Origin of the sequence: Mesorhizobium sp. M0029, assembly GCF_040323735.1 — a bacterium.
Lineage (GTDB): Bacteria > Pseudomonadota > Alphaproteobacteria > Rhizobiales > Rhizobiaceae > Mesorhizobium.
In genome coordinates this window covers 1-54,516 of the sequence record NZ_JAMYVF010000003.1, presented here as the reverse complement: position 1 = coordinate 54,516, position 54,516 = coordinate 1, and the positions used below count along the sequence as shown (strand labels likewise).

55 protein-coding genes, 1 tRNA gene, 2 pseudogenes and 1 riboswitch (1 of these 59 only partly in view) are annotated in these 54,516 nt (G+C 63.1%); of the genes and pseudogenes, 29 read left to right on the top strand and 29 right to left on the bottom strand.

Translation table 11 applies throughout. The features are described from left to right. A protein-coding gene (locus tag NKJ76_RS06300; protein ID WP_352537026.1) for a TIGR02302 family protein crosses the window boundary here: on the top strand, positions 1–2,106 show its 3' portion. Its footprint begins 483 nt before the window's first position; only the last 2,106 of its 2,589 coding nucleotides appear in the window; its start codon lies beyond the left edge, outside the window; it ends in the stop codon at positions 2,104–2,106. A gap of 41 nt (positions 2,107–2,147) precedes the next feature. After that, positions 2,148–2,519: a glyoxalase superfamily protein gene (locus NKJ76_RS06295; protein ID WP_023685340.1), complete on the top strand. Its 372-nt coding sequence runs from the start codon at positions 2,148–2,150 to the stop codon at positions 2,517–2,519. Here the strand turns inward: NKJ76_RS06295 and NKJ76_RS06290 are convergent. Then, positions 2,516–3,379, bottom strand: a complete 864-nt coding sequence (locus tag NKJ76_RS06290; protein ID WP_352537025.1) for a LysR family transcriptional regulator — start codon at positions 3,377–3,379, stop codon at positions 2,516–2,518. The two genes, NKJ76_RS06295 and NKJ76_RS06290, sit on opposite strands and share 4 nt — an antisense overlap. Before the next feature lie 226 nt (positions 3,380–3,605). Between NKJ76_RS06290 and NKJ76_RS06285 the strand changes: the two genes are divergently transcribed. Beyond that, positions 3,606–4,556 carry a DMT family transporter gene (locus NKJ76_RS06285; protein WP_352537024.1) on the top strand — a complete coding sequence of 317 codons (951 nt, stop codon included), beginning with the start codon at positions 3,606–3,608 and terminating at the stop codon, positions 4,554–4,556. A 6-nt stretch (positions 4,557–4,562) separates the two neighbouring features. Here NKJ76_RS06285 and NKJ76_RS06280 read toward each other — a convergent pair whose 3' ends face one another. From NKJ76_RS06280 to NKJ76_RS06270, 3 genes are all read right to left on the bottom strand, one after another. Beyond that, positions 4,563–4,934, bottom strand: a complete 372-nt coding sequence (locus NKJ76_RS06280; RefSeq protein ID WP_023673316.1) for a response regulator — start codon at positions 4,932–4,934, stop codon at positions 4,563–4,565. A 64-nt stretch (positions 4,935–4,998) separates the two neighbouring features. Continuing rightward, the gene (hpt, locus tag NKJ76_RS06275; protein WP_352537023.1) at positions 4,999–5,541 is read right to left on the bottom strand and encodes a hypoxanthine phosphoribosyltransferase; all 543 of its coding nucleotides are present in this window, start codon (positions 5,539–5,541) and stop codon (positions 4,999–5,001) included. Positions 5,542–5,565: 24 nt separating this feature from the next. After that, on the bottom strand, positions 5,566–6,201 hold the full coding sequence (locus tag NKJ76_RS06270) for a hypothetical protein (RefSeq protein WP_352537022.1): 636 nt from the start codon (positions 6,199–6,201) through the stop codon (positions 5,566–5,568). Between the two features lie 180 nt (positions 6,202–6,381). Between NKJ76_RS06270 and ftsE the strand changes: the two genes are divergently transcribed. The 3 genes from ftsE (at position 6,382) to NKJ76_RS06255 (ending at position 8,876) form a co-directional block, all read left to right on the top strand. Then, positions 6,382–7,041: a cell division ATP-binding protein FtsE gene (gene ftsE / locus NKJ76_RS06265; protein ID WP_023685344.1), complete on the top strand. Its 660-nt coding sequence runs from the start codon at positions 6,382–6,384 to the stop codon at positions 7,039–7,041. After that, positions 7,034–8,023, top strand: a complete 990-nt coding sequence (locus NKJ76_RS06260) for a cell division protein FtsX (protein WP_352537021.1) — start codon at positions 7,034–7,036, stop codon at positions 8,021–8,023. The genes ftsE and NKJ76_RS06260 overlap by 8 nt, the downstream gene beginning before the upstream one ends. A gap of 133 nt (positions 8,024–8,156) precedes the next feature. Further along, positions 8,157–8,876, top strand: a complete 720-nt coding sequence (locus NKJ76_RS06255) for a YdcF family protein (protein ID WP_023673311.1) — start codon at positions 8,157–8,159, stop codon at positions 8,874–8,876. Between the two features lie 98 nt (positions 8,877–8,974). Here the strand turns inward: NKJ76_RS06255 and NKJ76_RS06250 are convergent, their stop codons facing one another. Beyond that, a complete protein-coding gene (locus NKJ76_RS06250; protein WP_352537020.1) occupies positions 8,975–9,607 on the bottom strand; it encodes a pyridoxamine 5'-phosphate oxidase family protein in 633 nt (210 codons plus the stop codon). Positions 9,608–9,721: 114 nt separating this feature from the next. On the opposite strand from NKJ76_RS06250, the gene NKJ76_RS06245 reads away from it, so the two are divergent. Both NKJ76_RS06245 and NKJ76_RS06240 read left to right on the top strand, forming a co-directional pair. Then, positions 9,722–10,627 (top strand): LysR family transcriptional regulator, encoded by a 906-nt coding sequence (locus NKJ76_RS06245; RefSeq protein WP_023742890.1) that lies wholly within the window; start codon positions 9,722–9,724, stop codon positions 10,625–10,627. Positions 10,628–10,741: 114 nt separating this feature from the next. Continuing rightward, positions 10,742–11,551, top strand: a complete 810-nt coding sequence (locus NKJ76_RS06240) for a lysophospholipid acyltransferase family protein (RefSeq protein WP_352537019.1) — start codon at positions 10,742–10,744, stop codon at positions 11,549–11,551. Positions 11,552–11,619: 68 nt separating this feature from the next. Here NKJ76_RS06240 and NKJ76_RS06235 read toward each other — a convergent pair whose 3' ends face one another. From NKJ76_RS06235 to NKJ76_RS06225, 3 genes are all read right to left on the bottom strand, one after another. Next, positions 11,620–12,246, bottom strand: a complete 627-nt coding sequence (locus tag NKJ76_RS06235) for a LysE family translocator (protein WP_352537018.1) — start codon at positions 12,244–12,246, stop codon at positions 11,620–11,622. A gap of 83 nt (positions 12,247–12,329) precedes the next feature. Beyond that, positions 12,330–13,277, bottom strand: a complete 948-nt coding sequence (locus tag NKJ76_RS06230) for an aldo/keto reductase (RefSeq protein WP_352537017.1) — start codon at positions 13,275–13,277, stop codon at positions 12,330–12,332. 164 nt (positions 13,278–13,441) lie between these two features. After that, positions 13,442–13,975, bottom strand: a complete 534-nt coding sequence (locus NKJ76_RS06225) for a gamma-glutamylcyclotransferase (protein WP_023754180.1) — start codon at positions 13,973–13,975, stop codon at positions 13,442–13,444. Between the two features lie 124 nt (positions 13,976–14,099). Here NKJ76_RS06225 and NKJ76_RS06220 point away from each other — a divergent pair, with 124 nt between their 5' ends. Beyond that, positions 14,100–15,098, top strand: coding sequence for a DUF2125 domain-containing protein (locus tag NKJ76_RS06220; protein WP_352537016.1), 999 nt, complete (start codon positions 14,100–14,102; stop codon positions 15,096–15,098). Between the two features lie 124 nt (positions 15,099–15,222). Beyond that, a complete protein-coding gene (locus NKJ76_RS06215) occupies positions 15,223–16,146 on the top strand; it encodes a sugar kinase (RefSeq protein ID WP_352537015.1) in 924 nt (307 codons plus the stop codon). Positions 16,147–16,152: 6 nt separating this feature from the next. Here the strand turns inward: NKJ76_RS06215 and NKJ76_RS06210 are convergent, their stop codons facing one another. Then, the gene (locus tag NKJ76_RS06210; protein WP_352537014.1) at positions 16,153–17,088 is read right to left on the bottom strand and encodes a prephenate/arogenate dehydrogenase family protein; all 936 of its coding nucleotides are present in this window, start codon (positions 17,086–17,088) and stop codon (positions 16,153–16,155) included. A 4-nt stretch (positions 17,089–17,092) separates the two neighbouring features. Further along, positions 17,093–18,202, bottom strand: a complete 1,110-nt coding sequence (gene hisC, locus NKJ76_RS06205) for a histidinol-phosphate transaminase (RefSeq protein WP_352537013.1) — start codon at positions 18,200–18,202, stop codon at positions 17,093–17,095. A gap of 126 nt (positions 18,203–18,328) precedes the next feature. Next, a riboswitch (SAM riboswitch) is annotated at positions 18,329–18,406 on the top strand. 60 nt (positions 18,407–18,466) lie between these two features. On the opposite strand from hisC, the gene metX reads away from it, so the two are divergent. Next, positions 18,467–19,636 (top strand): homoserine O-acetyltransferase MetX, encoded by a 1,170-nt coding sequence (gene metX / locus NKJ76_RS06200; protein WP_023685352.1) that lies wholly within the window; start codon positions 18,467–18,469, stop codon positions 19,634–19,636. Then, complete coding sequence (gene metW / locus NKJ76_RS06195; RefSeq protein ID WP_023673299.1) at positions 19,633–20,247, top strand: methionine biosynthesis protein MetW; 615 nt, start codon at positions 19,633–19,635, stop codon at positions 20,245–20,247. Before metX ends, metW begins: the two co-directional genes overlap by 4 nt. Before the next feature lie 7 nt (positions 20,248–20,254). Here the strand turns inward: metW and NKJ76_RS06190 are convergent, their stop codons facing one another. After that, entirely contained in the window at positions 20,255–20,575 is a 321-nt protein-coding gene (locus tag NKJ76_RS06190) for a DUF1330 domain-containing protein (RefSeq protein WP_023699381.1), read from the bottom strand. Between the two features lie 248 nt (positions 20,576–20,823). Here NKJ76_RS06190 and NKJ76_RS06185 point away from each other — a divergent pair, with 248 nt between their 5' ends. Next, complete coding sequence (locus NKJ76_RS06185) at positions 20,824–21,759, top strand: glycosyltransferase family 2 protein (protein WP_023673297.1); 936 nt, start codon at positions 20,824–20,826, stop codon at positions 21,757–21,759. Between the two features lie 51 nt (positions 21,760–21,810). Here NKJ76_RS06185 and NKJ76_RS06180 read toward each other — a convergent pair whose 3' ends face one another. The 3 genes from NKJ76_RS06180 to NKJ76_RS06170 all read right to left on the bottom strand — a co-directional run bounded on the left by NKJ76_RS06180 (position 21,811) and on the right by NKJ76_RS06170 (position 25,403). Next, positions 21,811–22,599, bottom strand: a complete 789-nt coding sequence (locus NKJ76_RS06180; RefSeq protein WP_352537012.1) for a DUF1194 domain-containing protein — start codon at positions 22,597–22,599, stop codon at positions 21,811–21,813. A 63-nt stretch (positions 22,600–22,662) separates the two neighbouring features. After that, on the bottom strand, positions 22,663–24,483 hold the full coding sequence (locus tag NKJ76_RS06175; RefSeq protein ID WP_023832499.1) for an ABC transporter ATP-binding protein/permease: 1,821 nt from the start codon (positions 24,481–24,483) through the stop codon (positions 22,663–22,665). A gap of 137 nt (positions 24,484–24,620) precedes the next feature. Continuing rightward, complete coding sequence (locus NKJ76_RS06170) at positions 24,621–25,403, bottom strand: class I SAM-dependent methyltransferase (RefSeq protein ID WP_023670688.1); 783 nt, start codon at positions 25,401–25,403, stop codon at positions 24,621–24,623. A gap of 117 nt (positions 25,404–25,520) precedes the next feature. Here NKJ76_RS06170 and gloB point away from each other — a divergent pair, with 117 nt between their 5' ends. Both gloB and NKJ76_RS06160 read left to right on the top strand, forming a co-directional pair. Further along, positions 25,521–26,288 carry a hydroxyacylglutathione hydrolase gene (gloB, locus tag NKJ76_RS06165; RefSeq protein ID WP_023734615.1) on the top strand — a complete coding sequence of 256 codons (768 nt, stop codon included), beginning with the start codon at positions 25,521–25,523 and terminating at the stop codon, positions 26,286–26,288. Between the two features lie 20 nt (positions 26,289–26,308). Further along, positions 26,309–26,734, top strand: a complete 426-nt coding sequence (locus NKJ76_RS06160) for a cupin domain-containing protein (RefSeq protein ID WP_023706325.1) — start codon at positions 26,309–26,311, stop codon at positions 26,732–26,734. On the opposite strand, the gene NKJ76_RS06155 is transcribed toward NKJ76_RS06160, so the two are convergent. From NKJ76_RS06155 to NKJ76_RS06145, 3 genes are read right to left on the bottom strand one after another with little or no spacing between them, the layout of a single operon-like run. Next, complete coding sequence (locus NKJ76_RS06155) at positions 26,731–27,405, bottom strand: lysoplasmalogenase family protein (protein ID WP_023742898.1); 675 nt, start codon at positions 27,403–27,405, stop codon at positions 26,731–26,733. The genes NKJ76_RS06160 and NKJ76_RS06155 overlap by 4 nt on opposite strands. Beyond that, the gene (gene yddG, locus NKJ76_RS06150) at positions 27,402–28,289 is read right to left on the bottom strand and encodes an aromatic amino acid exporter YddG (protein WP_352537011.1); all 888 of its coding nucleotides are present in this window, start codon (positions 28,287–28,289) and stop codon (positions 27,402–27,404) included. Before yddG ends, NKJ76_RS06155 begins: the two co-directional genes overlap by 4 nt. Positions 28,290–28,333: 44 nt before the next feature. Further along, entirely contained in the window at positions 28,334–29,134 is an 801-nt protein-coding gene (locus NKJ76_RS06145) for a DUF3108 domain-containing protein (protein ID WP_023686727.1), read from the bottom strand. Positions 29,135–29,392: 258 nt separating this feature from the next. Here NKJ76_RS06145 and rpmB point away from each other — a divergent pair, with 258 nt between their 5' ends. The 3 genes from rpmB (at position 29,393) to NKJ76_RS06130 (ending at position 31,207) form a co-directional block, all read left to right on the top strand. Next, positions 29,393–29,689: a 50S ribosomal protein L28 gene (rpmB, locus tag NKJ76_RS06140; RefSeq protein ID WP_023670682.1), complete on the top strand. Its 297-nt coding sequence runs from the start codon at positions 29,393–29,395 to the stop codon at positions 29,687–29,689. A gap of 162 nt (positions 29,690–29,851) precedes the next feature. After that, the gene (locus NKJ76_RS06135) at positions 29,852–30,532 is read left to right on the top strand and encodes a queuosine precursor transporter (protein WP_023711707.1); all 681 of its coding nucleotides are present in this window, start codon (positions 29,852–29,854) and stop codon (positions 30,530–30,532) included. A 3-nt stretch (positions 30,533–30,535) separates the two neighbouring features. Continuing rightward, positions 30,536–31,207, top strand: coding sequence for a polyamine aminopropyltransferase (locus tag NKJ76_RS06130; protein WP_352537010.1), 672 nt, complete (start codon positions 30,536–30,538; stop codon positions 31,205–31,207). Positions 31,208–31,212: 5 nt separating this feature from the next. Here the strand turns inward: NKJ76_RS06130 and NKJ76_RS06125 are convergent, their stop codons facing one another. The 4 genes from NKJ76_RS06125 to NKJ76_RS06110 all read right to left on the bottom strand — a co-directional run bounded on the left by NKJ76_RS06125 (position 31,213) and on the right by NKJ76_RS06110 (position 35,884). Next, positions 31,213–32,238: an esterase-like activity of phytase family protein gene (locus NKJ76_RS06125; RefSeq protein ID WP_352537009.1), complete on the bottom strand. Its 1,026-nt coding sequence runs from the start codon at positions 32,236–32,238 to the stop codon at positions 31,213–31,215. Then, on the bottom strand, positions 32,235–34,133 hold the full coding sequence (gene cobT, locus NKJ76_RS06120) for a cobaltochelatase subunit CobT (RefSeq protein WP_352537008.1): 1,899 nt from the start codon (positions 34,131–34,133) through the stop codon (positions 32,235–32,237). The genes NKJ76_RS06125 and cobT overlap by 4 nt, the downstream gene beginning before the upstream one ends. A gap of 11 nt (positions 34,134–34,144) precedes the next feature. Next, entirely contained in the window at positions 34,145–35,131 is a 987-nt protein-coding gene (gene cobS / locus NKJ76_RS06115; RefSeq protein ID WP_023670677.1) for a cobaltochelatase subunit CobS, read from the bottom strand. 123 nt (positions 35,132–35,254) lie between these two features. After that, positions 35,255–35,884, bottom strand: a complete 630-nt coding sequence (locus tag NKJ76_RS06110) for a J domain-containing protein (RefSeq protein WP_032887126.1) — start codon at positions 35,882–35,884, stop codon at positions 35,255–35,257. Positions 35,885–36,052: 168 nt separating this feature from the next. Between NKJ76_RS06110 and NKJ76_RS06105 the strand changes: the two genes are divergently transcribed. Further along, positions 36,053–36,355: a BolA family protein gene (locus NKJ76_RS06105; protein ID WP_352537007.1), complete on the top strand. Its 303-nt coding sequence runs from the start codon at positions 36,053–36,055 to the stop codon at positions 36,353–36,355. Between the two features lie 11 nt (positions 36,356–36,366). Here the strand turns inward: NKJ76_RS06105 and NKJ76_RS06100 are convergent. Further along, positions 36,367–37,919: pseudogene (locus NKJ76_RS06100) on the bottom strand (acetolactate synthase large subunit). A 111-nt stretch (positions 37,920–38,030) separates the two neighbouring features. Continuing rightward, positions 38,031–38,363: a hypothetical protein gene (locus NKJ76_RS06095; RefSeq protein ID WP_245260187.1), complete on the bottom strand. Its 333-nt coding sequence runs from the start codon at positions 38,361–38,363 to the stop codon at positions 38,031–38,033. Positions 38,364–38,455: 92 nt separating this feature from the next. On the opposite strand from NKJ76_RS06095, the gene NKJ76_RS06090 reads away from it, so the two are divergent. Genes NKJ76_RS06090 through NKJ76_RS06080 form a run of 3 tightly spaced genes read left to right on the top strand, consistent with a single transcriptional unit; the run spans position 38,456 to position 43,288 of the window. Then, positions 38,456–40,405, top strand: a complete 1,950-nt coding sequence (locus NKJ76_RS06090; protein WP_023686732.1) for a PrkA family serine protein kinase — start codon at positions 38,456–38,458, stop codon at positions 40,403–40,405. Positions 40,406–40,422: 17 nt separating this feature from the next. Further along, positions 40,423–41,730: a YeaH/YhbH family protein gene (locus tag NKJ76_RS06085; protein ID WP_023686733.1), complete on the top strand. Its 1,308-nt coding sequence runs from the start codon at positions 40,423–40,425 to the stop codon at positions 41,728–41,730. A 7-nt stretch (positions 41,731–41,737) separates the two neighbouring features. After that, positions 41,738–43,288, top strand: coding sequence for a SpoVR family protein (locus NKJ76_RS06080; RefSeq protein WP_352537006.1), 1,551 nt, complete (start codon positions 41,738–41,740; stop codon positions 43,286–43,288). Between the two features lie 41 nt (positions 43,289–43,329). Here NKJ76_RS06080 and NKJ76_RS06075 read toward each other — a convergent pair whose 3' ends face one another. From NKJ76_RS06075 to NKJ76_RS06065, 3 genes are read right to left on the bottom strand one after another with little or no spacing between them, the layout of a single operon-like run. After that, positions 43,330–44,226, bottom strand: coding sequence for an HlyC/CorC family transporter (locus tag NKJ76_RS06075; RefSeq protein WP_352537005.1), 897 nt, complete (start codon positions 44,224–44,226; stop codon positions 43,330–43,332). Beyond that, entirely contained in the window at positions 44,223–45,356 is a 1,134-nt protein-coding gene (gene aroB, locus NKJ76_RS06070) for a 3-dehydroquinate synthase (RefSeq protein ID WP_352537004.1), read from the bottom strand. The genes NKJ76_RS06075 and aroB overlap by 4 nt, the downstream gene beginning before the upstream one ends. Beyond that, positions 45,353–45,964 (bottom strand): shikimate kinase, encoded by a 612-nt coding sequence (locus NKJ76_RS06065; protein WP_023670667.1) that lies wholly within the window; start codon positions 45,962–45,964, stop codon positions 45,353–45,355. The genes aroB and NKJ76_RS06065 overlap by 4 nt, the downstream gene beginning before the upstream one ends. A 172-nt stretch (positions 45,965–46,136) precedes the next feature. On the opposite strand from NKJ76_RS06065, the gene NKJ76_RS06060 reads away from it, so the two are divergent. From NKJ76_RS06060 to NKJ76_RS06040, 5 genes are all read left to right on the top strand, one after another. Then, on the top strand, positions 46,137–46,289 hold the full coding sequence (locus NKJ76_RS06060) for a histidine kinase (RefSeq protein ID WP_352537003.1): 153 nt from the start codon (positions 46,137–46,139) through the stop codon (positions 46,287–46,289). 21 nt (positions 46,290–46,310) lie between these two features. Then, a complete protein-coding gene (locus tag NKJ76_RS06055; protein WP_352537002.1) occupies positions 46,311–47,222 on the top strand; it encodes a site-specific tyrosine recombinase XerD in 912 nt (303 codons plus the stop codon). A gap of 88 nt (positions 47,223–47,310) precedes the next feature. After that, positions 47,311–48,261, top strand: a complete 951-nt coding sequence (locus NKJ76_RS06050; protein ID WP_023685389.1) for an acetyl-CoA carboxylase carboxyltransferase subunit alpha — start codon at positions 47,311–47,313, stop codon at positions 48,259–48,261. Between the two features lie 234 nt (positions 48,262–48,495). Then, entirely contained in the window at positions 48,496–49,791 is a 1,296-nt protein-coding gene (locus NKJ76_RS06045; protein ID WP_352537001.1) for a L,D-transpeptidase family protein, read from the top strand. Between the two features lie 58 nt (positions 49,792–49,849). Then, a complete protein-coding gene (locus tag NKJ76_RS06040; protein WP_352537000.1) occupies positions 49,850–50,107 on the top strand; it encodes a sulfurtransferase TusA family protein in 258 nt (85 codons plus the stop codon). A 3-nt stretch (positions 50,108–50,110) separates the two neighbouring features. Here NKJ76_RS06040 and NKJ76_RS06035 read toward each other — a convergent pair whose 3' ends face one another. Continuing rightward, positions 50,111–51,214, bottom strand: coding sequence for a CobW family GTP-binding protein (locus tag NKJ76_RS06035; RefSeq protein WP_023670662.1), 1,104 nt, complete (start codon positions 51,212–51,214; stop codon positions 50,111–50,113). A gap of 3 nt (positions 51,215–51,217) precedes the next feature. Next, positions 51,218–52,396: a D-alanyl-D-alanine carboxypeptidase family protein gene (locus NKJ76_RS06030; RefSeq protein WP_023694057.1), complete on the bottom strand. Its 1,179-nt coding sequence runs from the start codon at positions 52,394–52,396 to the stop codon at positions 51,218–51,220. A 233-nt stretch (positions 52,397–52,629) separates the two neighbouring features. Between NKJ76_RS06030 and NKJ76_RS06025 the strand changes: the two genes are divergently transcribed. Both NKJ76_RS06025 and NKJ76_RS06020 read left to right on the top strand, forming a co-directional pair. Beyond that, entirely contained in the window at positions 52,630–53,793 is a 1,164-nt protein-coding gene (locus tag NKJ76_RS06025; protein WP_023685374.1) for a M20 aminoacylase family protein, read from the top strand. 106 nt (positions 53,794–53,899) lie between these two features. Then, positions 53,900–53,976: transfer RNA gene (locus NKJ76_RS06020), tRNA-Arg, on the top strand. Positions 53,977–54,254: 278 nt separating this feature from the next. Here the strand turns inward: NKJ76_RS06020 and NKJ76_RS06015 are convergent. After that, positions 54,255–54,516 (bottom strand): annotated as a pseudogene (locus tag NKJ76_RS06015) (TadE/TadG family type IV pilus assembly protein); the annotation flags it as partial.

Sequence of the window (54,516 nt, the reverse complement as noted above, 5' to 3'; positions counted from 1 at the left end):
GCGGCGCTGCTGTTGGTCACCGCTTTTGCCTTCTCCTTCGGACCGTCCGGCGGCAGGATGTCCGATGGTTTCAGTGCCCATGCGGCGCGCGACATCGTACCGCCGCGCATCGATGCCTGGGTGACCCCGCCGGCCTATACCGGCAAGCCGCCCATCTTCTTGACCGCGCCAGTCATCGATGGCAACGCCCTGCAGGCGGTTGCCACCTTCACCGTGCCGCAAGGCAGCGACGTCTCGCTGCGCGTGACCGGCGGCTCCGGCGAGGAAACGCTAAGCTTTGCCGACAAGGGCGGCAATGCTCGCGCCATCGACCCGTCGGGACCACAGGTGGCGGCCGTCAAGGCAGCGGCGGTCAACCCGGCGACCCCCCAGCTGCGCCAGTTCACCGGCAAGCTGACCGCCGACGGCACGCTGACGCTGAAGTCGGGCGAAGCCGATCTCGGTCGCTGGGCCTTCGCGGTGATCCCCGACAAGCCGCCGACGATCCGCTTCGTCGGCGAGCCCAAGCGCGCCGTCAACGGCGCCTTCGAGCTCAACTACCAGATCGACGACGACTATGGCGCGGCCACCGCAAAGGCGGTTTTCGCGCTGGCCGATCCGGCGGCGCCCGATGCGCATCCGCTCTACGGTCCGCCTGACCTGCCGCTGGCGCTGCCGCGCCGCGGCGGCAAGGCGAACGCCGCCAAGACCACCAAGGACCTCACCGAGCACGTCTGGGCCGGCGCCAGCATCAAGCTGTCGCTTGTCGCCACCGACGATGCCGGACACACCGCGACCAGCGAGACCAAGACTATTGTGATGCCGGAGCGGCCCTTCGCCAACCCGCTGGCGCGGGCGGTGGTCGAGCAGCGCCGCCTGCTGGCGCTCGACGCCAATGCCAAGCCGCGCGTGCTCGACCTGATGGACGCCATCACGCTGCGGCCCGAGGACACGTTCGACAACATGTCGCATTACCTCGCCATCATGAGCGCCCGCAGCCGGCTGAAGATGTCGGACAGCGACGATCAGTTGCGCAACGAGGTTGCCTATCTCTGGGAAATCGCGCTCGGCATCGAGGAAGGCAATCTCTCGTCCGCCGAAAAGCGGCTCCGCCAGGCCCAGCAGGCGCTGCAGGACGCCATCAAGCGCGGCGCCAGCGACGAAGAGATCGAAAAGGCGATGAAGGAACTGCGCGAGGCGATGAACGAATTCCTGCAGGAATTCGCCGAGCGCGCCAAGCAGAACCCGAACGCGCCGCAGATGCAACAGAATGGTCGCGAGCTGCGTCAGAGTGATATCGACCGCATGATGGACCAGATCGAGAACCTGGCGAAATCAGGCGACCGCGACAAGGCGCAGGAGCTGCTGTCGCAGCTGGAAAACATGATGAACAACCTGCAGGCCGGCCGTCAGCAGCAAGGCGGCGAGCAGGACAGCGAGATGCGCCAGCAGATGGACAAGCTGGGCGAGATCATGCGCCGCCAGCAGGAGATGATGAACGACACCTACCGCATGGACCAGATGCAGCGCGGAGATAATCAGCAGCCCGGCGAAGGCAATGGCGACGACCCGGACCAGCCGGGCGTCGGCAAGGATCGCGATCCTCTCGCCCGGCCGAAGTCGATGACACCGCAGGAATTCGCCGATGCGATGAAGCAGCTGCAGGAAGGCCAGGGCCAGTTGCAGAGCGAACTCGACAAGCTGAAGAAGGGCCTGGAAGGCATGGGCATGCAGCCCAATGAGGGGTTTGGCGACGCTGGCAAATCCATGGGCAATGCCGAAAAGTCGCTTGGCGAAGGCGAAGGCGACCAGGCAGTCGGCCACCAGGGTCGCGCGCTGGAAGCGCTGCGCAAGGGCGCCAAGGAGATGATGAAGCAGCTGCAGGCGATGCAGGGGGACCAGGGCGGCAGCCAGGAAGGCGGCAGCCAACAGGACGCCGGCCGCGATCCGCTGGGCCGGCCACGCGCCAGCCGCGGACCCGATTTCGGCGATTCGGTGAAGGTGCCCGACGAGATCGACGTGCAGCGCGCCCGCCAGATTCTCGAGGCGATTCGCAAGCGGCTCGGCAACGCGCTCAGCCCCGACATCGAGCGCAGCTACCTCGAGCGGCTGCTGGAGCTGAAGTAGCCTCCAAGGCAACATCCGTCGAACTGAATGGTATCAGCGCCATGCCGAAACTCGGTGCCGTCACGCCCATCCTGCGCATCTTCGACATCGCCAAGGCACGCGAATTCTATGTCGACTTTCTCGGCTTCAAGGTCGAGTTCGAGCACCGCTTCGACGACAATGCGCCGCTCTACATGGGTGTAATCCGCGACGGCTGTGTCCTGCATCTGAGCGAACATCATGGCGACGGCGCGCCGGGTATAGCCATGCGCATCAAGGTCGAGGACATCGCGGCATTGCACCGCGAACTGATCGGCAAGAGATATCGCTACGCCCGGCCGGGCCTCGAAACCACGTCGTGGCAGACCCGTGAAGTGTCGGTCGGCGACCCCTTCGGCAATCGGCTGCATTTCTACGAGGATGCAACAGACTAAGCCGGCCGGTTGACGAACGCCTCGCGTATTGCTTCCTGCATGCCGTCGATCGCCCCGCCTGAGGCATTGGGGTTGCGATGCATCACCACATTCGAGGAATCGATGTGGCCGAACCCGTCCGCGGCGGTGAGTTCACGACAGCCATCCGGAATATTGCTGTGCGAGATCGGCGCGATCGCCAGGCCAGAGGTGACGGCGAGCTTCAGGCCGCCGGTGGTGTCGCTGGTATAGGCGACACGGTAGGCCAGCCCACGCTGCTCAAGCGATTTGATGGCAAAGTCCTTGCACCAGCCGGCCCGGTTGTAGAGCGCGATCGGCACCGGCCGCTCCTCATGCATGTGATGCAGGCTCGATGTCACCCACACGGTCGGATCGTGCATCAGCACCTCGCCGCCGGAAGGATCCTGCCATTCGAACACCACGGCGAGGTCGAGTTCACCGGCCGCCAACGCTGCCAGCTGGGCGCCCGAATGTGCATAGCGCACGGTGACCTCGACCTTGGTGTGACGCTTCGAGAAGGCGCCGAGCGCGCGCGACAGGATGGCGTGACCATATTCCTCGGGAATGCCGATGCGCACAGGCCCGCCAAGCGGTGCCGCCGCCATCGATGCCGCCGTCTCGTCGAGCAGAGAGACGATGCGGCGGGCATTGACGATCAGCTCGCCGCCACGGCGCGTCAGCGCCACGCCGCGCGAGCCGCGTTCGAACAGGCTGTCGCCGACCAGCTCCTCGAGCTTCTTCATCTGCATCGACACCGCCGACTGGGTGCGCCCGGCCTGCTCCGCCGCCCGGGTGAAATTGCCCGCTTCGGCAATGGCGACGAAGGTGCGCAGGAGATCGCTGTCGAGGGCTGGCCGCATCGAATCCGTCATAAGCAAATTTGATCGCTGGTATCATTCCAATTCGTTTGCAACATGTCAAACGCCGCAGCATAGTCCGCTCACCCATTGGATATGCCGCCGCGAAATCGGCTGCGGACCAATCAAAGAGTCCTCACTCATACCCGCTGCCAGAAACGGTGGCGGGTTCTTTTTACCCCATGGCCGGGCGGCTGCGGGCAGTTAAGGCAAGGGCCGGCAGAACAACATGCGCAACCGGATCGTTCTCGGCATCATCAGCCTGTGCCTTGGCGTGCTGGTGTTCTCGCTCCAGGACCCGCTGGTCAAGGCGGTGTCGGCCGGCTATCCCGTGACCGAGGTGATGTGGATCCGCTCGATCGTCGCTTTGCCGATCCTGGTCGTTCTCGTTCGCGCCGATGTCGGCCTGCGGGCCATTGTCTCGAAGCGGTTCGGCCTGCTGACGATACGCGCCTTCATCCAGTTCTCCTCCTATACGGTCTACTATCTGGCGATCGCTGCCTTGCCGCTCGCCGACGCGGTGGCGCTCTATTTCATGGCGCCCCTGTTCATCATGGCAATGGCCGGGCCCTATCTCGGCGAGCGGGTATCCTGGCAGGCTCTCGCCACCGTGCTGATCGGCATGCTGGGCGTGGTCGTGATGCTGCGCCCGGGCGCCGGCCTGTTCGACTGGGCGGCGCTGCTTTCGTTGGGCTCGGCTTTGCTCTACGGCTTTTCACAGCTGATGGCGCGCAAGATTGGCGACACCGAATCCTCCACCGTCATGGCCTTCTACCAGAACGGCGCCTATCTGGTCGGCGCCGCTGCGGTTGCCGGCACATTCTGGCTTGCCGGCATAACCCATGCTGTCCACCCCAGCCTCGAATTCCTGGTGCGGCCGTGGGTCTGGCCGACGACCCCGGATTTCCTCAAGATGGCCGCCTGCGGCTTCGTCGCTTCGGCGGGCATGATCCTGTTGTCGCAGGCCTACAGGCTGGCGCCCGCCAACCGCGTCGCCACATTCGAATACACCGGCATCATCTGGTCACCGCTGTGGGGCTTCCTGTTCTTCGACGAGGTGCCGCGCTCGACCACCGCCATCGGTGCGGCGCTGATCATCGGCGCCGGTCTGCTGGCGCTCAACACCGAACGGCGCCGGAGCGCTGCGCCTGTCCTCGCCGCGTCTCAGGATGCCGCCTGAAGCGTGTCAGGCGAAGCAGGCGAGCGCCTGGTCGACCCGCGAGCGGATTTCGGCCAGCGTGAAAGGCTTTTGCACGACGTCGATAATGATGCCGTTCAATTCCTCGGCGCGCTCGCGCTGGTCGGCATAGCCGGTCATCAGCAGGATCTTCATGTCAGGGAAAAGCCTGGCTGCGGCGATCGCCATCTCGATGCCATCCATTTCCGGCATGCGGATATCGGAGACGACGAGGTCGTAACCGCCGCCTGCAGCACTGACCATCGCCAGCCCCTGCGCGCCGTCGGCGGCGATATCGATCGAGTGCCCGGCGCGTTCGAGCGCGCGGGCGGCGAGGGTGCGGACGGACTCATCGTCCTCGACGATCAGAAGCTTTGCCATGGGCCGGAATTTGGCGGGCAAAAGTTGACTTTTTCTGAAAATTTGAAGCGTCGGGGGCCTTTTCTCAGGCATCGCCTTTGACGACACCGACAAACGGCAGTTCGCGAAAAGCGTGAGCGACGTCCATGCCGTAGCCGACGACGAAGTAATCGGGACAGTCGAAGCCGACATAGTCGGCGTTCAGCTCCGTCTGGCGGCGCATGCGCTTGTCCAGCAGCACCGCGATGGCGCAGCTTTTGGCGCCCCGCGACAGCATCAGGTTGCGGGTGAAGGACAGCGTCTTGCCGGATTCCAGGATATCATCGATCAGCAGCACGTCGCGGCCGGCGACCTCATTGTCGATGTCGCGCAGCACCCTCACCTCGCCGCTGGTGGTGCCGGCGCCATAGCTGGAAATGAAGATGAACTCGACCTCGGGCGACAGCCCGACATCGTGCATGGCGCGGATCAAATCGGCGGCGAAGATGAACGAGCCCTTCAGCACCGAAATCACCAGCAGGTCGTGATAGTCGTGCTCGGCGATCTCCTTGGCGAGTTCGAGATTGCGCCGCGCGATCGCGGACGCCGAAAAGAGGACCTCGATGTCCCTGCCGCGCACAACTGGCATCAACAACCTTTCCAGAGAAACCGACTAGCCGGCGAAGGTGACCGCCACGGCCTTGACGCCGTTTCTAGGCACATCGAGGCGGCTGGAAAAGCCGAATCTTTCGCCGGGCGCCAGAGAACGGTTGGATGTCCCCAGAGTATAGCGGGTGATGCGGCTGTCATTGCCGGTGACACGTATCTCCAGCGGCGGCAATTGTCCCGCCTTCAAACCGTCATTGACGGCCTCGCCATCCACGAACAGCACCGGGGTGGATCCCGAGGCGTCGACACGCGAGGTGACGCCGGCAATGCTGAGTACGGCGCCCGCCGGCTGTTCGACTGTCCAGAACGGCGTCTGGCGCACCAGCGCGTGGCCACCCGAGACCCAGAAGGCGGCAAGGGCCGCACCGATGCCGGCAATCCAGAAGATCGGCCCGCCACGCGATGCCGGCCGCCCGGCTGACGCATCTGATTTGCGCAGCATCTCCATGCCTTCGATCGACGGCGTCGCGATGTCGCGCGCCGGCGTCGGCATGGCTTCTATCAGTGGGATCAGCTGCGGCAGCACCTCATAATCCGCATCGACGATGTCGGTCGCCACAGGACGAGATTCCGGTGCGACACTTGTCCCGGTCATGATTTCGCCGGAAACCGGGCGCGCGGTTCGTTGCTCAGCCATCATGGCCCCGCTGTTGCCTCTTCGTTTCTTTTGCGTAAATGGAAATGGTTAACGCTTCCCCACCGGAACCCTTGTGACGCACTCAAAAACAGCGAAAATTAACCGACGGTTAACCATGGCGGCCGATGGTCGTTGGACAGAAAGGGCTGGCACGCCGCCGCCACACACCTCAGGTCGTCGCACGTGATCCGCTTCGAAAATGTCGGCCTCCGCTATGGCATGGGTCCGGAAATCCTCCGCGACATCTCCCTGCACATTCCGGAGAGCTCCTTCCAGTTCCTGAGCGGGCCTTCCGGCGCCGGCAAGACGACGCTGCTGCGCCTTCTGTTCATGTCGCTGAAGCCGACACGCGGGCTGATCACCATCTTCGGCAAGGACCGCTCGCGCATCTCGCGCGCTGAACTGCCGCATCTCAGGCGCCGCATCGGCGTGGTGTTCCAGGATTTCCGCCTGCTCGACCACATGACCACCTATGAGAATGTCGCTCTGCCGCTGCGCGTGCGCGGCCGCGAGGAAGCGAGCTACCGCACCGACGTCACCGAACTTTTGAAATGGGTTGGCCTGGGCGAGCGCATGCATGTGCTGCCGCCGGTCCTTTCGGGTGGCGAAAAGCAGCGCGCGGCAATCGCCCGGGCCTTGATCGAACAGCCCGAAATCCTGCTTGCAGACGAGCCGACCGGCAATGTCGACCCGCCACTGGCACGCCGGCTGCTCAGGCTGTTCATCGAGCTCAACCGGCTCGGCACCGCGGTGGTGATCGCCACTCACGATCTCGGCCTGATGGAACAGGTCGACGCGCGCCGCATGATCCTGGCCGGCGGAAGGCTGGATATTTATGACTGAAGTATCGGCCGAACAGCTGCATGAAGACGCCGCCGAGCCCGCGACGACGACGCAGCGCGTCCAGCGCCGCATGGCGCCGATCGTGCCGGCGCAGAATATCGCCGGCCGCGCCTTGGTGCTGGTCATCGCCATCATGACCTTCCTGTCTTGCCTGACTTTCGGCGCCGTCACGCTGGTGCGCGACACTGCCTCGGTCTGGGAAAACCAGATCTCGCGCGAGGCGACGATTCAGATCAAGCCGGTCGACGGCCACGACATGGAGGCAGCCCTTGCCCAGGCCTCGCAGATCGTCGGCGAATTCCCCGGCGTGAAGGAAACCCGGATCATCGATCGCGACGCGACCGCGCGCCTTTTGGAGCCATGGCTGGGCTCGGGCCTGAATATCGACGAATTGCCGGTGCCGCGCCTGATCATCGTCACCATCGACGAGACCAGCCCGCCCGACTTTAGCGCCATCCGTGCGGCGCTCACGCCCAAGCTGCCGAGTGCTTCGCTCGACGATCACCGTACATGGGTCGACCGGCTGGTCGCCATGGCCCGCACCACGGTCACCATCGGCATCGCCGTGCTGGTCCTGATGCTGTCGGCGACGGTGCTGACCGTAGTGTTTGCGACGCGCGGCGCTATGGCGGGTAACGGCCATATCATCGAAGTGCTGCATTTCGTCGGCGCCGAGGCGCGCTTCATCGCGCGTGAATTCCGCTGGCATTTCCTGGTCACCGGCATGAAGGGTGCGGCCGCCGGCGGCGCAGCCGCGATCCTGGTTTTCATCGTCTTTTCCTGGTGGTCGTCGCGCAACATGGCAACGCCGCAGGCCGACCAGGCCACCGCTTTGTTCGGCAATTTCGCCATCGGATCGGCAGGCTATCTCGGCGTCGGGCTGATGGTGCTGGTGATCGGCGGACTGACGGCGGCGACCTCGCACGCCACCGTCGTCGCCTATCTCAGCGACATCGATGTCCGCCAGCCGGATGCGGGGTGACCCGTGAGGGCAGAAGCGAAAACAGTTCGGGGGCAAGGACAGGAATGGAAGGGACGATCACGGATCGAAAACCGACGTAACGCAATGTGCGCTTTTTTCCTTACCAAAAAGGCATTTCAGGATTAACCATAGGATGATGAACGCGCGGGAGTCGACCGGAACGGCTGGACAGATGCCAGTGGTGCGTTTGCGTGTGCGTACCGGGCTGGGCCGTTTGCGCACCGCCCTGCGTCTCGCCTCCCTCTGTCTACTGCTGCTGGTGGCCCTGTTTGCCGGTGGCTTCGGCTGGTTCGCCAGCAAGGTCAGCCACATGACGACCCCGACCAACCCGGCCAAGGCCGATGCGATCATCGTCTTGACCGGCGGTCAGGCCCGCCTCGACGCAGCACTCGATCTGCTTGCCTCCGGCAAGGGCGAGCGGCTGCTGATCTCAGGCGTGCATCCCTCTGCCAGCCGCCGCCAATTGCAGGCTGCTACCGGCGGCGACAAGGCGCTGTTTTCCTGCTGTGTCGACATCGACCGCGCCGCGCTCGACACGATCGGCAATGCCGAGGAAAGCGCTAAATGGGTGGAGAGCCACGCCTATGGCAGCGTCATCCTCGTCACCAACAATTACCACATGCCGCGCAGCCTGCTCGAGATGGGCCGCCTGCTGCATGGCGCCAGGCTTGAACCCTATCCGGTGGTCAACACCAATCTGGACAATGGCGACTGGCTGACCAAGCCGGAAGCGCTACGCGTGCTTCTGACCGAATACAGCAAATACCTGCTGGCGCTGGCGCGCGGCGTCGTCCCGGTCCGCCAGACCGCCGACAGCGTCGCTCTGGCCGAGGTTTCGACCGCCAAGGACTAAAGCAATTCCAGGAAAAGTGTGTAGCGGTTTTCCCGGGAAAAGCACGTACCCTTTCCCCTGGGAATTGCGTCCAAACAGACGACTCTGACGGCGCTCGATTACCCCTTGGCCGTGCCGTCTTCCGCGCCACGCAGCCGCGCAATCTCCTGTTCGAGGCTTTCAATCCGCTTGTCGCGTTCGGCGAGTGCGGCCGCGACATCGGCGGCCTCGAATCGCTGCGGAATGTGTTGCGGGCAATTGGCATCCCAGGCCGAGACGGTGAACAAGATGACCTGCTCGGGGCGCGCCTTGTAGTCCTGCGGCATCAGCCTTGCCAGAAGCTCGGCATCGTCCTCGACGACGCGCGCCGTGCCCCAGATCTTGACGCGCTGGCGATGCGCATAGTCGATCAGGAACAGGAATGCCTGGTTGTTGTCGGCGAGATTCCCCTGCGTGATGAACTGCCTGTTCCCGGAGAAATCGGCAAAGCCGATGGTCTTCTCGTCCAGCACCTTGAGGAAGCCGGCTGGCCCGCCGCGATGCTGGATATAGGGCTGACCCTCGCCATTTGCCGTCGAAAGGAAGACGCTGGTCTGCGCCGCGATGAAGTCGGCGAGGTCGGGCGTCATATGGACGCGCCATCCGCTGCGCTCCTCGGCGCTGGCATAGCCCTTGCGCGAACCTTTGCGGGTCTGGATCGCCTTGACCGTCGGCGTGAAGGCGACATCGCTGGTGAAAGTATGAGCATTCATGGAAGCCTCCGCGAGGCCGAAACACGGCCATTGTACGCGAAGAGGTAGGTCCTTCCATGTTTTGGATGTAGATGGCATAGTTGCAAGCTATCCTTCCAATTTCCGGAAGACACTATGGATCGTCTCGAAGCCATGTCGCTGTTCGTCGCCGCGGTGGAAGCGGGCAGCCTTTCCGCTGCCGGCCGCCATTTCGGCATTCCACTGGCAACGGTCAGCCGCAAGGTTTCCGACCTCGAGAAGCACCTTCAGGCGCGCCTGCTGAACCGTTCGACCCGGCAGCTCACGCTGACCGATGCCGGCCAGGCCTATCTCGCCGCCTGCCGCCGCATCCTCGGCGAGGTCGGCGAAGCCGAACGCACCGCTGCCGGCGAATACAGCACGCCGACCGGCGACCTGTTCATCACCGCGCCGGTCGTCTTTGGTCGCCTGCACGTGCTGCCTGTCGTCACCGAATTCCTGGCGGCTTATCCTCAAGTCAACATTCGCCTGACGCTGGCTGACCGGATAACCCAACTGGCGGAGGAACATCTCGACCTTGCCATCCGCATCGGCGAGCTTGCGCCTTCGAGCCTCATTGCCATCCGCGTCGGCGCGATCCGTCGCGTCGTGTGCGCCAGCCCCGCCTATATCGCCGCGCATGGCATGCCGCGGACGCCGGACGATCTGGCCGCGCATGAATGCATCAGTTTCGAAGGGCCTGCAGCGCTCGCCAGTTGGAGCTTTGCCGGCGACAAGGGCGAACTGATCGTGCCGATCCGCTCACGGCTGCGCGTCAACACGGCGGAAGCTGCAATCGATGCCGCGATTGCAGGCGCCGGGATGACGCGGGTGCTCTCCTACCAGATCGCGGACGCAGTACGTTCCGGCGTGCTCGTCCCGGTCTTGCGACCCTTCGAGCCGCAGCCGTGGCCGGTGAGCCTCGTCCATGCCGGCCAAGGCCTGCTGGCGGTGAAACTCAGGGCGTTCCTCGATTTCGCCGCTCCGCGGCTGAAGCAGCGGCTATTGCAGGCGACGTGGTGAGTTGAGACTGGCTTGGGTCAGTGGCGAGCCGGCCTATGTCAGGCATTGCGGCGTTTCCTTTTTGCCCGCGCTTGGTGTAACCAACGCACACCTCCTCAACGGGCCCTTCCCCGCATGCTCTATATCCGCTCGCTGGCGTTCAACTTAGTCTTCTATGTCAATCTGATCGTCCAGATGGTCCTCTGGACCCCTTACTACTTCCTCTCGCCACGCCATCGCGCCTGGTTCGTGCCGAAATTCTGGTCGCGCACCAGCCTGTGGCTCTACGACAAGATCGCCGGCACCAGGAGCGACATCACCGGCGTCCAGAACCTGCCGGAGGGCTCTTTCATCCTGGCGCCGAAACACCAGTCGTTTTGGGACGCGATCGCTTTCTTTCCGTTCCTCCACGACCCGCTTTATATCCTGAAGCGCGAGCTGACCTGGATCCCCTTCTTCGGCTGGTACATCCTGAAGATGCGGATGATCCCGGTTCACCGCGGCAGCCGCTCCAAGGCGTTGAAGCAGGTCGTTGCATCGACAAAGCAGGAGATGGGGCGCAATCCGCGCCAGCTGATTATCTACCCCGAAGGCACGCGCCGAGCGCCAGGCGACGAGCCGGCTTACAAATACGGCATTGTCGAGCTCTATACGCAGCTTGGCGTCCCGGTGGTGCCGGTCGCCCATGTCGCCGGCCTCTACTGGCCGCGCCGCAAATTCCTGCGCTTTCCCGGTACCATCAAGGCCCGCTTCCTGCCGCCGATTCCGCCCGGGCTCGGCAAGGACGAATTCATGGACCGGCTGATCGGCGATACGGAAGCCGCCTGCGACCAGTTGCTGATCGAGGCATCGCAGGCTCCTAACCCGCCGCAAATGCCGCCGACGGCGGTCAAGCGGCTGGCCGAACTCGCCGCGGCCGCCAAAGCAATTCCAGGAAAAGTGTGAGCGGTTTTTCCGTCCTGAATTGCGCCAAAACAAAAAAGACCAAAGCTTGATCTCTTCTGCGGGCCGGCTCAAGGCCACGCCGCCAGCGCCGTGGTCAGCACCAGCGTCGCCGCGAAGGCCAGATTGATGATCCGCGACGCCAGCGGCTGGCGCAGGGTGCGGGCGAAGGCCGCGCCGGCCAGCAGCCACAGCATATGGATGGCTACGATCAGCAGGGTGAGAACCGCCAGCCTGGCCGGGATGCCGAGAGCATCGGCGCCGGCTGCGGTCGCGGAGCCAGCAAGGACCGCAGCAATCGCCACATAGGCTTTCGGGTTGGCAACGGCGAGCAGGAAGCCGCCGAGGAAGGTCGGCAGAACCGCGCTGCTGTCACGCGCGGCCAGCGGCGGCGCTGTCGCTATTCTGTAGGCGAGGTAGAGAATATAGGCGGCGGAAGCGACCGCCAGCACTGGCGCTACGCCCGGCATCGAGGTGAGGATAGCCTTGATGCCGGTGGCCACGACCAGCAGCACCGCGACCGTGCCTAAAATGATCCCCGATGTGTAGTGAAGCGAATTGCGCAGGCCGAAGGCGGCCCCTATCGCCGTGACGCTGATCGTCGCCGGGCCAGGACTGCCCATGACGACGGTTGCCGCCAGCACCAGCGCCAGCAATTGCTGCCAGGGCTGCGCCTGCGAAAGAATGTCTGCGGCCATGCTGCCTCTTCTCCACAATAATGGAGAACAGTGTGGCAAGGCAGACAGCCGTCGTCTTGAACGATCGTGCCGAACCTGCGCGGCTAGGCGCTGGCCTTGTCCAGCGCCACGAGATCCTCCGCGCTGAGCTTCAGCGATGCGGCGCGCACCAGGCTGTCGACCTGGTCCAGCGTCGTGGCGCTGGCGATCGGCGCGGTGATGCCGGGCTGCGCCATCACCCAGGCGAGTGCTACTTCCGCCTGCTTGGCCGAATGGCGCGCCGCCACAGTGTCGAGTGCGGCCAGAATGCGCATGCCGCGCGCATTGAGATAAACCTTCACGCCGCCGCCGCGTTCACTTTTGCCGAGATCGGCCTCGCTACGGTATTTGCCGCTCAAAAACCCCTTGGCGAGGCTGAAATAGGTGATGACGCCGATATCCTCGGCCACGCACAGATCATGCAGCGGCCCGTCGAAGGATGAGCGGTCGTAGACATTGTATTCCGGCTGCAGCACGCTGTAGCGCGGCAGCCCGCGCAGGCTGGCAACATCGAGCGCGGCGCGCAGCAGGCCGGCGTCGAGATTCGAGGCGCCGATATGGCGGACCTTGCCGGCAGCGAGCAGCTTCTGGTAGGCGCCGAGCGTCTCTTCGTAAGGCGTGGTCGGGTCCGGCCAGTGCGACAAATAGAGGTCGATCACATCGGTCTGCAGCCGCTCAAGCGACGCCTCGACCGCCCTTTCGATATGGGCAGCGGACAGATCCTTCTTGCCTTGTCCCATATCCGAGCCGACTTTGGTGATGACGATGATGTTGTCACGGTTGCCGCGGCTTTTCATCCATTTGCCGATGATGGTCTCGGACTCGCCGCCCGCGTGGCCCGGCACCCAGCGCGAATAGGCATCGGCCGTATCGATAGCGTTGAGGCCGGCGTCGCCGAACCGGTCGAGCAGGTCGAAGGAGGTCTTCTCGTCCGCGGTCCAGCCGAAGACATTGCCGCCCAGGACCAGCGGCGCGATGGAAAGGTCGGTTTGACCGAGACGGCGTTTTTGCAAGACGGGGCTCCGTGGGCTGGCGGCGGGCGACCCGAATGCTTCGGGCCGCAGCTAAGCTAGGTCTCGCCGCGCCGAGGTCAAAGGCCTCAGCCAATTTTCCCAGCGGGCCATCGCTTCACAAAGGCGCGAGCGCTTCGCCTGCAGGCTCGCCGTGGTCTACCGGCTCACGAGGCGATCCGCTTCGCCACCTCTTCCAGCCAGTGGTCGCTGATACCCAGCGCCGCGAGATGCTGCAGCGTGTTGAGCACATAGTCCTCGTTGTTTCCGGACTGGCCGACGGCGCCACGGATAACACCTGCCGCATGCGCGGCATCGAGCCCGCCGGCATACTGCTCATGCTGGCGGTCGACGATATAGGCGACCGCTTTCACTCTCTCTCCCGCGGCCGCACCATTCACGTCGAGACTGATATCGAGCACACGCTCGAGATAGACGCTGGTCACCAATTCGCGCTCGCGCAGATAGGTCAGCACCTCATCGCGCAGCTCGCCGGGCACGCGAAACGCCAGCCCGATGCAGGAGCCGCCACGGTCGAGGCCTAGCACCAGGCCCGGCCGCTGGCGCGTGCCGCGATGCACGAAGGAATAGACGCACAGCGACCGGCGGTAGCCGTAAAGCCGCGCGCGCCGTGTCTCGACATGGGCGAATCCCGGTCGCCAGATCAGCGAGCCGTAGCCAAAAACCCAAAAATCGCCCATATCGCCAAGCCTGATTGCACGAGAGTGACGCCGCCGCATCGGAATCGGTGCTCTTCTGTTCTTTTTGCTTGTTGCGTAAGCCACAGTCCACCCGCAACACGCCCGCGTTAATGAAAGCCGCAGCATGACGTCAAGTGACGAGCGTCCGTCGAAGTTTCGCCACCGGCTGATGTGGCTCGCTGCCTTGGTCGTTATGCTGTTCGGCGCCTACAGCGCGGTCTGGTTCTACGTCGCCGGTCGCGTCAGCAGCGAAGCCGACAAGGCGGTGGCCTCGCTCAAGGACAAAGGCATCGAGGCCGGCTGCGCCAACCTCACCGTCAGCGGCTACCCCCTGCGTTTTGCCATCTCCTGTGACAATCTGGCTTACGAGGACGACGCCAGAAACGTTGCCGCCTCGGCAGGCAGCTTCAACTTCGTTGCAGAACTCATCCGGCCTTTGTCGCCTGCCGCCGAGTTGCGTGGGCCACTGCGGACCTCGGTGCCCGGGATGGCGCCGCTATGGATCGATTGGGACAATCTGCAGGCGAATGCCAAGCTCTCCTGGCCCTTGCCACGCAGCATTTCGCTGCAGGCCGAGAGCTTGTCCGGCCAGACCGATCCGGCCGACGACACCGACCCGGTTTCACTGTTCAGCGCCGGAACGGCGGCGGGCGAGTTGCGGCCGGACGGTCAGGACCTTGGCTATACCGGAAGCTTCACCGATCTTGAGATCGACGCCGACGCGATCGGCGGGCGCGTGCTGCCGCCGCTCGACGGCAGCGGCGACGCGACGCTGAAGAACGGCGTCGCGCTGATGAAGACGCAGGCCAGGAGCCTGCGCGGCCAGGCGGTCGGCATCCACAAGCTCGATCTGTCGTCGGGAACCGCGCGCATCACCGTCTCCGGCCCGGTGTCGGTCGACGCCAACGGCCTGGTCAATGCCGACCTGACGATCAAGCTGCAGGATCCCAAAGCCGTGGCGGCAATCCTCGCCACCGCAGTCCCCGAGCAGAAGAGCCAGATCGAGCAAGGCTTTGCCGGTCTGGCGCTGCTCGGCGACGAACCGTCGATGCCGCTCAAGGTGGTGAAGGGCAAGGCCTCGCTCGGCTTCATTCCGCTGGGCAAGATCAAGCCGCTCGATTAGAGCAATTCCAGGAAAAGTGTGAGCGGTTTTCCGTCCGGAATTGCGTTAAAACAAAGAGATAGAGCATGATCGCAAAGAGCGGGAATGGCTTTTGAAGAGAGATCATGCTCGAGCAAGCCGACGCATGAACCGACCGGTGAAACTGCTGAGCGTTGGCGCGCTGACGCTGGATACCATCCTGCGCGTCGAAACCCTGCCCACGCATCAGGGCAAGTTCATCGCCTCGGACGGCATCCAGATCGCCTCGGGCATGGCGACAAGTGCTGCCTGCGCCGCCCGCCGTCTCGGCGCCGAGGTGTTCCTGTGGGCAAGTGCAGGTGACGATGCCGTCGGCGACCAATTGCTGGCCGGCATCGAGGCCGAGGGCGTCGATTGCGGCTTTGTCCGCCGCGTCGAAGGCGCCCGCTCGGCGCTGGCCGCGATCCTGGTCGACGCTCATGGCGAGCGCATCATCGTGCCCTTCTACGACCCAAAGGCGCAGGCCGACCCCGAGGCGGTGCCTGTCGCCGATCTTTCCGGCTTCGATGCCGTGCTGGTCGATGTGCGCTGGCCGGGCGCCGCCGCTCTTGCCTTGACCGCCGCGCGCAGCGCCGGCCGTCCCGCCATCCTCGACGCCGACACGGCCACGCTCGAAGTGCTGGAGCGTCTGCTGCCATTGGCCTCGCACGTCGTCGCTTCGGAGACGGCGGCACGCATTGTCTGCGGCCACGCGCTGGACCCCGAAACCGCCTGTGCCGACCTCGCCAGCCGCACCGATGCCTTCGTGGCGGTGACCGGCGGCGCCGCGGGAAGCTGGTGGCATGACCGGTCCGCCGGATGCGTGCGCCACATCGCGGCGCCGAAGATCAAGGCGGTCGACACGCTTGCCGCCGGCGACGTGTTTCACGGTGCCTTTGCCGTCGGGCTTGCCGAAGCCATGCCTATCGAGCAGGCCTTGCGCTTTGCCAGTGCTGCCGCCGCGCTCAAATGCCAACGCTTCGGCGGCCGGCTGGGAGCGCCAAACAGGGCCGACACAATGGCCATGCTCGAAGCGACGTGGCCCGCTTGAGGGAACTTAGCTCTTCGCCGGATGTTCCACCGCCTGGCGGCCAAAATCCGGCACGTCGATGTCCTGGCCGGCCTCGATGATCGAACGGCGAACGGCCCGGGTGCGGGTGAACAGGTCGAACAGCTTGTCGCCGTCGCCCCAGCGGATCGCCCGCTGCAGCGAGGCGAGGTCCTCCGAAAAGCGCGCCAGCATTTCCAGGATGGCATCCTTGTTGTGCAGGCACACGTCGCGCCACATGGTCGGGTCGGAGGCGGCCAGACGGGTGAAGTCGCGGAAACCGGAAGCCGAATATTTGATCACTTCCGACTTGGTCACCGATTCCAGATCGTCGGCCGTGCCGACGATGTTGTAGGCAATGATGTGCGGAAGATGCGAAACGATGGCCAGCGTCATGTCATGATGCTGCGGGTCCATCGTGTCGATGTTGGAGCCGCAGCGCCGCCAGAATTCCGACAGCTTTTCCAGCGCGGCCGGATCGGTTCCCGGCAGCGGCGTGAAGATGCACCAGCGGTTTTCGAACAGGTCGGCGAAACCCGCATCCGGGCCCGATTTCTCCGTACCTGCCAGCGGGTGCCCCGGAATAAAGTGCACGCCGTCCGGTACATAGGGCTGCATTTGCGCAATGACCGAGGCCTTGGTCGAACCGACATCGGTGAGGATGGCGCCCTTTTTCAGCGCCGGCGCGATCTCTTGCGCCACCTCGCCCGACGATCCCACTGGCACCGAGACGATGATCAGGTCGGCATTGCGGACCGCTTCCCTGGCGTCGGTGGTGTAGCTCTCGCCAAGACCGAGCTCCTTCGCCCGTGCCAGCGTGGTCGGGCTGCGCGTCGCGATGGCGACATGGCGGGCCAGGCCCTCGCGGCGGATGATGCGGGCCAGCGACGAGCCAATCAGGCCGATGCCGACCAGCGCGATCTTTTCAAACATCGGTGAAGTCATTGTTTCAGCTTTTCAGGAATGTCGTGAGGGCATCGATGACGCCGCGATTGGCTTCTTCGGTGCCGACGCTCATGCGCAGCGCATTGGGAAAGCCATAGCCGGTAACGCGCCGCAATATATAGCCGCGCTGGGTGAGGTAGTCGTCCGCCGCCTCAGCCGAATGCCTCTTGTCGTCGGGAAAGTGGATGAGGACGAAATTGCCGACGCTGGGCGTCACGCGCAGCCCAAGCTCCGTCAGCTCTTCATTCAGCCAGGTAAGCCAGGTCTCGTTGTGCAACGAACTGCGCTCGACATGGGCGCGGTCGCGGATGGCGGCAATGCCGGCCTCGATCGCTGTTGCGTTAACGTTGAAAGGGCCGCGGATACGGTTGATGGCATCGACGATGTGCAGTGGGCCATACATCCAGCCGATGCGCGCGCCGCCAAGGCCGAGCTTGGAGAAGGTGCGGGTCATGACCACATTCTGTGCGCTGCCCGCCAGCTCGATGCCGGCCTCGTAGTCATTGCGCCTGACATATTCGGCATAGGCCGCGTCGAGCACCAGAAGCACGTTGCCCGGGAGCGTGGAATGCAGGCGGCGGACCTCCTGGAACGGCAGATAGGTGCCGGTCGGATTGTTGGGATTGGCGAGGAAGATGATTTTGGTCCGCGGCGTCACCGCGGCCAGGATCGCGTCGACGTCGGCGCGCTCCTCGGTTTCCTTCACAGCAACCGGCTTGGCCCCCGCCGACTGAATGTAGATCTTGTAGACCATGAAGGCATGTTCGGTAAAAATCGCCTCATCGCCTGGCGCCAGATAGGTCTGCGCCAGCAGGCCCAAAATCTCGTCGGAACCGTTGGAGCAGATGATGTTTGCCGGGTTGAGGCCATGCACCTCGGCGATCGCCTCGCGCAGCCGGCGGGCGGTGCCGTCGGGATAGACATCGAGCTTGCCAGCCACTTCGCGCGCGGCCTCGATCGCCTTCGGCGACGGGCCGAGCGGGTTCTCGTTCGACGACAATTTATGGACCTTGGCAACGCCGGCCGGTGCCGTGCTCTTGCCCGGCACATAGGCGTCGATGTCCATAATGCCCGCGCGGGGCGTCGGTCGTGCCTTGTCCGCTGTCTTGTCCATGTCGCAAATCCATCGAGAATGCCTCCGTCCGGAGGCCGCAGCGGAAATACAAGCCGTAGCCGCGAATGTCGAGAGGCGGGCAATAGCTGGCCGTTGACGCCGGGCCGCACGAGTTCTAGAAGAACGCAACAGTTCCGTGGTGATTTGGCCGGTCGGCTTGCAGCCACGTTAAACAACTCGCTAAAGGGCCGTTTGCGTGACGTAACCGGCTTTGCGATCGCATTGCCGGTTTTTTATTGCCTGACGGCGGGCAAGGAGAGTCACATGGCCGCGCTCCGCGCTACAAAAACCAACAACGAGGCCGACAACCCGTCGAGCCCTGTGTTGCGTTTTGGCCCTGACAAGCCGCTGAAGCTTGACGCCGGCACGCTTTTGTCGCCGTTCCAGATCGCCTACCAGACATATGGCGCCCTCAACGATGCCCGCACCAACGCCATCCTGGTCTGCCACGCGCTGACCGGCGACCAGCATGTCGCCAGCACCAATCCGGTGACCGGCAAGCCCGGCTGGTGGGAAGTGCTGATCGGTCCCGGCAAGATCATCGACACCAACCGCTTCTTCGTCATTTGCTCCAACGTCATCGGCGGCTGCCTCGGCTCCACCGGTCCGGCCTCGACCAATCCCGCCACCGGCAAGCCCTACGGCCTCGACCTGCCAATCATCACCATCCGCGACATGGTGCGGGCGCAACTGATGCTGGTCGACCATTTCGGCATCGAAAAGCTGTTTTGCGTGCTCGGCGGCTCGATGGGCGGCATGCAGGTGCTGGAATGGGCGTCATGCTATTCCGAGCGCGTCTTCTCGGCCCTGCCGATCGCCACAGGCGCACGCCATTCCTCGCAGAACATCGCCTTCCACGAGGTCGGCCGCCAGGCTGTCATGGCTGATCCGGACTGGCATGGCGGCAAATATTTCGAGCACGGCAAGCGCCCGGAAAAGGGGCTCGCCGTGGCGCGCATGGCCGCCCACATCACCTATCTGTCGGAAGCCGCCCTGCATCGGAAATTCGGCCGCAATCTGCAGGACCGCGAAGCGCTGACCTTCGGTTTCGACGCAGATTTCCAGATCGAAAGCTATCTGCGCCACCAGGGCATGACATTCGTCGACCGCTTCGACGCCAACTCCTACCTCTACATGACCCGTTCGATGGATTATTTCGACCTCGCAGCCGACCATGGCGGCCGGTTGGCAGATGCCTTTGCCGGGACCAAGACCCGCTTCTGCCTGGTGTCCTTCACCTCGGACTGGCTGTTCCCGACCGAGGAGAGCCGCTCGATCGTGCATGCGCTCAACGCCGCCGGCGCCTCCGTCTCCTTCGTCGAGATCGACACCGACCGCGGCCATGATGCCTTCCTGCTCGATGAACCCGAACTGTTTGCCGCCATCAAGGGCTTCATCGGCTCGGCGGCCCGCGCAAGGGGGCTCGCCTCATGAGCGTCAATGGCAGCCAGCGCGTCGACCTCGAAGTCGTGGCCAACCTGATACCGCCGCAGTCGCGGGTGCTCGATGTCGGCTCCGGCGACGGCCTGCTGCTCGAACTCCTGCAGGAGACCAAGCAGGTCGACGGCCGCGGGCTGGAGCTGTCACAGCGCGGCGTCAATGAATGCGTGGCGCGCGGTCTCTCGGTCATCCAGGGCGATGCCGATACCGACCTCGAATTCTATCCGGACAAGGGTTTTGACTTCGTCGTCCTGTCTCAGACGCTGCAGGCGACCCGCAACCCGAAGCTGGTGCTCGACGAGCTGCTGCGAATCGGCAACCGCGCCATCGTCTCCTTCCCCAATTTCGGCCACTGGCGGGTGCGGCTGTCGCTGTTCGTCAATGGCCGGATGCCGGTGACCGCGGACCTGCCCTATTCCTGGTACGACACGCCCAACATCCATTTCTGCACCATCCGCGACTTCGTCAATCTGGTCGAGGAACTCGGCGCTTCGGTCGAGAAAGCCACCGCGCTCGACGGCAACGGCCAGAAGATCGGCCTGTCGATGCCATGGTGGTTCTGGAATTTCTTCGGCCAGCAAGCGGTGTTCTTGCTGAAGCGGTAGTTTGCCCCTATTCCAGCACGTCCGTCGCCTTGTGCGGGTGCTGAACGCCATCGGCGATGATCACATCGGCGTGGGAGTTGTCGGTGCGCAAGGCCAGAATCTCGCGATAGGCTGATGAATCGTACCAGCCCCACGCATGCGCCCTGTCCGGAAACTCGATGACGATCAGATGCCCGGGCCATTCGTTTTCGACCACGTCCATGTCGCCGCCGTGGACAAGGAAGCGGCCGCCGAACGGCTCCAATGTGGCGTCGATCCTCTGCAGATACACGACAATCTGCGGGCCCATTGTGACTTGACGCATATGGGCGACGGCGTAGGCGGCCATGGCTGAACTCCCTGTGAGATCGAAGCCCGACGACCGGCTTCGTTGGCGCAATCTGCAGACATGATGGCCATCGGTCGATTACGTCTGGGGTAATCGGCCGGCTTACCGGCGTCCTGGCTCAACAGTTTGTGATGACATTGCCGCTGGTTTTTTGTAGCGTCGAATCGAATGCCATCCCGGGGTAAGGCTTGGACGGCGACCATCAAAACCTCCGGCCTCCAGGCATTTCGGGGCACAATCGAAGCAACATGTCCAAGGCAACCGACCTCGCTCCGCTGATCTCGGTGATCACACCGACGCACAATCGCCGCAGTAAGGTGGTGCGCGCCGTGGAGAGCGTGCTGGCGCAGAATTTTCCCCGGTTCGAACACATTGTCGTCGATGACGGCTCGACCGACGGTACGGCAGCCGCACTTGCCGAAATCCGCGATCCACGGCTGATCTATGTTGGCTCGAAATGGCGCGGCGCCAATGCCGCCCGCAATGCCGGCATCGAGCGGGCGCAGGCGCCGGTGGTGACATTCCTCGATTCCGACGACGTCTATTTGCCGGATCGCCTGGCGCGGACGCTGGAGCAGTTCGACAACAATCCCTCGCTCGAAGTGCTGATCAGTTCCTTCGTGTCGCTGAAGGGCAATCGCCGCACCAACTGCGTCAACCGCGAGGCGCTGCTGAGCCGCGACTCGCTGGAGCGGGCCCTTGTCGCGCAGACCATCTTCATTGCCGGGTCGGCAATCACCGCCCGGCGCGAGTCGCTGCTGGCCATCGGCGGCTACGACAGTGACGTCACGCGCATGCAGGATCGCGAATTGTTGCTGCGCTTTGCCCGTCGCAGCGGCGCGCAGCTGTCCGAAGTGATCGACTGGAAAAAGTACAACTCGGAGAATTCGATCTCCGGTCGCCGGGACGGCTATGTCGAAGCCTATGCGAGCTTGATCGACAAGCACCCCTATATCGCCGACCGCTACCCCTACATTCCGCCTTACATGATCGCCCGGCAGCTCATCGCCGATGCACTCAAGGGCAGGGTTTCGCAGGCGTTCTCCGGCTATATGGCCAACCGGTCGTCGAAGGCGCTTGGCTATTCGCTGCCGCAGCTGTTGCGTGGCTATGTCGGCGGCCGGCGCTGGCGCCGCGATCTCTATGCCGAATTTCGCGACAAATACGGTGCACGGCCGGCCTGAAGTTTGCCGACAAGCCGCGCAGCGGCTTTCCCCTCCGAACTGCCTCAAACCTCATTTGTCGAGTTCCGGCAGATATGGGTCGGAATATAGCCGCCGGTCGCGTTCGCCCTGTAGGCAGTCCATGGGTGCAGCGGCATCGATCGGGACCGTGGTCGCATCGGCGATGCCGCTCACCTCCAGGATCAGCTTGCGGCGTATGGCGGTGGCGAATTCCGAGGCCGCATAGATCGGCAACACGAAGGAGCCGGGCCCACCGGTGACGCAGTCGTCATAATACTGGTCGAGATGGCTGAAGGTCGGCGACGGGCTGATCAGGATCGGCAGGCCGTTGATGACGATGCCCTTGGCCACCGCCGCATCGCGTGTCGTGGCGACGGGCAGCCCGGTGTTGTTGGGACCGTCGCCGGAAATGTCGATGACGCTGCGTGGCGCATCGAACCCCGTGCCCTCGAACAGCCCGGCGCCGAAGGCAAGCGCACCGGAAATCGAGGTGCCGCGAAAGCTGCGGAACGGCCGCGCTTCTATTCTGTCGGCGAAGGCGTTGGCGCTCTCTGCGCTGTCGATCACCTGCCAGGCGATGACGCCATCCTCGCGCACGACGCCCGCCCATTCGAAATAGGCAAGCGCGATGCGCCCGGTGGTTCCCGAGCGCACGGCCTTGATGAAATCGGGATGCCTGAGGGCCTCGACATAGCCAGCGCGCTGCAGCGCGAACTCCCTCTCGTCCATCGACTGTGAGATGTCGACGGCCAGCACCAGTTCGACATCCACGGCAACGGCCGGGGCAGCCACGGGCGTGGTGCAGGCAAGGCAGGCAAGCAGGCTGAGCGCATCGAGCATGGCCGCACCACCGATATTTCGATCCGTGATCTTCGCCGCGATCGCGGCGAAATAAAGCCCCTTCTACTTCTTTCGCCGCACGGCCGCTTTCGGCGGCGGGTCGATGGCGCCGGTCCTGACTCGGGCGGGTTTCAGTGGCGCAGCACCCGTATCCTTCACGATGTTCAATGCGCGTGGAAAGAAATGATCATTGTGCAGTCCGCGCCCGATGTTGAGGATCGCGGTTTCCGGCAGGCGTTTCTCCAACATGGACAGCACCCTTCGTAGCGAAGGACCATCGAACGCGTCCATCGCTTCGTCGATGATCACCCATTTCGGCTGCCGCAAGGCGAGCCTGGCGAAGGCCAGCGAGCGTTGTTCGTCATCGTTGAGTTCACGCTCCCACCGTGCGGAACGGTCGAGCGAGGATGACAGCCGCTCGAGCCCGACCTCGGCCAGCACCGCCCCAAAATCAGCATCGCCAGCCGGCGCCGAGCCATTCGGATGCAGCACTTCGCGTAACGTGCCGGCAGGAAAATACGGAACACGCGGCACGAAAATCGGCGTTTCTCCGGCCGGCAAGCCGATCCGCCCGCTGCCCCAGGGCCAAAGGCCGGCAATGGCGCGGAAGAACAATGTCTTGCCGGCGCCTGGATCGCCGGTGATCATGACGCGCTCACCGGGATGGATCTCGACATGGCTGTCTGAAAGTTTGGTGCAGCCCTCCGGCGAGGCCACTTGGAGCTTCTCGAAGGTCAGGCTGCCATTGGCGTTATCGCCGAATTCGATGCGCTTTTCCTTGTCGTGCAGCACATCGGTATCATCGAGCGCAATGCGGAAGTCGGCAACGCGCATCAGCGTGGCGCGCCAGTCTGCGATGCCGCCGATATTGTTGATGAACCAGCGCAGCGACGAGTGCACCTGGTTGAAAGCGCCGACCGCCATCATCAACCCGCCAAAGCTGATATCGCCTGAAAAATAGACCGGCGATGCCACCAGGATCGGCGCCACCACGGTGATCCACCCATAGGTATCGGTCACCCAGGAAAGGTTGATCTGCGCTTTGTAGATGTTTCGCATCGCGCCCAGCACCGTGCCAAGGTCGATTTCGAGCCGTCTCTTGGCATCGGCTTCGCCGTGATAGAGCGCGATGGCGTCGACATTCTCGTTGACGCGCACCATCCCGGAACGCAGCTCGGCCTCGCGGGTGTAGCGGTCGCTGTTGAGGCGGATCAGCGGCCGCCCGACCAGCCAGCTCAGCCAGGAGGCGATGCCGGCATAGAGGAACGCGGCCCAGACCATGTAGCCCGGTATCGCCAGCGACCAGCCGTTGATGTGGAAGACGAAGCCCGACGAGAGTTGCCAAAGCACGCCGACGAACGACACCAGCAGGATGAAGGATTGCAGCAGGCCGACGCCGAGGTCCGTCGACAGATCGGACAGATGCGCGGCATCCTGCTGCATGCGCTGGTCGGGATTGACGCCGATGGCGCCGGCATTGGCGAGCCGGAAGGCCCGCGCCGGCCGCATCCATTGGTCGATCAGGTCGAGCGTCAGCGCCTCGCGCAGCTTCAGCCGGATCATCTGGTTGAGCCAGGTCTGAGCGATGTTGAGCAGCAGCAGCGTGCCGGCAATCACGGCAAAGATCATCAGCTGATGCAGGAAGGCCGCCATGTCGCGACGCGCCAGCGCATCGTAGAAAGGCTGGTTCCAGCGGTTGAGCAGAACCTGGCCGATCGACGTCGCGACGATGACCGCCATAATGCCGACCGACGTCCAGACCAGCCACTTGCGCACCGGTGAGCCTATCAGCGCCCGTTTGATCGTCGCCACCTGATCGCGCAGGCTGCTGGCATCGACGGTTACCGGCTGAGCGGCGGCGGACTTGTCCGGTTGATCAGCCATGCACGAGGTCCTTGCGTTCAGAAGCGTTGCTGAAACCAGATGGAGAGACTTGAAGGCATCCGCCGCTCAAACGGACCGCGAATGCATCTGCGACAGATAGGTGGGAAAAACCCACGCAACACCAGTTTTCATGATGATCACGAAGGTGTCACCTGACGCGTCGTCGATGTCACCCCTTCCGCCCGGCGGCCAAGCCGCGTCGCACCGTGCGGTGACAGTACCGGCACGAAGACACGGCGCGAAGCGCGCTGCGCGACCGGCACGCCCTGATAGAGCCGCTTCTGCGCCTCGACCACGATGACGCCGGAAAAGATCGGCCAGAACCGCCGGCCGGCGCGCTCCAGCACATTGTGGAACCGCATCATGAAGCGCCGCGGCGATGGCGGGAAGAACAGCGCGTCGGACCAGGAAGCCGGCGTGAAATTCGCCTCGCGCAGCAATTCTGTCAGCTGGCCGCGCGAGAACGGCCGGCCATTGCCGAACGGCGTGTGCTCGAACCGCGCCCAGACACCGCGCCGGTTGGGCACGACGATGACGACGCGCCCTGCCGGCGACAGCACCCGCCAGATCTCGTTCAGCGTCTCGCGCGGGTTTTCGACATGTTCGAGCGAATGCACGAGCAGCATGCGGTCGATGCAGGAATCGACCAGCGGCAATTCCTCGTCGAAGACCAGCGCCGTAGCCGTCGGCCCGTTCGCCGGCCAGACGACGGCGCCTTGCGTAGCAGGCATGAAGGCAAACACCCGCTCGGCATCGGTGCCGAACCGCTCCAGCCACGGCAAGGTATAGCCGAGCCCGACCAGCCGCTCATTCGGCACTGTTGCCCATATTGAGGACAGCGCCATGGTGATCGAGCGTTCAGCCAGGCGGCCGAGCGTGGTCGAATAGAAGGAGCGGAGATCGACGATATCGGAATGCATGCGCGGGACGGTAGCTGCGATGCCGCCGAAGTTCAACAAAGCCGCCAGGCTCTGCAAAGCTAGATGACATCAGCGGCCAAGCGCCCTATGTCTGCGCCAACAGATGGAGAGATGCCAATGCCGGTCGAAATCGAACAATTCATGTGCCGCAGCGACAATTTCGGTGTGCTGGTGCATGACCCGAAAAGCGGCGAGACCGCCATTATCGACGCACCCGAAGAAGCGCCGATCATTGCCGCTATCGAGCGTACCGGCTGGAAGCCGACGATGATCCTGACCACCCACCACCATGTCGACCATGTCGAGGCCAATCTGGCGCTGAAGGAGCGCTTCAAGCTGCGCATCGTCGGACCGGAGGCGGAAAAGGAAAAGATCCCCGGCATCGACGAGACCGTCGGGCAAGGCTCGGTCGTCCATCTCGGCGGTGAGCGGATCGATGTCATCGCCACGCCCGGCCACACTGCGGGCCATGTCTCCTATCATTTTCCGGCCTCGAAAGTGGCGTTCACCGCCGACACTTTGTTCGCGCTCGGCTGCGGCCGGCTGTTCGAATGCAAGCCGCCGGTGATGTATGAGTCGCTGAAGAAGCTCGTCGCACTCCCGGCCGACACGGTCATCTATTGCGGCCATGAGTATACGCTTTCGAACGCCCGCTTTGCGTTGACCGTCGACCCGACCAATTCGGCGCTGAAAGAACGCGCCGCCAAGATCGAGACCCTGCGCGCCGACAACAAGGCGACGCTGCCGACCACGATCGGCGAGGAATTGTCGACCAATCCGTTCCTGCGCTGGCACGACCCGGCGATCCGCAAGCATCTCGGTATGGAGGCGGCCTCCGACGCCGAAGTGTTCGCGGAAATCCGCAAGCGCAAGGACAATTTCTGAGCATCATTCCGGGATCAGCCATGACCAGCGCCGCTGAAATCATCGCCACGCTCGGCCTCAAGCCGCATCCGGAAGGCGGCTGGTATGCCGAGACCTTTCGCGACGGCGCCGGGCGCGGCCATTCGACGGCGATCTATTTCCTCCTTGAACAGGACCAGATTTCGGCCTGGCACCGGGTCAAGGACGCGGCCGAGGTCTGGCACTTCCATGCCGGAGCGCCGCTGGCGCTGTCGATGTGCGAGGAAGGTAGTCCAATGCTTAACCAGGTGATCGAGCAGGTGCTCGGCATTGAGCTTGCGGCGGGCGAGCGGCCGCAGATCGTCGTGCCGGCCGGCTGGTGGCAATCGGCGCGCAGCCTCGGCGAATGGACGTTGGTCGGCTGCACCGTGGCGCCGGGCTTCGACTTCGCCGCGTTTGAAATGGCCGAGCCGGGCTGGCAGCCTTAGGCCAGAAGAAAACCAAGAGTTATGCAGAGCTGGGCGGCATAGTAGAGCACCCAGACCGCATAACGGATGCCGGCGCGATAGGGTGCTATTGCCGGAACCAGGAATTTCTCCGCGGCAAGCAGCCCGTCCGATGCCATGAACATAACAGCGCCGCCGATGACCCACGGATTGGCGAGCGTCAACGCCGAGATGCCCATCGCCAGAATGGCCGCGATATAGATGGCGATCGGCACCCGCAGGCCGGGACTGACACGGCGCCAGAGCGCCGCCAGCATGACGACTGCGAAGGCCGCCATGGCAAGCGCGATGGCGCCGCGCCATGTCTCGGTGCTGAGCACATCCAGCCCGCCGCCGCCGAGCAGGAAGAGCGGCACATAGAGGACATGCGCCGCAAGGAAGCTGGCCAGCCCGCCGAGGAAGGCCTTTTCGCCGTCACGCGACAGGAAGGCATCGCCGACGGCGCTGAGCGCCAGCGCAGAGACGAGCAACAGCGGCCCACCTTGCATGAAGGCCAGCGCCGCAAGCATGGCCACGGCCAGCGTCTTTGCCGCCGAGCGGGCCAGCGTCGGCCGCATATCCAGGGTGAAGGCGTAGATCACCGCCGCCACCAGCGAAAAAATCAATGTTGCATTTGCGTTGGCGTCGATGCCGCCGGCAAACGGCATCGTCATGCGCTTGCCCCGCCAGTTGCCGCCTTGCGCAGGAACAACGATTTCGCCGCCAGCGCCGCGCCGCCGGTGATCAGTACGCAGGCCGCCAGGATACGCAGCGACGGCTCGGCAACGCCCGCCGCGATCAGCACCAATGTCGACAGCAGTGGCGCCGCATAGCTTGCCGCGCCGAGCACCTGGATGTTGCCTCGTTTGACGCCGATATCCCAGGCGTAGAAGGCGGCACCCACCGGCATCAACCCCAAACCAACCACCGCCAGCCACTGGCCGGGGCCATCGGGCAGCACCGTCTTTTCCAGCAGAAGATGGCAGATGAGGGACAGGGCTGCCGTGGCGGCGCAGAACCAGGTGACAATCGAGGTCGGCACCGCCGGAAAGCGCCGCGACAGCAGCGAATAGGACGACCACAGCAGCGCACAGACGGCCGCCATCGCATAGCCGAAGGTGTAGCGAGCATCGAAGGCGAGGCCGCCACCCTTGGTGACGATCAGCACGGTCCCGGCGAGCCCGAGCAGCGCGCCGACGACATGGTTCCAGGCCAGCTTCTCGCCCGGCATCAGCGCTGATCCCAGCACGATCAGCAGCGGCCACAGATAGGCGATCAGGCTTGCCTCCACCGCCGGCGCGTTGCGCAGCGCGGTGAAATAGAAGAAATGGTAGCCGAACAGTCCGGCAATGCCGATCACCCAGACCTGGCGTGGGATCTTCAGGCTTTTATCGGCCGCCGGCATGAACAGCCGGGCAACCATCCCGACCGCGGTGCCGATGGTGAAGGTGATGGCCGAGAGCAAGAATGGCGGCACGGCGCCCGACGCATCGGTGAGCAACGCCAGCAGCGCCCACATGGCGACCGCCGAGAAACCGATCAGTGTTGCGCGCCCCATGCCCGTCTCCGGCGACTCGCCCCATTCTATTCGGGTGGGCGCGTCTATTCAGTAGCTTCGAACCGCCCCGCGCTGACAGTCAAGGTGCCGATCTGCGTCCCGACCGTGGCGTGGATCGGCGCATATATGCCGGTTTGGCCGAGCGGTGCAAACGTCACCATCATCTGGCTCTTCTTCTTCAGGTAATTCAGCGCCTTGCGGCCCTTGCGGTAGCCTGCCACCGGCTCGAAGCTCATCTTGCAGGTAACGGTGTCGCCCTTGTAGCCCTTGACCGAGATCGATCCTTTCGAGGCGTAGGTCAGCGTCAGGTCGGCGCGCATCTCGCCGTCATAGAATTTCACCTTGCGCCCACAGACCTGGTCGAGGCTGTCAGCATGGATGACGGTAGCCGCCATCGGATCGAGCACCGATGCCAGATCGTTGCTGCCCAGCGGTATCCAGTTTTTGGGATTGCGCTTTTTCGGCTCGGGAATGACCTGGGTGGCGGTCACCGCGCCATTGGCAAAGCGGATATCGACCATGGAAGCCTTCTTGCCGGACTTATAATCGGCGCGAAATACCTGCGGCTGCATCTGCTTGCCCAGAATCTTGCCCTTTGACGAGATCGTGCCGCTCGTGTCGTCGAACAAGGTGGCGAGACCGGCGCTGGAGACGGTGCCCTCTATGGAATAGCTATCGCCTTCGTAGTGGCTGGAAAATGTCGCCTTGGCCACGGAAAGGCCGAGGAACGACACCGTGTATTCGCCCTTGAAGGACTGTGCGGTGGCTGCGGGCGCGGCGGCAAGGATTGATGTCGGCAAGGCGGCGACAAGTATGGCGACAACGGCATGTGACGGGCGAAGCATGGCGGGCTCGGTCCTTGATTTTTTAACCGGAGGCGGGCGACTCCGGCTTGAATGTCCCTGTCCGACCGCTTATAGGCTGAATTCCGGCCTTTATGTGAAACGCCCGTCACAGTCGTGGGCAAGCCGGAGCTTGACGCATTGGCGAAATGCAACTAAGGAACGCCAACTTTTCCATAAGGCCGCCTGACTGAAACCGCGCGCCACCCGGCGCGGGCGAACAAGGTTTGGCAGGCTTAGACAGAACTGAAGGTTAGAACCATGTCCCGCACTTGCGAACTCACTGCCAAGGCAGTCCAGACCGGCAACAATGTGAGCCACGCCAACAACAAGACCAAGCGCCGCTTCCTGCCGAACCTCGTCAATGTGACGCTGATTTCGGAAGCGCTGAACCAGAATGTGCGCCTGCGCATTTCGGCCAACGCGCTGCGTTCGGTCGAGCATCGCGGCGGCCTCGACGCCTTCCTGGCCAAGGCCGACGCCAAGGAACTGTCGCAGCGCGCGCGGCTGCTGAAGAAGCAGATCGCCAAGAAGCTGGCCGACCAGCCCGCCGCTTAACGATATCAAGGCGGGGGACGACCGCCCTGAGCATCGGAGCAATCCGATGCTCAAAACTTCTAAGGCAGCAGCATCGGAGCAATCCGATGCTCAAAACTTGCAAGGCAGCGCGATCCGGATTTCGGCTAGCGCCTGGCTGGTTCCATTACCCAGGATAAAAAAATGACTTCCTTCTCGCGATATCTGCCCTTTGTGGCCGCCATGGCGCTTGTCGTCGTGGTATCGAACATCCTCGTGCAGTTCCCGATGCAGGGTCAGGCCGGCGGTCTGTCGCTGGCCGACATCCTGACCTGGGGCGCCTTCACCTATCCCTTCTCCTTCCTGGTCACCGACCTTGCCAACCGCCGCTACGGCCCGACGGTGGCGCGCCGCATCGTCTTTGTCGGCTTCATGACCGCGGTGGTCTGCTCGATTCTCGTCCCGCCCTTCCTGTTTCGCCACGGCCTGATCGAGTTCGAGACATCAGCCGACCGGCTGGTGCGCATCGCCGCAGCTTCCGGCGCGGCCTTCCTTTGCGCGCAATTGCTCGACGTCACCGTGTTCAACCGGTTGCGCCGGCAGAGCTGGTGGCGCGCGCCGATCGTCGGCACGCTGGTCGGCTCGGTGTTCGACACCCTGGTGTTCTTCAGCATCGCCTTTTCGGCCGCCTTCGCTTTTGCCGGCCCGAACGACAGTTTTGCGCTGGAGACGGCGCCGCTGATGGGCGTGCTGCCGGTCGAGACCATGCGCTGGGTCTCCTGGGCGCTGGGCGACCTTTCGGTGAAGCTGATCATCGCTGTTGTGGCCCTGATCCCCTACCGGCTGCTCGCCGCCCACTGGAGCCAGCCGGCCGTGGCTGTCTAGGCCGTGATCCCTTGGGTCCAGCTCGGCTCGGCCAAAACGCCTGACGGCGGACAGGAACTGCGCCTCAAGCAGCGCGGCAGCGAATTCTCGATCATGCTCGGCACCAATGAGCTGATGAACAGCCGCCTCAGCGGCTCCGAAGAAGCGCTGGCCAAGCTCTCCTGTGAAAAGATCGGCGGCCGCGCCAAACCGAAAATCCTGATCGGCGGCCTCGGCATGGGTTTTACGCTGCGCGCTGCGCTTGCCCAATTGGGCGCCGACGCAGGCATCACCGTTGCCGAGCTTGTCCCCGCCGTCATCGCCTGGGCGCGCGGCCCCATGGAGGCGGTCTTCGCCGGCTGTCTCGACGATCCCCGTGTGACGGTTCGCGAAGCCGACGTCGGGCACATCATAAGATCCGACAAGGCAGCCTGGGACGCCATCCTGCTCGATGTCGACAATGGCCCTGAAGGCATCGTCTACAAGGGCAACGACGCCCTCTATGGCGCTGCCGGCCTCGGCGCGGCGCGTGCAGCGCTCAGGCCCGGGGGCGTGCTGGCTGTTTGGTCGCAAGGCCCCGATGCCGGCTTCACACTTAGGCTCAAGCAGGCGGGCTTTGTCGTGGACGAGGTGAAGACGCGCGCCAATGGCAAGCGCGGCGCGCGCCACGTCATCTGGATCGCCACCAAGCCTTAGGGCTCTCAATCCTGGTGCAGGATGAATTCCAGATAGAGGTTGCGCTGCAGGATCGAATGGTTGTCGTCCGAGATCAGCGACACCATCAGCGCTCCGTCATCGCGGGTCCAGACGTCGAGCCCTTCCATATTGTCGATCTGGTAGCCCATATCGGCTTCCATCAGCACCGGCCCGTCGGCAACCGCGCCCTTCTCGACGCTTTCGCCATAGATGCGCCTTAGCCGCATCCTGACACCGCCGGCCATCGAGAAACTGCGCTCCAGCAGCAAGAGATCGCCATCCGGCAGGAAAGCGCCGTCGGTGATGTCGAAATCGCCGTTGCGCTTGACCGTGAAGACGCCCTTGTGCGGCCCTTCGATGATGGCGGCATAGATGTTGCCAGCCTTGTCCAAGCTCTTTTCCGAGACCACGACGAGGCCGCCCTCGTGCTGGCCGTTGGGATTGGCGTGGGTGACGGTCTCGAAACCGCGGTTCTGTCGCAGTTCGCGGGCTGGAACCAGGAAGTTCAGTTGCTTGAACGGCGCCATCATGTTGCTGGGGTCGATCTTGAACTGGGCGACGCGGTGATCGCGCTCGAAGCCGACGGTGGCGATGCCGTCCTTGACTGCAAGGCCCTCGGCATCGACTTCCCATTTCCTGTCGATCGGCCGGCCCTTTTCATCGACCATCTGCTGCATGCGGAAATTCTGGATGCCGGACGGCCGCTTGTCGGCATCATGGGTGATCGAGCCGAAGAACCAGAAGCCCGTATCGGCGACGCCGATGAAATCGCTGCCGGGTTTGACAAACCGAAATGCCGACAGCGCGCCGAAATCGCGCGTCGTCGAGTTCATCTCAAGACCGCCGACGAATTCCAGCAGCCCAAACTGCTTGTCGGCGCTGCCGATATTGAAGGTGGTGATCGGCCGCGCCGAGACTTGGACCGGCTCGACCGCGCTTGGGCCGGCGGCGATGGCCGGCGCAAACGCGATGCCGGACAACGCAGTGACCGCGAAGAGCATCTGCCGAAACCCGCCGCGCAAAAAAATCATCCGGCGCGCCGGTAGCCGCCGCGGCGTGTATCGCGCACGTTTTCCTCGGCGAACAGCGAGGCCAGCTGCTCGGTCATGGCGCCGGCCAGTTCCTCGGCATCGACGATGGTGACGGCGCGCCTGTAATAGCGGGTGACGTCGTGGCCGATGCCGATGGCCAGAAGCTCGACCGGCGAGCGCGTCTCGATCAGCTCGATGACGGCGCGCAGATGCCGCTCGAGGTAATTGCCAGGATTGACCGACAACGTCGAATCGTCGACCGGCGCGCCGTCCGAGATCATCATCAGGATCTTGCGCTGTTCGGGCCGGGCGATCAGCCGGTTGTGCGCCCACAACAGCGCCTCGCCGTCGATGTTTTCCTTGAGCAGGCCTTCGCGCATCATCAGGCCGAGATTGCGCCGGGCGCGGCGCCACGGATGATCGGCGGATTTGTAGATGATGTGGCGCAGATCGTTGAGCCGGCCGGGGTTCGGCGGCTTGCCGTCCTTCAGCCATTTCTCGCGCGCCTGTCCGCCCTTCCACGCCCGAGTGGTGAAGCCGAGGATCTCGACCGAGACGCCGCAGCGCTCCAGCGTGCGCGCCAGAATGTCGGCACAGGTGGCGGCAACCGTGATCGGCCGGCCGCGCATCGAGCCCGAATTGTCGAGCACCAGCGTCACCACCGCGTCGCGGAATTTGGTGTCGCGCTCCTGCTTGAACGACAAGGGCTGCATCGGATCGATGACGACACGAACCAGGCGTGCCGGATCGAGATAACCCTCTTCGAGGTCGAAATCCCAGGAACGGTTCTGCTGCGCCATCAGGCGGCGCTGCAGCCGGTTGGCGAGCCGGCCGACGACGCCGGAGAGATTGGCCAACTGCTTGTCGAGGAAGGCGCGTAGCCGGTCGAGTTCTTCCTCCTCGCACAGCTCTTCCGCACCGACCGTCTCGTCGAAGGCGGTGGTGAAAACCTTGTAGTCGATCTCTTTCGGCAGGTTGGCGAAGGGGTTGTCGTTACGGCGCGCCTCGCCCGGCGTTTCGGCGTCCGCATCGTCATCGTCGGAAAGATCGTCGGCAGTGGCGTCGGAGGCCTCAGTCTCGGACGACTGTTCGTCGTCGGCGGAGGCCTCGGCATCCTCGGACTGCGACTGCTCGGAGCCGGAATCCTCTTCGCCGCCCTCCTCGCTCTGCTCCTCGCCTTGCGGCTGGTTGTCGTCATTGTCCTCGGAGTCTTCGGTTTCCTGGTCGTCGCCGAGTTCCTCGGCCATCTCCATGGACGCCAGCATCTCACGCACGACGCGGGCGAAGGCCTGCTGGTCGCCGAGCTTGGCCGACAGTCCGTCGAGATCGGCTTTGGCCTTCTCCTCGACCCAGGGCCGCCAGAGGTCGACCAGACGCTCGCCGCTCTTCGGGATCGGCCGCCCGGTCAGCTTCTCGCGCACCATCAGCGCCAGCGCTTCCTCGATCGGCGCGTCGGCCTTGTCCTTGACGTCGACAAGGTTGGCCTTGGCGTATTTGTCCTCCAGCATCGAGCCGATATTGTCGGCGACGCCTTGCATGGCGCGGCTGCCGATCGCCTCGACGCGGGCCTGTTCCACGGCGTCATAGATTGAGCGCGCCAGCTTGCCTTCCGGCGCCAGTTTGGTGTGGATACGCTGATCGTGGCAGGCGCGCTTCAGCGCCATGGAATCGCCCAGGCCACGAGTAATCGCGATGTCTGTCTTGGACGCTTTCTTCGGCAGTTCGGGCAATCGGGCGCGGCTGCCGGCGAGCGCCGGGCGGTCCTTGGCGAAACCGACTTCGAGCTCCTTGTCGCCGGCGATGGCGCGCATGCAGACGGTGACGGCACGCTTGAAGCTGTCGGCTTCAGACCCCGTCTTCGACTTGTTGCGCGTGTTGTCGCCCGGACCCGCCATCGAGGCTCTGCTCAGCCCAGCACCACGTTGGCGGCGCTCTCGGGCAGGTCCTCGCCGAAGGCGCGCTGGTAGAACTCGGCCACCACCGAACGCTCCAGCTCGTCGCACTTGTTGAGGAAGGTCAGCCGGAACGCCATGCCGATATTGCCGAAGATCTCGGCATTTTCGGCCCAGGTGATGACGGTACGCGGGCTCATCACGGTCGACAGATCGCCATTGATGAAGGCCGAGCGCGTCATGTCGGCGACGCGCACCATCTTGTTGACGATGTCCTTGCCCTTGCCGTCGCGATAGTGCTTGGCCTTGGCCAGCACGATGTTCACCTCATTGTCGTGCGGCAGGTAGTTCAGCGTGGTGACGATCGACCAGCGATCCATCTGCGCCTGGTTGATCTGCTGCGTGCCGTGATAGAGGCCGGTTGTGTCGCCGAGGCCGACCGTGTTGGCGGTCGAAAACAAGCGGAACGCCGGATGCGGGCGGATGACCCGGCTCTGGTCGAGCAGCGTCAGGCGCCCCGATGATTCCAGCACGCGCTGGATGACGAACATCACGTCCGGACGGCCGGCATCGTACTCGTCGAAGCAGAGCGCGACATTGTGCTGGTAGGCCCAAGGCAGGATGCCGTCGCGGAATTCGGTGATCTGCAGGCCATCCTTGACGACGATGGCGTCCTTGCCGACGAGGTCGATACGGCTGACATGGCTGTCGAGGTTGACGCGCACGCAGGGCCAGTTAAGGCGGGCGGCGACCTGTTCGATATGGGTCGATTTGCCGGTGCCGTGATAGCCAGACACCATGACGCGGCGATTGTAGGCAAAGCCGGCAAGGATCGCCAGCGTCGTCGCCTTGTCGAACAGATAGTCCGGATCGATGTCCGGCACATGTTCCGAGGTCACCGAATAGGCCGGCACCACCATCTTGGACTCGAAGCCGAATTTGTCTTTCACGGACACCGTCGTGTCGGGCAAATTGGCGATGTCGCGATCGACCTTGTTCATCTCTATCCGAGTCTCCACGGGCGAAATGCCTGATTTCGCCGGCAATCGTTTTTGTCCGGGGGCGGTCTTAGAGCCTTTTCCACCCTTATGAAAGTTGGAAAACGACACGAACCGTTAGGTCGCTCAGCACAAACCCGCCTGCTTGAGCACGCGATAGGCCTGCAGCACATCGCGGAACCGGTCTTCCGAACCTCTATCGCCGCCATTCGCATCCGGATGGTGGCGCTTCACAAGTTCCTTATAGCGCGCCTTGATGTCCTTGCCAGTCGCCTTTGTATCAAGGCCAAGCGTTTCCAGCGCCTTGGCCTCAAGCGGCTTGGCCTTGCGTTCGCGCGCCTCGCGCGGGTCCTTCGGCCCTTTGAACAGATCGAAGGGATCGCGCATGCGGTTATAATAGCCGGCGCGACCGGAACGCTGCTGGGCGAAATCGGGCGAGGAGCGCGTCGAGGCGCCGGCGACGCCCATCTTCCATGTCGGCCGGTGGCCGGTCATCGCTTCCTTCTGGAAGCGGGCTATCTCGGTGTCCGGCACGCCGGAGAAGTAGTTGAAACCCTTGTTGTATTCGCGCACATGATCGAAGCAGAACTGAAAATACTCGCCTTCCTTCATGCGTCCGACCGGCGCCCGGTGGGTACCGGCCTCCTTGCAGCCGTCCCACTGGCAGATCGGCGAGTGCGACTTCAGCTCCGCATCCTTGTCGGGACGGACCCGAATTTTCTCGAAATATTTGGGGTACGGTTTCATCTCACCCATTTATGGGCTGTTCGCACGTGCGAAACAAGAATTGACATTTTCGCGATCATCGCCCTAACCGCTGAATCGCGGCATAAAGCAGGGCGAATGGCGATTTTTGAGGCGGCCCGGCGGGATCGATCCCGATTTCCCGATCACGCTTTGCAGATATGGTGAAGGGAGATGGCGATGTCCATACAGGCGACGATGGAAGACAAGCTGAACAAGGCGTTTTCGCCGGAGCGGCTGGCGATCGTCAATGAAAGCCATCTCCATGCTGGTCATCACCACCACGGCTCCGACGATCACGGTGCCTATGACGGCACGGGCGAGACGCATTTTCGCGTCCGCATCGTCTCATCCGTCTTTGCCGGCATGAGCCGCATCGACCGCCACCGCGCCGTCAACGAATTGCTCGCAGCGGAGCTGCAAGCCGGCGTCCATGCGCTGGCAATCGAACCGGCTGCACCCGGCGAAAAGACCAGTTGGTAAGTCTCTCCGCCTCAGATCACCGCTTCGATGAGAAACGGTCCCGGACGCGACAGGGCACTGTCGAGCAGCGCGTCGAACCGCTCGCACGTGTCGGCGCGGGCCGCCTCGACGCCCATGCCTTTGGCCAGCGCAACCCAGTCCAGCGCCGGATGGTCGAGATTGAGCATGCGCCTGGCGTTCTCGCCGATCTCATTGACCCCGACATTCTTCATTTCGCCATGCAGGATGGCGTAGGTCCGGTTGGAAAAGATGATGGTCACGACGTCAAGCTTTTCCCTGGCCTGGGTCCACAGTCCCTGCACCGTGTACATGCCGCTGCCGTCGGCTTCGAGATTGATCACCTTGCGGTCCGGGCAGGCGATCGCCGCTCCTGTCGCCATCGGAATGCCGCCGCCGATCGATCCGCCCGTACCCATCATGTAGTCGTGCGGCGCCGCAAAGGCGGATAGCGCGAAGAACCGTCTCGCCGAGGTGACTGCTTCGTCGCAGACGATGGCATTGGCCGGAAGTTTGCGCGCTACCGACAGCGCGATGGCATCGTCCGTCAGTCTGCCGCTCAGCGTCGGTTCGTCTGGAAAGGCGGTTGCGGCGGCGAATTGCTGCGTCGGCTTGATGCCGAGCTCGTCGGCCAGCGCCTCCAGCGCCGCTTTCAGATCCTGGCCATGCGCCGCCAGCGAAAGCACCTTGCAATCGTCCCGAACCAGCCGCCCGGGCTTGCCGGGATAAGCGAAGAAGGCAACCGGCTCCTTGGCGCCGACCAGCACCAGCAAATCGATATCCCGGAGCGTGGCCGTCGCCGCATCGACCGGATAGGGAATGCGGGTCGGGGCGAACCGCCCGCGGCCGCGCTGCATGCGGGCGATCAGAACCTCACTGAACAGCCTGACATCGCTTCCCGATGAGATTCTCCTGCGATTTCAAGTCCATCGGCGCGCGCCGCCTGCCCACGCACCACCATGCCGACACGGCCCGGCGCGGCGCGGATTGCTTCGGCGATCGTGCGCACAACATCCATGTCGACGGCGGGCGGCGGCTCCAGCTTCACCTTGCCAGGCGAAATCGCAGCAACTTCGCCCCAGGCGGCATCCGCAGGCAGGATCAAGGTCGTGACGCCAGGCGGCGTGAGTGAAGCGCGGAAAGCCGCCTCTGCGGCCGGCACAATATCGGCCGGCCCCTTGACGCGGCCAACCCAGTTCGACATCGGCGACGCTAGGCCTTCTATGTCGCTGGTCAGCGGGGCATCGAGCGGCAGATGGTAAGAAGCATGGTCGCCGACAATGTTGATCATCGGGCTGCGCGCACGCCTTGCGTTGTGCATGTTGGCCAAACCGTTGGCGAGACCCGGTCCGGTATGCAGCAACGTTGCTGCCGGGCGGTCGGTCATGCGCGCATAGCCGTCGGCGGCGCCGGTCACCACGCCCTCGAACAGGCCGAGCACGCAGCGCATCTGAGGTTTGCGGTCCAGTGCGGCAACGAAATGCATTTCGGATGTGCCAGGATTGGCGAAGCAGACCGTGACGTCATTGGCCAGGAGCACGTCGCACAGCAGATCGGCGCCATTCATGATTTTCTTTCCCATCGACAATTCAGGAACAATTGCACCTGTAGGCGCCGGGTCGGCAATGTCCCGCCGGGGCTTTTGGTCTGATCCAGGACGCCTCGCGGGGATCCGGGATCAACCGACGGTCGCATTCAGGAAGGCCAGCATCGCGGCGGTCAACGCGTCGACGTCCTCGCCGAAGTCGTGATTGATCGACATATGCGTGTAGGCGTTGCCGTCGAACAGCGTCACTTCAGTGCCGGTGGCGCGCAGGCGCTTGGCAAAGCCTTCGATTGGTCGTCGCAGCCTTCGGCGCGCGAATAGGCGATGAAGGTCGGCGGATGCTTGTGTCCATCGAGATAGCTGGCCGGCGACAACGCCGCCCATCAGCGCCGCAGCACCGGGCAACCCGCCATTCCAGCCACTCCGAATGTTTCCTCCCAAGCCTTCTACCCGGATTGCAGCCACTCTCCTTCATGTGAAGGGAACCAACAATGCTTTCCGACAGTTGAAGGTGATGAGGCGATTGGAATCCAGATCGGCTCCGAGGGCAGAACATCATGCGTGCAACCCAATCCGACGTCTTCGATCTTTTTTCGGAAATTTATGCCAATGCGGCGGACGAAGAGGTCAGCATCCAACAGTATCTTCTTGCCTGTCGGGAAGACAAATCGATGTACGCTTCGGCGCCCGAAAGGATGGTCGACGCAATCGGCGAACCAAAACTGGTTGACACCAGCAAAGACGAGCGCCTCGGCCGCATTTTCGCAAATCGGACCCTCAAGATCTACCCTCATTTTTCCGACTTCTATGGAATGGAGGATACGATCGAGCGCATAGCTGGATATTTCCGCTATGCCTCGCAGGGGCTCGAAGAACGCAAGCAGATCCTCTATCTCCTCGGCCCGGTCGGCGGCGGCAAATCCTCTCTGGCCGAGCGCCTGAAGAAACTGATGGAACAGCGCCCGATCTACACGCTGAAGGTCGGCAACCAGATCAGCCCGGTTTTCGAGTCGCCGCTTGGGCTGTTCCATCCCGATCACATGGGTGATCTGCTAGAGGATAAATACGGCATAGCCCGGCGCCGGCTGAACGGATTGATTTCGCCATGGGCGGCCAAGCGCCTCGACGAACTGTCTGGCGACATTTCCAAATTCAGCGTCGTCAAGCTGATGCCTTCGCGGCTGCGCCAGATCGGCATTGCCAAGACCGAACCTGGCGATGAGAACAATCAGGATGTCTCGGCCCTGGTCGGCAAGGTCGACATCAGGCAATTGGAAAATTTTAGCCAGTCCGACCCCGATGCCTATTCCTATAGCGGTGGCCTGAACCGGACCACGCAAGGTCTGCTTGAATTCGTCGAGATGTTCAAGGCACCCATCAAGGTTCTGCATCCGCTGCTGACCGCAACACAGGAAGGCAGCTACAACGGCACTGAAAATTTCGGCGCCTTTCCCTACCAGGGGATCATCGTCGCCCATTCCAACGAGTCGGAATGGCAACAGTTCAAGAGCAACAAGAACAACGAGGCGTTTCTCGATCGCATCCTGGTGGTCAAGGTACCCTATTGCCTGCGGATCACCGAAGAGAGGCAGATCTATGAGAAATTGCTGCGTGAGAGCGAGTTGGCCGCCAGCCCCTGTGCCCCTGAAGTTTTGGACATCCTCAGCCGCTTTGCAGTTTCGACGCGCTTGGCCGAGCACGACAACTCGCCGCTCTACACCAAGATGCGCGCCTATGACGGCGAAAATCTGAAGGAAGTCGATCCCAGGGCAAAGTCGGTCCAAGAATATCGCGACGCCGCCGGCGTCGATGAAGGCATGACGGGCGTCAGCACGCGCTTTGCCTTTAAGATCCTTTCGCAGACATTCAACTTCGATAATGAGGAGGTGGCCGCCGATCCTGTGCATCTGATGTACATTCTGGAGGAGGCGATCAAGCGGGAGCAGTTCCCGAAGGAAACGGAAGCGGCCTATCTTGAATTCATCAAGTCGGAGCTTGCGGCGCGCTACGCCGAGTTCATCGGCCACGAAATCCAGAAGGCCTATCTGGAGTCCTATAGCGAATACGGCCAGAACCTCTTCGACCGCTACATCGCCTATGCGGATGCCTGGATTGAGGACCAGGACTACAAGGACCCCGATACCGGCCAGATCCTCAACCGGGAGATCCTGGACAACGAACTTTCGCAGGTCGAGAAACCGGCAGGCATCGCCAATCCCAAGGACTTCCGTAACGAGGTGGTGAAGTTCACTCTGCGCGCTCGCGCAAGAAACCACGGCCGCAACCCGTCATGGACCAGCTATGAAAAACTGCGCGAGGTCATCGAGAAGCGGATGTTCGGACAGGTCGAGGACCTCTTGCCGGTGATCAGCTTCGGCTCCAAGCAAGACAGCGTTACGGAAAAGCGCCATAACGAATTCGTACAGCGCATGATCGAGCGTGGCTACACAGAACGGCAGGTACGCCGGCTGGTGGACTGGTACATGCGGGTGAACAAGGCGGGTTGACAGAGCCGGATGGTTCCATGCCGATCTTCATCGACCGTCGCCTGAACCCCAAGGACAAGAGCCTTGGCAATCGACAGCGCTTCCTCAGGCGTGCTCGCGAGGAGTTGAAGCGGAGCATTCGCGATCAAATCCGCACTGGCAGGATCGCCGACGTGGATACCGAGCACGCCGTGCCCATGCCCGAAAGGAAAACAGCCGAGCCGAGCTTCAACGATGACAGGGCCAGCGGACGGCGCCGACACATCCTTCCGGGCAACAGGCATTTTTCCCCTGGAGACCTGCTCCCGAAGCCGCATGGGGGCGGCGCGGCATCGTCGCCAGGAAACACGGCGTCGGAAGACGATTTTCGTTTCGTGCTGTCACGCGAGGAGGTGCTCGAACTCTTTTTTGAGGATCTCGAACTGCCCGACCTGGTTAAGCTCAATCTCAAGGAAATCCTTGCCTTCAAGCCGCGCCGGGCCGGCTTCGCGGCAACCGGTTCCCCGACCAACATCAATGCCGGCCGCACCATGCGCAACAGCCTAGGCCGGCGCATTGCGCTGAGGCGCCCCACGCAGCAGGAACTGGAGGCGATCCTCCGGGAAATCGTCACGCTTGAGTCGGCCCCGGCCGGCGCGGCGGTGCGCCAGCGCATCGCGGAATTACGCGACGAGCTTGACCGGCTGGAGCGACGGCGCAGGCGAATTGCCTTTGTCGATCCGGTCGATATCCGATTCAACCGCTTCGACGCCCGGCCGGTGCCGAATGCCAATGCCGTCATGTTCTGCCTTATGGACGTGTCCGGATCGATGGGCCAACGCGAAAAGGACTTGGCCAAACGCTTCTTCGTGCTGCTGCACCTGTTCTTGAAACGGCGCTACGAACGCACGGAGATCGTCTTCATCCGCCATACCCATGAGGCGCACGAAGTGGATGAGGACACGTTCTTCTACAACACGCAGAGCGGCGGTACGATCGTCTCCACCGCGCTCGACGAAATGCACCGCATTATCGGCCAGCGCTATCCTGCCAGCGAGTGGAACATTTACGCCGCGCAGGCCTCTGACGGGGACAATTTCACCACCGATTCCGAGCGATGCATAGAGCTCATGAACGGCAAGCTCATGCGCCTGTGCCAGTATTTCGCCTATGTCGAGATCATCGACGAACGCGAGAGCCACATATTCGGTGCTACCGAAAACGGGACGTCGCTTTGGCGCGCCTACAGTACGATCGAGCTGAAATGGCCCAACTTCCAGATGAGCCGCATCGCTGCTCCCGCGGATATTTACCCGGTCTTCCACCGGCTCTTCGCCAGGCAGCCGGCGGCCATCAAGAGCGCTTGAGAGAGAGATGGTCAGGCGAGCCAACGAAACGAATTTGTTGTTTTCCGGTTCCGACTGGAATTTCGAGAAATTATCGCGGGCTTTTGAAGAGATCGAGGCGATCGCGGTCGACGACTTGCATCTCGATACTTACCCGGTCCAGATGGAGATAATCTCCTCCCAGCAGATGCTCGACGCCTACTCATCTATCGGCATGCCACTGATGTATCGGCATTGGTCATTCGGCAAACATTTCCTTCACCAGGAGCTTCTTTACCGTAAGGGTGGTCGGGGTCTGGCCTATGAACTGGTCATCAACTCCAATCCCTGCATCGTCTACCTCATGGAGGAAAACACCATGGCGTTGCAGGCCCTTGTGACGGCCCACGCGGCGCTTGGCCACAATCATTTCTTCAAGAACAATCATCTGTTTCAGCAATGGACCGACGCCGGGGCAATCCTGGGTTATCTGGACTTCGCCAAGGGCTACATCGCCCGGTGCGAGGAGCGGCACGGCCTTGCAGCAGTGGAGGCCATTCTCGATTCCGCCCATGCGCTGATGGAACAAGGGGTGTTCCGCTACCACCGGCCGCCAAAGCTCTCGTCGGAGCGACAGCGCGAAGGGCTTCGCGAGCGCCTCGAATACGAAGAGCGCTCCTACAACGATCTGTGGCGCACGCTGCCGCCGTCGCAGAACAAAAACAAGTCCGGCAATGAGGATCAAGGGATGGCGGAGCGCAAGAGATCGCTCAACCTGCCCGAGGAAAACCTCCTGTATTTCCTCGAGAAGAACAGCCTGATCCTGGAACCCTGGCAGCGCGAGATCATCAGGATCGTCCGCGTCATCGCGCAATATTTCTACCCGCAGCGACAGACTCAAGTGATGAATGAAGGCTGCGCCACCTTCGTGCATTATACGCTCATGAACATGCTATTCGATCGTGGCCGGATCGGCGAAGGTGCCATGCTCGAAATCCTGCGCAACCATTCGAACGTGATCTTCCAGCCGGCCTTTGACGATCCCCGGTTTTCAGGCATCAATCCCTATGCCCTCGGCCTCGACATGATGCAGGACATACAGCGCATTTCGACCGAGCCGACGGCGGAGGACCGCGACTGGTTCCCGGACATTGCAGGACATGGCAACTGGCGCGAGGTCCTGCTTGAGGCCTGGGCCAACCACCGCGACGAATCCTTTATCCGCCAGTACCTCAGCCCGAGCTTGATCCGAAAATGGCGGTTCTTCGTGCTTGGCGATGGAGCCGACCAACCGCATTTCGAAGTCGCCTCGATCCACAACGAACGTGGCTATCACAAGATACGCGCCCAGCTTGCCCACAGTTACGACCTTGGAGCGAATCGGCCGGACATCCAGGTGATTGATGTCGACCTGCTCGGCGACCGGCAGTTGCGGCTGCAACACAGGGTAAAGGATGGTGTTGTGCTCGAAGGGGCCAGCCGTGACGCGACGCTGCGCCATGTACGCAGCCTCTGGGGCTACGAGGTCAGCCTGGTTGCAGTTGACGCTCAAACCGGTGCGACAATCCACGAACGGTCTACGAGCCAGATCGCGGCATAAACTCGGCCAAGAGCGTTCTGTTGCGGGCCTGCTCGGTACCTTTAGGATTCGCCCGCCGGCCTGATCCTGATCCTGGCGATCCGGTTCTTGTCGCGTTTCATCACCACGAAGCGCTTGCCGTGGAAGGTGAAAGCCTGCTTTTCCTCGGGGATCGACTGCGTCTCGTGGATGACCAGCCCGGCAATGGTAGTCGCTTCCTCATCCGGCAGGTTCCAGTCGAGCGCCCGGTTGAGATCGCGGATCGGCACGGTGCCATCGACGACCACGGAACCGTCCGCCTCCTGCTTGACGCCCTGAATATCGACATCGTGCTCGTCGGCGATCTCGCCAACGATCTCCTCGATAATGTCCTCCAGCGTCACCAGCCCTTCGACCTCGCCATATTCGTCGACGACGATGGCGAAATGCGCCTTGGCGCGCAGGAAGGCGTTGAGCTGTTCCTGCAGCGTGGTGGTGTCGGGCACGAACCAAGGCTTCGAAGCGATCTTCATCACGTCGATCCGGGAAAAGTCGTTGCCGACCTCGTTCAGCGCTCGCAGCAGGTCCTTGGCGTGCAGCACCCCGACAATGTTGTCGAGCGAGCCCTGCCACAACGGCATGCGGGTGTGCGGGCTCTGCAGAATCTCGCGTACCACCGCTTCCGGCCCATTGTCGGCATTGACCGAGCGCATATTGGTACGGTGGACCATGATGTCGGAGACTTCGAGTTCGGCGAGGTCGAACAGCCCGCCGACGCGGTCGCGGTCCTCACGCACCATTTGGCCGTCGCGGCGGAAATCGTCGACCGCGCCGCGCAACTCGTCCTGGGTCGAGCGCTGCGGCTCGATGCGCGACAACTCATAGCCGAACATGGCAAGCAGGCGCGTGCGCACGGCCAGGACCAGCAGGATAAGGATGGCAAGGACGGCGACGACGGTCCAGCCGGGTTCGTTGATCATCGCCGCCGGCTTTCCTGGCCCGGATGGTTCTCCCTCAGGAACGAAAGCAACTCCGACGCCGGTACATCCTTGGCAATAAAAGCCTGGCCAACACCGCGCGTCAGGATGAATGTCAGCGCGCCGCGCGACACTTTCTTGTCCTGGGTGATGAAGCCAAGCAGCACCTCGGCGTCGGGCAACTCACCAGGGATGTCGGCCATCCGCCAGGGTAGACCGACGGCGCGAAGATGCGCCTCGACCCGCGCCGCGTCGTCCGGGCTGGCCAGATTGAGCCTTGCGGAAAAGCGGTGCGCCAGCGCCATGCCGATGGCGACGCCTTCGCCATGGACGAGGCGGGCGCCATCATACTGTGTGGCACCTTCCAGCGCATGGCCGAACGTGTGGCCAAGATTGAGCAGTGCGCGGTCGCCGGTTTCGAACTCGTCGCGGGCGACGACATCGGCTTTGGCGCGGCAGGCCTCGGCAATCGCCTCCGCCCGTTCCGCACCACCGGCGAACACCTTTTCCCAGTTCGCTTCCAGCCAGGCGAAAAACGCCGGTCGGTCGATCAGCCCGTATTTGGCAAGCTCGGCATAGCCGGCGCGAAATTCGCGGATCGGCAGCGTGTCGAGCACTTCGGTGTCGGCCAGCACCAGCTTCGGCTGATGGAAGACGCCGACCAGATTCTTGCCGCGCGGGCTGTTGATGCCGGTCTTCCCACCGACCGAGGAATCGACCTGCGCCAGCAGCGAGGTTGGAATCTGGACGAAATTCATGCCGCGGCGCACGATGCCGGCGGCAAAGCCGGTCAGGTCGCCGATGACGCCACCGCCGAGCGCAATGACGACATCGCCGCGCTCCAGCTTGGCGGCGAGCACGCCGTCGACCACCTCTTCGAGATGGGCAAAGCTCTTGGTCTTTTCGCCGGCCGGCAAAGTGATGACGGCAGGCTGGATGCCGCCTGTTTCCAGACCGGCCTTCAGCGCGTCGAGATGTGCCGCCGCGACATTGTCGTCGGTGACCACCGCCGCCCTCGTGCCGGGCAGGCGGCGCGAAATCTCGGCGCCGGCGCGCGCCAAAAGGCCAGGGCCGATCAGGATGTCATAGGCACGCTCGCCAAGGCCGACCTCGACAGTGACCGGTTCGCTCACAGCCGCACCTCGCCTGGCGCAGTCGGAGCCGGAATGCCGAAATGCCCGCACAGCGCGTCGACAACCTCCGTCGCAATGACCTCCTTGCGGTCGTCGCGTGTCGGCACGGTGATGTTGGACGTGGCATAGACCGGGTAGCGCTCGCCCATCAGTCGCTCGAGCACGGCGCGCGGATCGGCGCTTTTGAGCAACGGCCGGTTCTGCTTCTTGGACACGCGTTCCATCAATAGGTCGATCTCGGCCTTCAGCCACACCGACACGCCATGCCCGGCGATCGCTTCCCGCGTCTGCGCATTCATGAACGCGCCGCCGCCGGTCGACAGCACCTGCGGCCCACTCTCCAGCACGCGCAGGATGACGCGCTGCTCCAATGCCCGGAATTCGGTCTCGCCATAGCGTTCGAACAGTTCCGGCACCGTCATGCGCGACACGGTTTCGATCTCCTGGTCGCTGTCGACGAAGGGCAGCGACAGCATCGTCGCCACCTTGCGGCCGATCGCCGTCTTGCCGGCGCCCATCAGGCCGACAAAGACGATCGAGCGGCTGCCCAGCCTGTCGAGCAGCGCGGCATGGCTATCGCCGGGAGGATTTGCTGGTAACGCGTTCATGAGACCATGCTGCTTCTAAGCCGTCTTTGCCGGCGTATCGACATCAAAAGCCCGTTTGCGTCAAGCATAGCGCCTTTCGCACGCAGAGCCCTTCGTCCTTGAATTGACGGAATTAGCGTCCCATAAGGACACAGGGCTTGGAATCGCAGAGCAAGAAGACGGGCGAAGATTGATGCCGACACTGTTCCGCTTTGTCGTGACGATGATGATTCTTGCCGGCATTGCCTATGGTACGATGCTGGCGTTGGCGATGTTCGTCGAGCCGAAAAAGGCGGAAATCACTGTGCGCATCGCACCGGAAAAGCTGAACCCCAAGAAAAACTGACCCAAAACTGACCCCTGGAACATGAACAGCGCGGCTCGCATCGAAGCCTTTCTCGAGATGATGAGCGCCGAACGCGGTGCCGCTGAAAACACGCTGTCTTCCTACCGCCGTGATCTCGAGGACGCCTCGCAGCAGATTGCCGGCGGGCTTGCGGCTGCCGCCGCAGCCGACATCCGCGCCTATCTCGACGATATCGCGGCGCGCGGCTTTGCGTCGACGTCGCAGGCGCGCAAACTGTCGGCGATCCGCCAGTTCTTCAAGTTCCTCTACGCCGAGGGCCTGCGTGGCGACGACCCGACCGGCACGCTGGACAGCCCGAAAAAGGGCCGGCCGCTGCCCAAGACGATGAGCGAGGCCGATACCGGCCGGCTGCTCGACCGCGCCGCGCTTGAGGCAGGCGATGGCGTCAATGGTGACCGGCTGGCGGCACTGCGCCTGCACGCTTTGGTGGAGGTGCTCTATGCCACCGGTCTGCGTGTGTCCGAACTTGTCGGCCTGCCTGTGACCGTCGCCCAGCGCGATGACCGCTTCTTCATGGTGCGCGGCAAGGGCGACAAGGAGCGCATGGTGCCGCTGTCGGCCAAGGCCCGCATGGCGATGCGGGCATGGCTCACGGCCCGGGCGTCGGTGCCGGCTTTCGCCGACAGCCCGTTTCTGTTCCCGGCCGCCGGCGACAGCGGCTTTCTCTCACGGCAGGTCTTTGCCCGCGACCTCAAAGGCCTTGCCGCACGGGCCGGCATATCGGCGGCCAAAATTTCGCCGCATGTGCTGCGCCATGCTTTTGCCAGCCATCTCCTGCAGAACGGCGCTGATCTCAGGGCGGTGCAGCAGCTGCTCGGCCACGCCGATATCTCGACCACGCAGATTTACACGCATGTGCTGGAAGAGCGGTTGGTGCGGCTGGTCAACGATCATCATCCGCTTGCCGACTAGGCCTCATATCGCTATGTGAGGGCAACGTGCCCGCGCGGAGCCTACATCTGCGCGATGTTTGCCTTCCGACGCATCGGTCCGCTCAAGAATGTACAATTACCTCGATTTCGAAAAGCCGGTGCAGGACCTTGAACTCAAGATCCTCGAGCTGAAGAAGCTTGCCGAGAATGGCGAGGCGGTCGATGTCGGTGACGAAATCAGCCGGCTCGAGAAGCGCGTGCGCGACGCGCTGCGCGACATCTACAAGGCGCTGACGCCGTGGCAGAAGGTGCAGGTCGCGCGCCACACCGACAGGCCGCATTGCCTCGACTACATCAAGGGTCTGTTCAGCGATTTCACGCCGCTCGCCGGCGACCGCAATTTCGGCGAGGACCAGGCGATCATCGGCGGCTTCGCCCGCTTCCGCGGCGAACCGGTGGCCGTCATCGGCCAGGAAAAGGGCTCCGACACGGCGAGCCGGCTCAAGCACAATTTCGGCTCGGTGCGCCCTGAAGGCTACCGCAAGGCCGTGCGGCTGATGGAACTTGCCGACCGCTTCCAGATTCCACTTCTGACGCTGGTCGACACCGCCGGCGCCTACCCCGGCGTTGGCGCCGAGGAACGCGGCCAGGCTGAAGCCATCGCCCGTTCAACCTCGGCCTGCCTCGGCCTCAAAGTGCCATCGATTTCGGTCGTCATCGGCGAAGGCGGTTCGGGCGGCGCCATTGCGATCGCCACCGCCAACCGCGTCTACATGCTGGAACACGCCATCTATTCGGTGATCTCGCCGGAAGGCGCTGCCTCGATCCTGTGGCGCGACACGACGCGCTCGAAAGATGCGGCGACCAACATGAAGATCACCGCCCAGGACCTTCTGGAAATGAAGATCATCGACGCCATCATTGCCGAGCCGCTCGGCGGCGCCCAGCGCGCGCCCGAAACGGTGATCGCCGCCACCGGCGACCTCATCGCCAAGACGATGAAGGATTTTGCCGGCGCCAACACCGATTTTCGCGAACAGCGCCGCGAAAAATATCTTGCGATGGGCCGCAGCCTCTGATTTTGGCCGGCAGCGCACCGCAATGTGGCGTCAAGGAGCAATTTCGCCACAAAAATGCCGCCGCATTCGGCTCAATAAAAAATCCGTGACACCGGGCGAATTGCCGTGGGGGGCGCCGTCCGACGCTTGCGGTAAGGAATTTTCAAGGTTAACGGGCTTAGGGTCCGTCAGTGTTCAGCATGCAGGCCCGGGCGCTATCCGGCCGTGACGCGAGAAAAAGACATAGCCGTATCCATGTTTACCAAGCTTGCCCGCACTGGACTTCTGATCGCCGCGCTTGGCGTTGCCGGCTGCAACGATTCCTCGATGAAGAATTTTGCGCCGGAAGCCAGCAAACCGCTGCCGGACAAGATCCTGGCCGACATGACGGCCAAGGGCATGATCCGCACCTCGTCGGTGATGGCTCGCATCTTCAAGGAAGAAGGCAAGCTCGAAATCTGGAAGGCCAAGACCACCGGCCGCTACGAGATGGTCGCCAGCTACGACATCTGCAAATGGTCGGGCAAGCTCGGCCCAAAATACACCGAGGGCGACCGCCAGGCGCCGGAAGGTTTCTATACGGTCCGCCCGTCGCAGATGAATCCGCGCTCGAACTATCACCTGTCCTTCAACATCGGCTATCCCAACGCCTATGACCGTGCCAATGGCCGCACCGGCGCCAATCTGATGGTGCACGGCGCCTGCTCGTCGTCGGGCTGTTATTCGATGACCGACCCGCAGATCGAGCAGATCTACGCTTTTGGTCGCGATGCCTTCCAGGGCGGCCAGACCGAGTTCCAGATCCAGGCCTTCCCGTTCCGCATGACCGCCGCCAACATGGCGCGCTACCGCAACGACCCAAACTATGAGTTCTGGAAGATGCTGAAGGTCGGTTACGACAATTTCGAGATCACCAAGGTGCCGCCGAAGGTCGATGTGTGCGACAAGCGCTATGTCTTCAACCAGGTGGCGCCCGAGGGCACGACATTCGATCCGACTGGCGCCTGCCCCGCGACCACGCAGCCCGATTCGCTGAAGAGCGCACTCAACGCATATCAAAGCAGCTATGACGCGGCCTTCACCGGCGCGGTCAAGGCCAGCGTGCCGGCGCCCAAGCCAACCATTGCAGGCATCAAGGAAGCCAGCATCGTTTCCGACTGGTCGAAGCGCCGCGCCCGGGGCGAGCGCGTGCCGATCGAACCGCCGTCGCTGAATTCCGACGGCACGCTGACCGAGACGGCGCGCATGGGCCGCATCGATTCGCCCGCCGGCCGCAAGATGGCGGCGCTGGACGCAGAGAAGGAAGCCAAGCGCAAGGCCGAGGAACAGCGGGTTGCTGCCATCGAGGCTGCGAAGGCCGCCAAGGCCCAGGCACTGGCTGAAAAGCAAGCGGCAAAGGCCCAAGCGCTGGCCGAAAAGGAAGCAGCCAAGCAGGCCGCCCAGCAGCCGGTCGCCACTGCGAGCGTCGAGGCGGCGCCTGCAGAACCGCCGGCGGACGAAAGCCGGATGTCGAAGATCAAGAACAAGCTGCTAGGCATGTTCGGCGGCTGAGGTTTTCGCCTTGTCGATGCATGCCGCCCAAAAGTGCGCCGCGGTTTTGGGACAAGACATGCATGAAGGCAAACAAACAAATCACACCGCGATCTATGACCTCAAGGGCCTGAATTGCCCCCTGCCCGTTCTCAAGGCGAAAAAACGCTTGGCGGCAATGCGGCCGGGCAGCCGGCTTTGGCTGGAGACCACCGACCCGCTGGCGGTCATCGACATCCCCGCCTTTTGCGCCGACGCTGGCCACCAACTGGTTGAAACATCAGCCGTCAGCGGCGGCCACCGCTTCCTGGTCGAACGCGGCGCAGAGCGAGCCTGACAATCAGCCCCCGGCTATCGCCAGCGGATTGCTCTCCAGCGCCGCGCGATCCGGCGTGTCGATCGACGGCCGGTTGGTGAAGGCGGAAAACAGCCGGCGCACATAATCTTCCGGCATATCGAGCGTGATCAGCACCAGCCTGGTGCCGCGTTGGCCGTCCGGCCAGGCCAGCAGCCGCGCCGGCGGATGCAGGATCTTCTGCACCCCGTGGACGACAAGCGGCCGCGACGGGTCCTCCGCAAGCTCGATGACGCCCTTCATCCGCAAAAGCTTGTCGCCATGCGCAGAACGCAGCAGGTCGAGGAACATCTCGATCGCCGAAAACGGCACCGGGCCGTCATGGACCAGCGAATAGGAGCGCACGCGGGAATCGTGGCGGTGGTGGTGCTCATGCTCGCCGTGGTCATGATCATGATGATGGTGGTGCTCATGGGCGGCTTCTTCGCCGAGCCAGCGCCGGACATCGGCGGATTTGGTCGCCGGATTGTAGAGGCCGCAATCGAACAGCGCCGTGACGCCGGTTCGGCCGTCGCCGGCGTCCAGCACCACGGCGCCTGGATTGAGCTGATGGAGTCGCGTTCGCAAAGCATCGACGTCGCCGGGATCGCTGGCCAGATCGACCTTGGTCAGCACGATGCGATCGGCGACCGCCACCTGCTTGACCGCCTCGACATGGCCGTCGAGCGTCGCATTGCCGTTGACCGCGTCGACCAGCGTGATGACGCCATCAAGTCGGAAGGCCTGCACAAGGGCGGGATGCGCCATGATCGACTGCAGCACCGGCGCCGGATCGGCGAGCCCGGTGGTTTCGACAACGACGCGGGCAAGGCGGGCGATACGGCCCGTCTGCAGCCGGTCGACGAGGTCAGCCAGCGTGTCGACCAGTTCGCCGCGCACCGTGCAGCATAGACACCCGTCGGACAGCTGGATGATGCCGTCCGAGGCCTGCTCGACCAGAAGGTGGTCGATCGCCACCTCACCGAATTCGTTGATGATGACGGCCGTGTCGACCAGTGCCGGATCTTTGAGCAGCCGGTTGAGCAATGTCGTCTTGCCGGCGCCGAGGAAGCCGGTGACCACCGTGACGGGTATCGGAAAGCCAGCCATCGCCTAGTTCGCGGCTTTGACCAGCTGGTCGCCCTGCACCGCGGTTGCCTGGCCCACCACGGCCGGTTCGGCCCCCTTTGGCGCCGGAATGTCTGGCCGCCAGCTCGGCAGCGGCACATCGGCGTATTCCTGGCCGCCCTGGTCGAGCATCGCCTTCGGCGCCGGCCCGGTGGCGCCGCCGAGGCCGACGGCAACCAGCGTCGGCACGTGGTCGAGCTTTTCCTGATAGGGCGATTTCGGCACGTCGGCACCCTTCGCGGCCACCGGCGGAGCCGCCTCGGACTGCTCGTGCGGCGCCTTCTTCCTGCAGATCTCATCATGCATGTCGTTGGGTGACATTGTATCGCCATAGGAAGGCATGGCCGCGACCGTGAGCCAGTTCGGGTCGGGCGTGGCAAAGCCCTGGTCGAGCAGCCTGGCGGCGGTCTCGGCACGGCTGATCGCCGATTTTTCGCCGAGCACGACCGCGACCAGCGTGCGGCCATTGCGTGTCGCCGAGCCGATCATGTTGAAGCCCGAGGGACAGACGAACCCGGTTTTCATGCCGTCGGCGCCGGGATAGCGCCCGATCAAGAGATTGTAGTTGGAGATCGCCTTCTTGCCGACGGCAAGGCCTTCGATCGAGAACCAGGGGGCGTATTGCGGGAATTCCTTGCGGATCGCCATCACCAGCAGGGCAAGATCGCGCGCCGTCGTATACTGCTCCGGCGAAAACAGTCCGTTCGGATTGACGAAATGCGTTCCGGTCATGCCGAGCCGCGCCGCCTCCGCATTCATGCGAACGGCGAATCCGGCCTGCGAGCCGCCTATGTTTTCGCCGATGGCCATGGCGATATCGTTGGCCGATTTGACCAGCATCATCTTCAACGCATTGTCGAGCCGCATCACCGAGCCCGGCTTGAAGCCCATCTTGCTCGGCGGTTCGCCCGCCGAATGCTTGGTCACCTTGATCGGTGAATCGAGCTGGACCTCGCCGGCGGCAATCGCCCGGAAGGTGACATAGGCGGTCATCAGCTTGCTCAGCGAAGCGGGATACCAGCGCTTGAATGCGTCCTGGTGCTGCAGAACCTTGCCGCTGTTGAGGTCGAACAGGATCACCGGATTGGCCAAAGCTGGCCCAGCCAGCATGGGTAGCGCCAAGCCGCCCGTTAGCAGTAATTTGAGGATATGGCTGTGCCGCATCATGGAATCCGAAATCGCCTCTTGCCGTAGTCGCCCCTGGCTCCGTAAGATTTCGTTACGCGATGGCCAGCATGACCTGATCCGGCCCTCAATTTCCGGATCACATTGTCTGGGGTGCTATTTACCCTATGTGACGCCAAGATGGCAAAGTGCCAAGATGGCAACAAGCATGGCAATCACAATTGCAATCAAGCAGGCCAGATCGTCTGCTCCAACAGCGAGATGGAACCATTATGCCGATTCTCAACCGCGCCGCCGAGATGCAGGATGAAGTTGCCGGCTGGCGACGCCATCTGCACCAGACGCCAGAACTGAATTTCGATGTCTTCAAGACCGCCGCCTTCGTCACCGAGAAGCTGAAGGAATTCGGCTGCGACGACGTGGTGACGGGCCTCGGCAAGACCGGCGTCGTCGGCATCATCCATGGCCGCAAGGGGCAAGGCGCGACCATCGGCTTGCGCGCCGACATGGACGCGCTGCCGATCAACGAGATCACCGGCAAGCCCTATGCCTCGACCATTCCTGGCAAAATGCATGCCTGCGGCCATGACGGCCATACGGCGATGCTTTTGGGCGCCGCCAAATATCTGACCGAAACGCGCAATTTCGCCGGCTCGGTCGCGGTCATCTTCCAGCCGGCCGAAGAGGGCGGCGGCGGCGGCAACGAGATGGTCAAGGACGGCATGATGGAGCGTTTCGATATTTCGCGGGTCTTTGGCATGCACAACATGCCGGGCCTGCCGGTGGGCCAGTTCGCCATCCGGCCGGGTCCGATCATGGCGGCGACCGCCGAGTTCACCATCACCGTGAAGGGCCGCGGCGGCCATGCGGCGATGCCGCACGGCACGATCGACCCGATCGTCATCACCAGCCAGTTGGTCGGCGCCCTTCAGACGGTCGCTTCGCGCAGCACCGATCCGGTCGAGGCGGTGGTGGTTTCGGTGACGAAGTTCCACGCCGGCGACGCCTACAACGTCATTCCCGAGACCGCCGAGATTGCCGGCACGGTGCGCACACTGAAGAAAGAGATCGCCAAGAAATCGGAAGAGCGCATCCGCACCATCTGCGAAGGAATAGCCACCGCCTTCGGCGCGACGATCACTGTCGACTATGACGCCAACTATCCCGTGACCTTCAATCATCCGGAAGAAACGGTCTTTGCCGGCGATGTCGCGGCAAATGTCGCCGGCGACACCCAGGTCCACCGCGCCATCCAGCCGGTGATGGGCGGCGAAGACTTCTCCTACATGCTGGAAGCCCGCCCCGGCGCCTTCATCTTCATCGGGAATGGCGAGACCGCCGGCCTCCACCATCCGGCCTACGACTTCAACGACGAAGTCATACCGCACGGCATGAGCTACTGGGTGAAACTGGCCGAAACGGCGCTGGCAGCCTGACCTATCCCGCAAGAGGCTGGCCGAATTGCGTTCGGCCGGCCTCTTGATTTCCCCTGGGCGAGCCTCTTGGCGAAACGATCCGAAGCGGCTATGTGTCGGGCCGCGTGGTCCCGTAGCTCAGTAGGATAGAGCGGCAGATTCCTAATCTGTAGGTCACAGGTTCGATTCCTGTCGGGATCACCAGCAAGATCAAAGGCTTGGTGACTGAGATAGCCTGTCGGCATGTTGCAGCACTGATGGACTGGTTTTCGGTGATTTTCACGGACGCGACCAAGCAAGCAGCCTGACTTTAGTTCCATAGAAAAAGTCCATCCCTGAGGTCTCAGGAGCGAGCTTTAAGCATCTACAGCCGCGAAGAGAATCGACCTCTTGCAAGTACAATTCCAGATCGAGCGATGGTTCCCAGTCGATCCGTTACGGTCTGAGTTCGGCGCCGCCAACTCAACGAAGCCGGCCGTATCCTAGCTGGCAACCAGGGGCACCGTGACGGTCGTGGCGTAATTTATCGGATACTGGTCGAAATACGGGAAAGCGATGACAAAGGCATAGCTGGCGGTCAGATGCGCCATCTTGAAACCGCCGCTGGCAGGGTCGGTCGCGATCGTCACAATGACGTTCTTCAGACCCAGGTTCACCAATTTCTGCGTGGCGATGGCCTGGATGTCGCTCTGCGAAAGCGTGTTGTTCAGCTGCAGCGCCCGAGAAGAGGTTTCCAGTGTATAG

Excerpts from the sequence above, each read along its gene's own strand:
- NKJ76_RS06295 (WP_023685340.1), top strand. The coding sequence starts at position 2,148 with ATGCCGAAACTCGGTGCCGTCACGCCCATCCTGCGCATCTTCGACATC.
- NKJ76_RS06290 (WP_352537025.1), bottom strand. The coding sequence starts at position 3,379 with ATGCGGCCAGCCCTCGACAGCGATCTCCTGCGCACCTTCGTCGCCATT.
- NKJ76_RS06285 (WP_352537024.1), top strand. The coding sequence starts at position 3,606 with ATGCGCAACCGGATCGTTCTCGGCATCATCAGCCTGTGCCTTGGCGTG.
- NKJ76_RS06280 (WP_023673316.1), bottom strand. The coding sequence starts at position 4,934 with ATGGCAAAGCTTCTGATCGTCGAGGACGATGAGTCCGTCCGCACCCTC.
- hpt (WP_352537023.1), bottom strand. The coding sequence starts at position 5,541 with ATGCCAGTTGTGCGCGGCAGGGACATCGAGGTCCTCTTTTCGGCGTCC.
- NKJ76_RS06270 (WP_352537022.1), bottom strand. The coding sequence starts at position 6,201 with ATGATGGCTGAGCAACGAACCGCGCGCCCGGTTTCCGGCGAAATCATG.
- NKJ76_RS06260 (WP_352537021.1), top strand. The coding sequence starts at position 7,034 with ATGACTGAAGTATCGGCCGAACAGCTGCATGAAGACGCCGCCGAGCCC.
- NKJ76_RS06255 (WP_023673311.1), top strand. The coding sequence starts at position 8,157 with ATGATGAACGCGCGGGAGTCGACCGGAACGGCTGGACAGATGCCAGTG.
- NKJ76_RS06250 (WP_352537020.1), bottom strand. The coding sequence starts at position 9,607 with ATGAATGCTCATACTTTCACCAGCGATGTCGCCTTCACGCCGACGGTC.
- NKJ76_RS06245 (WP_023742890.1), top strand. The coding sequence starts at position 9,722 with ATGGATCGTCTCGAAGCCATGTCGCTGTTCGTCGCCGCGGTGGAAGCG.
- NKJ76_RS06240 (WP_352537019.1), top strand. The coding sequence starts at position 10,742 with ATGCTCTATATCCGCTCGCTGGCGTTCAACTTAGTCTTCTATGTCAAT.
- NKJ76_RS06235 (WP_352537018.1), bottom strand. The coding sequence starts at position 12,246 with ATGGCCGCAGACATTCTTTCGCAGGCGCAGCCCTGGCAGCAATTGCTG.
- NKJ76_RS06225 (WP_023754180.1), bottom strand. The coding sequence starts at position 13,975 with ATGGGCGATTTTTGGGTTTTTGGCTACGGCTCGCTGATCTGGCGACCG.
- NKJ76_RS06220 (WP_352537016.1), top strand. The coding sequence starts at position 14,100 with ATGACGTCAAGTGACGAGCGTCCGTCGAAGTTTCGCCACCGGCTGATG.
- NKJ76_RS06215 (WP_352537015.1), top strand. The coding sequence starts at position 15,223 with ATGAACCGACCGGTGAAACTGCTGAGCGTTGGCGCGCTGACGCTGGAT.
- NKJ76_RS06210 (WP_352537014.1), bottom strand. The coding sequence starts at position 17,088 with ATGACTTCACCGATGTTTGAAAAGATCGCGCTGGTCGGCATCGGCCTG.
- hisC (WP_352537013.1), bottom strand. The coding sequence starts at position 18,202 with ATGGACAAGACAGCGGACAAGGCACGACCGACGCCCCGCGCGGGCATT.
- metX (WP_023685352.1), top strand. The coding sequence starts at position 18,467 with ATGGCCGCGCTCCGCGCTACAAAAACCAACAACGAGGCCGACAACCCG.
- metW (WP_023673299.1), top strand. The coding sequence starts at position 19,633 with ATGAGCGTCAATGGCAGCCAGCGCGTCGACCTCGAAGTCGTGGCCAAC.
- NKJ76_RS06190 (WP_023699381.1), bottom strand. The coding sequence starts at position 20,575 with ATGGCCGCCTACGCCGTCGCCCATATGCGTCAAGTCACAATGGGCCCG.
- NKJ76_RS06185 (WP_023673297.1), top strand. The coding sequence starts at position 20,824 with ATGTCCAAGGCAACCGACCTCGCTCCGCTGATCTCGGTGATCACACCG.
- NKJ76_RS06180 (WP_352537012.1), bottom strand. The coding sequence starts at position 22,599 with ATGCTCGATGCGCTCAGCCTGCTTGCCTGCCTTGCCTGCACCACGCCC.
- NKJ76_RS06175 (WP_023832499.1), bottom strand. The coding sequence starts at position 24,483 with ATGGCTGATCAACCGGACAAGTCCGCCGCCGCTCAGCCGGTAACCGTC.
- NKJ76_RS06170 (WP_023670688.1), bottom strand. The coding sequence starts at position 25,403 with ATGCATTCCGATATCGTCGATCTCCGCTCCTTCTATTCGACCACGCTC.
- gloB (WP_023734615.1), top strand. The coding sequence starts at position 25,521 with ATGCCGGTCGAAATCGAACAATTCATGTGCCGCAGCGACAATTTCGGT.
- NKJ76_RS06160 (WP_023706325.1), top strand. The coding sequence starts at position 26,309 with ATGACCAGCGCCGCTGAAATCATCGCCACGCTCGGCCTCAAGCCGCAT.
- NKJ76_RS06155 (WP_023742898.1), bottom strand. The coding sequence starts at position 27,405 with ATGACGATGCCGTTTGCCGGCGGCATCGACGCCAACGCAAATGCAACA.
- yddG (WP_352537011.1), bottom strand. The coding sequence starts at position 28,289 with ATGGGGCGCGCAACACTGATCGGTTTCTCGGCGGTCGCCATGTGGGCG.
- NKJ76_RS06145 (WP_023686727.1), bottom strand. The coding sequence starts at position 29,134 with ATGCTTCGCCCGTCACATGCCGTTGTCGCCATACTTGTCGCCGCCTTG.
- rpmB (WP_023670682.1), top strand. The coding sequence starts at position 29,393 with ATGTCCCGCACTTGCGAACTCACTGCCAAGGCAGTCCAGACCGGCAAC.
- NKJ76_RS06135 (WP_023711707.1), top strand. The coding sequence starts at position 29,852 with ATGACTTCCTTCTCGCGATATCTGCCCTTTGTGGCCGCCATGGCGCTT.
- NKJ76_RS06125 (WP_352537009.1), bottom strand. The coding sequence starts at position 32,238 with ATGATTTTTTTGCGCGGCGGGTTTCGGCAGATGCTCTTCGCGGTCACT.
- cobT (WP_352537008.1), bottom strand. The coding sequence starts at position 34,133 with ATGGCGGGTCCGGGCGACAACACGCGCAACAAGTCGAAGACGGGGTCT.
- cobS (WP_023670677.1), bottom strand. The coding sequence starts at position 35,131 with ATGAACAAGGTCGATCGCGACATCGCCAATTTGCCCGACACGACGGTG.
- NKJ76_RS06110 (WP_032887126.1), bottom strand. The coding sequence starts at position 35,884 with ATGGGTGAGATGAAACCGTACCCCAAATATTTCGAGAAAATTCGGGTC.
- NKJ76_RS06105 (WP_352537007.1), top strand. The coding sequence starts at position 36,053 with ATGTCCATACAGGCGACGATGGAAGACAAGCTGAACAAGGCGTTTTCG.
- NKJ76_RS06090 (WP_023686732.1), top strand. The coding sequence starts at position 38,456 with ATGCGTGCAACCCAATCCGACGTCTTCGATCTTTTTTCGGAAATTTAT.
- NKJ76_RS06085 (WP_023686733.1), top strand. The coding sequence starts at position 40,423 with ATGCCGATCTTCATCGACCGTCGCCTGAACCCCAAGGACAAGAGCCTT.
- NKJ76_RS06080 (WP_352537006.1), top strand. The coding sequence starts at position 41,738 with ATGGTCAGGCGAGCCAACGAAACGAATTTGTTGTTTTCCGGTTCCGAC.
- NKJ76_RS06075 (WP_352537005.1), bottom strand. The coding sequence starts at position 44,226 with ATGATCAACGAACCCGGCTGGACCGTCGTCGCCGTCCTTGCCATCCTT.
- NKJ76_RS06065 (WP_023670667.1), bottom strand. The coding sequence starts at position 45,964 with ATGAACGCGTTACCAGCAAATCCTCCCGGCGATAGCCATGCCGCGCTG.
- NKJ76_RS06060 (WP_352537003.1), top strand. The coding sequence starts at position 46,137 with ATGCCGACACTGTTCCGCTTTGTCGTGACGATGATGATTCTTGCCGGC.
- NKJ76_RS06055 (WP_352537002.1), top strand. The coding sequence starts at position 46,311 with ATGAACAGCGCGGCTCGCATCGAAGCCTTTCTCGAGATGATGAGCGCC.
- NKJ76_RS06050 (WP_023685389.1), top strand. The coding sequence starts at position 47,311 with ATGTACAATTACCTCGATTTCGAAAAGCCGGTGCAGGACCTTGAACTC.
- NKJ76_RS06045 (WP_352537001.1), top strand. The coding sequence starts at position 48,496 with ATGTTTACCAAGCTTGCCCGCACTGGACTTCTGATCGCCGCGCTTGGC.
- NKJ76_RS06040 (WP_352537000.1), top strand. The coding sequence starts at position 49,850 with ATGCATGAAGGCAAACAAACAAATCACACCGCGATCTATGACCTCAAG.
- NKJ76_RS06035 (WP_023670662.1), bottom strand. The coding sequence starts at position 51,214 with ATGGCTGGCTTTCCGATACCCGTCACGGTGGTCACCGGCTTCCTCGGC.
- NKJ76_RS06030 (WP_023694057.1), bottom strand. The coding sequence starts at position 52,396 with ATGCGGCACAGCCATATCCTCAAATTACTGCTAACGGGCGGCTTGGCG.
- NKJ76_RS06025 (WP_023685374.1), top strand. The coding sequence starts at position 52,630 with ATGCCGATTCTCAACCGCGCCGCCGAGATGCAGGATGAAGTTGCCGGC.